Here is a 57,671-nt window from a genome sequence, read left to right as displayed (position 1 = left end):
CGGTCGGGCTCGACCCAGTTCGTCCTGGCCCGGGCGCCGGCCAGCGTCGAGGGCTGGTAGAAGCGCGTGAGCAGCTTCTTGTCGAGCAGTGCGGGGTGCTGATCGGCGAAGGTGTCGAAGTCGGTCGTGTCCGGCTGGGTCGCGTGGTGGCCCACCAGCTCGACCCAGGCGCGGCTGACGGTGGCGTTGTACTTCTGCGGTGCGCCTGCGTAGCGGGCGGTGCGCCGGATGCCGTCGCTGACCAGGTCCACTGCCGCTTCGGTGCCGTAGCGCCGGACGGCCAGCCACGTGAGGTGGACGTGCTGCCGGTGCCCGAACCGCTCGGCGGTGGCCATCACCTCTGCCATGAGTTCCGTGAACGGCAAGGACTGCTCATTCACGTCGTGGCCGCTTACGGTCACATCCCCTCCCCGACCAAAGCGTCCAGAACGGCGTGGAAACCGGCGATCGCCTCGGCAGGCAGGCCCTCCAGCGCGCGGCCCTCGATGTCGGCCAGCGTCTGCGCGATCAAGGCTGCCGCGGCGCGACCGGACTCGGTGAGTTCGATCAGTACCGAGCGGCGGTCGCCCGCCCGTGTGCCGCGGGTGATGTGACCGCGGCGCTCCAACCGGTCCAGCACGCTGGTGAGCGTGGTGGGCCGGATGCCCACGGCGGCGCCCAGCTGGGACACGGTGCGGCCTCGGCCGTCGGCGAGATTGGCCAGCGCGTTGATCTCCGAGGCGGTGAGGTCGAGGTCGACGAGTTCGGTGGTGATCAGCTGCAGGGTGGCATGGGTCGCGCGCTGCAAGGTCAGCAGCACCGACCGGCCAGGTGGCACGGATTCGGACTTCATGGTTTCGGATATTACGAAATCGTACTAACGGCTCGCAAGCCGGTTTCCGTCGCGTCCGCGGCTCACGGTGCCTCCAGGAGATCGCCCGCCCCCGGCAACGGCCGGGTCGGGTCGTCGTACATCAGCATCAGTCCGTCGGACCAGCGGACGTCCGGATCGCCTGCCGCCGTGCGAGCGCGCACATCGAGGAGCGCTTGGGGCAGCTCGGCGACCCCGCGGGTGGAAGCCAACGTCTGGTGGATGCCCCGGTGGTACTCCCCGCAGCCCGCGCCGGCGGCCCTGCGGTGCCGGCGCCACAGCACGATGGGGAAGCCCGCAAGGAGGAGGCGGCTGAGCGCATCCGTTTCCTCGTCGTAGACATGGCTCCTGCCGCACAGGACGGGGATCGTGGTCGGGGGAAGGGCTCGCAACGACTCCACCCCGCTCAGGGGCATCCCGATGCCGTCCGCACAGTCCAGCAATTCCGGGGCGGGTACAAAGGTGTGCAGGGCGCGCCAGCGTGCGAGACGCTCCTCCGCGAGTTCGGAGTCCTCGTCGGGCAGGAGGTCTGCCCAACGAGTGACGATCGGGCGCGTGGCTCCCAGGGAACGGTCATCACTGGGCACCAGGCGCCAGGCATCGACAGGCAGGTCCAGGAGCCGCGCCGGGGCGGCGAGCTCCAGTGTCGCGGGGTGGCCGGGCTCGTCGAAGCGGCGAAACGCCTCTGCGAGCGGGGCCACCAGAGTGGGAGCAAGTGCTTCCAGCGAAGTGCGGAAGCCTTCCGCGAGAGGCAGTACTTCATCCCGCGTTGTGTCGAGCAGAGCGATCCGCCAGTCGACGCGGCCGGGTTCGAAGCCCCGCTCCGTGAGTTCCAGCAGGATCCTGCCCGGGGGACGGGCCTCGGAACGGGTCGGCTGCTGTGGTCCGGAGCCCGTCCGGTAGTCCGGCCCCGGCCGTGACGCCTCTGTGGACCGCGCCGACCGGAGCCGTTCGAGCCGCTGTTGGGCGAGGCGTTGGCGGTAGGCCGTGCCGAGGGGCTGCGCGGCTTGCATCACCCACGCCCAGAGCGCTTCCTCGGCGCCGGAAGTCCGCGGCCCGCCCCCGGCCCGGTCCGTCGACATGGCCTGCATCGCGAATTCGAGCACGGGCTCTCGTCTCCTCGTGCTCTCGTACAGGACACCGAGGCCGTCCCGCCAGCCGCGCGGCGCGGGCAAAGGAGTGGGCGTACGGCGCTCCTGCACGGAGGCCAGAATGTCGACCAGGCTGCGGGTGCTGACCGGTGGCGGAAGGTCGGCGAGCAGACCGAGCAACTCGGTGCGCTCGTACGGAGTCAGCATCCGGCCGGGTCGTGCGCCGAGTTGGTCCTGTAGCTCGGCCCAGGTGGGGCGGGTGATGTCCGGTTGGCGCTGGCGGTCGCGGTGGTATCGGTCGTGGGCGTGGAACACCGCTTGATAGAGGTCGGCGTGCTCGCTGTTCACCGCGGACACCGGCAGGGCGCGCAGCTCGGAGATCCCCACGCAGGTTCCGCCGCGCACGTGATCCGGTCGTGTCGTCAGCACGCCGACGACCTCGCCGCGGACGGGGTCGATCACGGGTCCGCCGGAGAGGCCGTGGGGGAGGTCGTCGTGAGCCAAGTGCATCCGGGCGGCACCGGACCGGCCGGCGATGCTGCCCTGCACGGCGAGCGAGCCGTCCTGGCGACGCACTTGGCCGTCCGTCTCGGCCCAGCCCGCGTAGAGCATCCAGTCGCCGGGGCGCAACACCGTGGGGCGTTCGGAGAGATAGGCGCACTCGTGCTGGACGGGCTCTCTCAGCCGTACGAGTGCCAGTTCCGGGAGTATCGCCGCCACGCTGCCGGGGACGGCGGACGTGCTCCGGTCCGGTGCGCTTTCGTAGACCACCGTCACGTCGTTCCCGAGCGCTCGGGAAGCCACGTGAGCGCTGGTCACCACCCAGTTGGGGGCGGCGAAGAAGCCGCTGGCGATGAATGTGGCGGGCTCGTCCGAGTCGTCCCCGGAGGCCGGGCGATGAACACGAACCGTCGCCGCCTCGACGAGTTCGCGCAGTGAAGTGAGGGCATCGTCGTCGGAGCCACGCGATGCGCTCGACGTACTGAGCAGTTCTCGGTACAGCACTTCGAGCGCGGCATCGATCGGGTCGCCGTCCCGCTCCCGGAGCTCCGCGTACGACTCGTACGACGCGATGGCCTCGGCAATGCGTCCCTGGCCCCTGAGCGCCAGCATGTGCAGGCGGCGGAGGTGCACTTGGTCGGGATGGTCTCGAACGAGGACCTCCAGATCGGTCGTCGCGCTGGCCAAGTGACCCAGCTCCAGGTCCAGTTCGGCACCAGCCGCGCGCAGTGACAGGCGCAGGGCGGCCACGCGGGCGCGGGTGGCTTCGGCGGCCGGACCGGGAATGCCGTCGAGGGGAGGGCCGTACCAGAGATCGAGGGCCCGGCGGATTTCGGCGCGGCGGCTACCGGCGTCCTGCTCGCCGGATGCGCCACTGAGCAGGTCCTCACAGTGGAGTACGTCGACGAACGCACCCGGCACATGCAGCGCGTAGCCGTCCGGGAGGGCGGCGACGGTGCCCGGGCCCAGGCGTCTCAGTACCTCGGTGGCCAGCAGGTCGATACGGCGGACGGCCTCGGGGCCCGTGGGCGGCTGTTCCCACATGCCCTGGGCCAGCTCCTGGTAGGTGACGCGCCGCCCGTGCCGGAGCACCAGCATGCACAGCATGGCCTGCGCCTCGGAGATCGGCACTGTGATGACCGGCTCGTCGGGGAGGGTGATCCGCAGTGGGCCGAGCATCCCGAAGCTCCAGGAGTCGGGGTCCTGCGCCATGGCCAGTCGCGAGGCCGCCGCCTGGGCGGTCAGCCGGCCGTTGCCGATCTCGGCCAGCAGCTCCCTGTACTCCGTGGGTGCTGTCACGAACGGCACCAAGTCCCGTAGCAGTGCGTTGAGTTCGCGGAAGTCCGACGTGGTGTCCTTGCCCAGGGACTCATCGCCCAGGGCGAACCGGCTGATCACGACGGTGCCGTCAGGGCGTAGCAGCAGGCCGGCCGTACCCATGGGCCCGTGCACCAGACCACGCTCGTGCAGGGCGTGCAACCCGGAGCCCACCTGGGAAGCGAGACGAGCGAACAGCCCGAAGGCCACCCCCGGACCGCTGCCCCGCTGCAGCTCCGCCAGCGTCACCCCGTCGACGAACTCGGTGACCAGATAGGGGACTTCGCCCTCCACCCCATGGCTCAGGACCCGCACCACATGTGGATCGTCGATCGCGGCCAGCGCTTGTGCCTCGCGCAGGAACCGGTCCTGAGGCGTAGTTTGCTCCCGATACAGGTGCAGGGCGACGAGCTGGTCCGTGGCCACGTCCACGGCCGTCCACATCCGCTGCCCCGGCCCCCGCCGCTCCACCGGCCGGTACCGTCCACCGATCAGCCCCTGCTCCGTGCCTTCGCGCGCCTGGTCCTCTCCTCCGCCCAGACGCTGTACGGTCTCCTCGCTCACCGTCGCGAAGGGCACGTCCGCGTCCCCGTCGTTTCCCGTGTGCGCACGGAATTCCCCGGCCGCGAACCCCGCGCGCTCGTCGATCAACCCGCCGACCCTGGCCAGGAATTCGCGTGCCCGTTCCCGGGCCGTACGCGGCAGTGTGCGCATCAGCAGATCGCGGATTCCGGGACGGAAGTCGTACGAGCCCGGCGGGCCGGGCACGGCGGTCAGCATGCCGCTGAGGATGACCTCGGCCAGGTGCTGGGGGCGCGGGTCGCGCAGCAGGGTGTGCTGCACGAGGCGCATCACGGGCACCGAGGGGACGGCCAGTGCGAGGTGGCCTGCGAGCCGGAAGGCTTCCGGGGTGGCGGTGGCGCGGAAGTGGCGGAACAGGTCGTCGGGCGGCAACGACGCGATGTCCGGGGCGGGTTCGGTGTCAGGGGTGGGTGCGGGCGGCAGCCAGGCTGCCGCGCCGGGCGTCCGGCCGCCGCCCGGGTCGGCGATCAGGCCGGCCCAGTGCGCGAGCCACTTGGGGCCCGGTTCCAGGACGGGGAGGAGGACGGCGCCGTCGCGCGGAGGCGGGGCGTCCGCGTCGTACGGCGCGAAGGCGAGTGCCGCGGTTGCGGCGGCTGTCGCCGGCGCCGTGAGCAGGCCGGGCTCGGCGGGCAGGGTCGTGGTCGGCCACAGGCGTTCGGGCAGCGGCTGCACGACGGCCAGGGGCATGCGGAGCGCCCAGCGGCGCAGGGTGTCGTACCAGCGTCGGCCCGCCGGGCCCGGCCGCCATTGCGGGCCCATGCAGTCGCTGACGACGAGCGTGACGGTGCGGCCGTCGGCGAGGTCGGGGACGTGCCGGGCCCGGCCGTCGGGGGTGGCTGGATGCAGGGTGACCGTACGGAAGAAGCCCGACTGGGCCAGGGCGGTGTGCAGTTCGCGCACCAGGGGGCGCCAGACGGGCATCGTGGGGCCCGTGTCGTGCACCAGGCTCAGCCGTAGCCAGCGGTCGGGGGCCGGGCGCAGGACGGGAAGCCATGCGTCGGGATGCGCCCCGAGCCGGGCGATGCGGTCGGCCGTTGCGCGCTCGTCCAGGACGCGGGCATGTGGGGACGGCACCCTGCGCTTGAGGGGACGCAGGGCCCGCTGGAGCGCCAGTGGTCGCTTCAGCATCGGGGGTGCGGGGGCCAGCAGCGAGGGGCCGTCGGCGGCACGCTCGGGCTGGACCGAGGGGGGTGCGGGCATGTGCAGGGGGACTCGGCCGTCCGGAGGTGCGGCGGGTGAGGGGTCCGGCTGTGGCGCGCGGGGCGTCGGTGGTGCGACGTCGGTGGCACCCTGCTCCGTCGGGACCTCGGTCTCCGTGTCCCTCACGGGGCCGACGGGTGGCGCCGTGGCAGGTGCCGTCGCCGGTGCCACCGCTGGTGCCTCGACGGGGCCCAACTGCTGTGCCAACCACAGCAGTTCTGCCAGCTCCCGAGGCGTCGGTCCGTCGCCGGGCACCGATGCGTGGGCTGCCTCCGTCGCTTCCGCGGCGGCTGCCAGCACGGCGGCGAGCCGGGGGACGAGCGATGCGTCTCCCGGCACAGCGGCGCCCCCGGAGTCAGAAGCCATCGCCGTCCGTGGCCACACTGAGATACGGCATCAGCTGCGCGGCGAGATCCTCGCGGGACTCGGTGTCCAGGCCGGCGACTCCGGTGAGGTAGATGGCGTTCAACAGTTGGTCGGTGGCGAGCTCCCCGCTGCCGGCGCGGGTCAGGAACGCCCGGATGAGGGACTCCGCCCGGTCGTCCGGGTCGCCGAGATGGGCGCGGACGATCTCGGTGAGCTGCTCGCGGCCGGGGCGGAGCAGCTTCAGCCGGACGCAGCGACGCAGGAAGGCGGGCGGGAACTCGCGTTCACCGTTGCTGGTCAGCACGACGAAGGGAAAGGCGCGACAGCGGACAAGGCCGCGGCTGATCGTGACCGGGCGGTCCGTGCCGTCCGCCAGGACCTCGGCCGTGTCGCCGTCGCCGGCGTAGCGCGCGGAACGGACCAGCTCCGGGATCTCGTACTGGCCCTCCTCCAGGACGTTCAGCAGGTCGTTGGGCAGGTCGAGGTCACTCTTGTCGATCTCGTCGATGAGCAGCGCGCGGGGGCGGTCGTGGGGGAGCAGCGCGGTGCCGAGGGGGCCCAGACGCAGGTGGTTCTCGATGCCGCCCGCGCCATGGGGCGGTGCGTCGGGGCCTGCGCCGGGACGGGCGGCGTAGAGCCGGGACAGCGGGTCGTACTGGTAGAGGCCGTCGGCGAGCGTGCTGCGGCTGGTGATGTTCCAGCGCAGGACCGGGCCGAGACGCAGTTCGCGCGCCACCGCGTACACCAGCGAGGACTTGCCGGTGCCGGGCGGTCCGGTGACCAGCAGCGGGCGGCGCAGACAGAGCGCCGCATTGACGAGCTGGACGCTCTGCGCGGTGGCGACGTAGGTGCGGGCGCGGTGCACCCGGTCGGGTGAGACGGCCGCTCCGTCGTCGTTGTCGCGGGGCGGCGGCAGCGTCGGGCCGCCGTCGAACGCCCGCCAGGGTGGCGGGGCCGGCAACTGCTCGATGCCGTTGTGCGGCTCGCTGTTGCCGGTGTAGACGGACCAGTGCGGCATGGGCGGTCTCCGGTTCGGTTCTCCGGGGCTGGGTTCAGGCGACGGGTGAGCGGGAGTGGGCGGCGGTGGCGTGCGGGTCGGTGAAACGGCGTGGGTCGTCCCACAGCAGCTGGATGCCCTCGGCCCAGTGTCCGGCCGGGTCGTCCGTGGTGTAGGCGGCACGGCGCAGTTCGCGGATGTGGAGCGGGAGTTCGGCGGGCGGCACGTCGGCGACCCGGTCGTCGAGCCGGTCCAGGAACGCCGTTCCGGCGCAGTTGCCCGTGCACGCGTCCCCTTCTCCGGTCTCCCCGGTGCCGCAGCCGTTGCGCGACCAGGCGATGACCGGGGCCGGTGCGGTGACCGACTTGTTGAAGTGACTGCGGGTGCGGGTCGTCTGGGGAGTCGTGGCGAAGCCCGCGAGGCATGCGTCCGCCTGCCAGAGCCTGTTCAGGAGTTGCTTGGGGCCGACGGATCCCCCGCACTCGACGCGCTCCATCCGGCAGCCGGTGGCGGAGTCGAGCCGGTTCCACGCCTTGGTGAGGTCGTTCCGGGCCGTCGGTTTGCGGCGCGCGTGGTCGGTGACGACGAGCGGATGGACGCAGCCGAGAGGACGCTCGTCGTCGGGGTCCCTCTCCCAGGTGTCGACGGGCCAGTGGAGCCAGTCGCGGGGCAGGGAAAATGTGATCAACTCATCCGCCCCGGGCGTGAGATGAAGGATGGCTGCCTCGATGCGGTCCTGGACGTATGCACTCAGCCGGGAACGGGGCACGGTGTCCGAGGCGACCGGGTGCCGGCGGCCTTCGCTGAATGCCGAGACCTCGACGCGCACTTGGCCCTCGCCCTCGCCACTGGGCCCCAACTCGACCAGAATGGGCGACCAGTCGGGCCCTGACTCCTGCGGATCACCGGCACCGAGCAGGGCCTCCAGCCGGTCGGCGAACCGGGTCACGGTGTCCTTGGCCTCACGTCCGTCGAGTTCACACAGGACGAACAGCGCCGCCGACCGGAGCGAGTCGAACCCGTCCTGCGGTGCCGGAGGGTCGTAGTCGCCCGCGGCGGCGTTGTAGAGCCGTACCGGATCGCACTCCAGGCCCGCGCGGACCGCCTTCTCGACAAGCTCGCGCAGCCGCGCCCGGTCGGCGGCCGCACGCGGCGACTCCGGGACCAGACTGCGCAGGTCGCGCCAGTAGCGCTGCAGGACCCGGGTGGGCAGCATCCGGCCGACCAGAACGCCCGGGGCGGTCGTGATGGCCGAGACCATGCCGACCACCGTGCCGTCGGCGAGTGCCACTGCCGCGCCGCTGAACCCCGCCGCCAGCGGCTGGCCGTGCGCCGTGAACGCCTCCAACTGGACCCACTCGTCGAGGATCAGCGGGCCGGGCACGGCACGGTAGGAGGCGAGCACACCCTCGTCGGACCCCTCCGGGAAGCCGTACGCGACCAGTTCGGGTGAGGGACTTCCGCGCTCGGCCCCGGAAGGCGCGAAGGCGGCCGGGGCGAGTGACACCGGGCGGTCCAGTTCGAGGACGGCGATGTCCCCGGCATCGGTGACGCCGCCGGACCAGCCGCCGTGCACGACGACGCGCGCCGGAACGGGAGGGGAGGCGGGGAGCTGCGGGAAGGACACGGCCACCGCCGACTCGGCACTGCCGTGCACGACATGAGCACAGGTCAGAACCTTGTCGGGGGTCACCAGGAAGCCCGCACCGACGACCTGACCCGCGCACTCGATCCTGGCGTGCCACTCGGAGGTCTGCATGACCGGACTGTTCTCGAAATCCACCACGCCTTCCATGGCACGCCCCCGTCGTCACACTGCCGCGTGTATGCCCATTGTTACGGGCGGTACTTGGGGTTGTCCCGATGTTCACAGGGTCGGTTCGACCAACAACGGCCGATGGTCCGAGATCGCCGTCCGAGGCGTGCGCGCTCCACGCCGGCCGCGCAACGCGGGCGCGTCCAGCGGTGAAGCCGTACGCCATCGCGCCACCAACTCGGCGGCATTGAGCACCGCCGACGGAATCGCGCCACTCGCGCACGGGAAGTCTGGACAGCAGCGCGATGCCGTGCGAGGGGATCCGGTGCCCGGCATTTCCATGTTCGTGTCCGGGACCGGGACCGTACACCCGTAGCCCGGGCCCAGCCGGGTCCGAGGACCCAGCCCCCGGCAACGCGAGAACGTCGGCGTCGAGCGAGGTGACGGCTTCGGAGAGGGGATCCCCGGCCGCCTCGATGTGTGCGCACTGCGCGTGACCGTCCTGCTGGAGCCGTCGGCCGTGCAGCACGTGGAACGTCGCGCACCGCACCATCCGGGCGGTGGCCGTCGTCATGTACGGGTCTCGCTTGCGGCGGCCTCGATGCCTTTGATGCCTTCGATGCCGGAGCGGGTCCGGGCCGTGCCGTCGACGGCGAATGCGGAGAGGCGGTCACGGGCGGTGGTGTCGGGCAGAGCGTCGAGGTGGGCGAGGGCCAGGCGGATGTGCTTCTGCGCCAGCTCTCCCGCGGCGTGCAGGCCACCGGTCGTGGCGACCAGTTCCCGGATCCGTTTCCCGGTCCGCTCGTCCGGCGCGGTGGTGAAGGCACGGGCGAGCTGTTCGCGTTGTGCCGGGCCGGCGTGGTCACGGGCGAGCAGAACGGGGAGGGTGGGCCGCTGGTTGCGCAGGTCGCTGTCGGACGGCTTGCCCGGCAGACCGCCGGTGTACGGGAGCAGGTCGTCACGGATCTGGTAGGCGATGCCGAGCGCCTCGCCGTAGCCGGTCAGCGCCGCGGCCTCGCCCTCACCGGCGCCCGCGAGGGCGGCACCGATGCGGCAGGCCGCCGAGAAGAGTACCGCCGTCTTCAGCCGCGCCATCTCCAGATACTCCTCGACCTGGATGCCGAGATCCCCGGTCTGTACGAGCTCCCGGGCCGCGCCCTCGCACGCCTCGCGTCCGGCGCGGGCCTGGACCCGCATCGCCGCGACGATGCGGGAGGCCGGTACGCCACGGTCGGCGCATTCGGCGAGGGCGTCGAACCAGGCGAAGAACAGTGAGTTACCGGCCACCACCGCGGTCCCGGGGCCGAACCGCGCGTGGACGGCGGCGCGGCCCCGGCGTACGGTGTCGCGGTCGATGAGGTCGTCGTGGACGAGACTCCCCGCATGGGCGCACTCCAGCCCCGCCGCCGCGGGCACCACCTGCTCCAGCACCCCGCCGACGGCCAGGGCGCTGTACACCAGCAGCAGGGGCCGCAGCAGCTTGCCCGGCGGGTCGAGCGCGGCCGCGCACGCTTCGGTGAGCACCGGGACTCCGGCGCCGCACGGGCGGACGCAGCGGGCGATCTCGCCCCGGAGTACCGCCTCCGGCCCGGACCGTGCAGGTGGGGGCGGGGCAGGCGGCGCGTCAGCCACGGGCTTCTCCTTAGCGCGAGACAGAGCCATCGGCTACGTGTGATCTTCGTAGCGGTCCGGAAGGCGGCTGTCCCGGGTGACCCCGCGTCAACTCACCCGTACGAGGGTCGAAGTCATACAGTTGCCCGCCGCGCTGTCACAGGCCCAGGGAGATGGCCAGCCGGGTGAGTTCCGCGGTGCTGTTGATGTTCAGCTTGGCGCGGATGCGGCGGAGATAGGCGTCGACCGTGTGCTTGGACAGTCCCATGTGGCGAGCCGTCTGCAGGTAGGTGTGACCCGCGGCGATGTGCTGCAGGGTCTCTCGCTCACGCGGGGCCAGCGCGGGCACGGTGTCTTCGTCGTGCTGCGTAGTAGCGGTGAGGCTCATGAGGTTTCCTCTGCCAGATCGGCTCGGTCATCGCTGCTCACGTCGACGGAAGCAGGACACATGCCCGAAAACTGCAATTTGTCCGTTTCCAAATACTTTGATCGGTCGACGTCATCACGGTGTCCGTCGACTGTCACAGGCGTGTCACAGGGCCCCTGGAGGCGGCGGCCAGGGGTTCGTACCGACGCCCGAGGCCACCCGGCGGCGGACTGGTGCTCCGTGGCCGTCGGGATCATGCTGGTTAGAGGGCCTCGGCCGGGCAGGTTCGTCGAAGGATGAGCGGCGATGGAGCGACTTCCCACCCCTCCCAGGAAGCAGGCGCAGGCTCACGCACACGCTGTGCCTCCTCGGGCCTACTCCGCTACGGCCACCGTCGATGAACAGGGCATCGTGACGGGATGGAGCGACGGTGCCAGGCTGCTGCTGGGATACCGGCCCGCGGAGGTCGTGGGACACGAGGCCGTACGTCTGCTCGCCGACGTTCCGGGCGAGGCCGTCGGCCGGGCGTGGCGGGAAGCAGCCGCACGTCGGCGGTGGGGCGGCGCCGTCGTACTGCGCCACCAGGACGGCTACCGGGTGGAGCGCCACGTACTGGCGCACCGTCGCCCCGTACCGGGGGGCACGGGCGCGGAGTGGCTGATCGTGTCCGCGGTGACCAGCCCGTCGCATCCCGACAGTGACAGAGCACTGGGGGAGTGGGCCTTCGACCGCTCTCCCTGCCTTCTCGCGGTCTTCGACCAGGATCTGCGACTGGTGCGGGCCAGTGCCGGAATGGAGCGCGCGCTGTCCCTGACCGAGGACACGATGCGCGGGCTGCGCCTGCCCGACATCGTGCCGCACCCGGCCAGTCACGAGGCCGAGACGAGCATGCGACGGATCCTCGACGGCGGTGAGCCGCAGGACCTCCCCCTCTGCCTGGACCCCGTCGACCCGCAGCACACCTGGCAGGGCGGTCTCGCGCCGCTGGTCGACTCCGCCGGCCAGGTACGGGCCGTATCTCTGACGGCACACTCCCATCCGCCCGATCAGCTCATCCAGCAGCGGATGCGGCTGCTGAGCGACGCGGGACGGCGCATCGGTACCAGCCCCGACACGCATCGCACCGCGCAGGAGCTCGCCGACGTCGCGGTCCCGCAACTCGCCGACACCTGCACCGTCGACCTGCTGGACACCCCCCGGCACGGCCAGCCGCCCCCCTCCTGGTCTGCTGTGGGCCTCACTCTCGGCCGCGTCGCGGTGCAGGCTGTGACCGAGCAGTACCCCGCGCCCCGGCCCATGGACCGACCGCGGCGCTGCGCGGCCGGGTCGCCGCTCGCCCGGTGCCTGGCCGAGGGCCGGGCCGCGGTGCACTCGGGCAGCGAGGACGCCGTCGTCCACTGGACTCAGGACGACCCGCAGGCCGCGTGGATCCGCGACAGCCGCACACACTCGCTCATGGTGGTGCCGATCCGGGCCGGCGACACCTCGTTCGGTGTGGCCCTGTTCGGGCGGCATCAGCGCCCGGACCCCTTCGACGCGGACGATCTGTGGCTGGCCGAGCAACTGGCCGCGAAGGCGGCCACCAGCATCCACAGCGCCAGCCGCCCCGAGCGGCAGCACACCTCCACCATGGCCCTCCAGCGCAGCTTGCTTCCGCAGTCGCTGCCAGAGCAGGGGGCCATGGACATCGCCACCCGCTACCTGCCCTCCGTCAGCCAGGCCGGCGTGGGCGGCGACTGGTTCGATGTGATCCCGCTGTCCGGCACCCGGGTCGCCCTCGTCGTGGGCGACGTCGTCGGCCATGGGATCCGCGCCTCCGCCACGATGGGCCGGGTCCGCACCGCGGTCCGCACGCTGGCCGACGTCGACCTGCCGCCCGACGAGCTGCTCAGCCACATCGACGACCTCGTCATCCATCTGTCCGCCGAGGAGGCAGGCACCGACAACGCCTCCGAAACCGCCGGTGGCGTCGGTACCACCTGTCTGTACGCCGTCTACGACCCCGTCTCCCGCCACTGCACCCTCGCCCGGGCCGGCCACCCCCCGCCCGCCGTGGTCACGCCCGGCGGCGCCGTCCGCTTCCTCGACGTTCCCGCGGGTCCCCCGCTGGGCCTGGGCGGTCTGCCCTTCGAAGCCATCGAGACCGAACTCCCCGAGGGCAGCCTGATCGCCCTCTACACGAACGGCCTGCTCGAACCCCGCGACCACGACATCGACGACTCCCTGGACACCATGTTCGCCGCCCTCGCCCGCCCCGCCCAGAGCCTCGACGCGGTGTGCGACAGGGTCCTCACCTCGATGCTCACCCACCGTCCCGACGACGACATCGCCCTGCTCATCGCCCGTACGAAGGCCCTGGACGCCGACCGGGTCGCCACCTGGGACCTACCCTTCGACCCTGCCACGGTCGCCGACGCGCGTCAGCTCGCCACCGACCGGCTCACCGCCTGGCACCTGGACGAGGCCGCGTTCATCACCGAGCTCGTGGTGAGCGAACTGGTCACCAACGCGATCCGCTACGGCCGACCCCCCATCCGGCTCCGCCTCATCCACGACAACCACACCCTGACCTGCGAAGTGTTCGACTCCAGCAACACCGCGCCCCATATGCGGCGGGCCCGCACCTTCGACGAGGGGGGACGCGGCCTCCTGCTGGTCGGGCAGCTCTCGCAACGCTGGGGGGCTCGCCCCACCTCGGTGGGCAAGACCGTCTGGGCCGAGCAGTTCCTCAGCGAGGCCTGAAACACGCTCAAGGACCAGGCGACCAAGAACTGGGCGACGCGTCGAAGACCGGTTGTGCCCAGGCCGGCGGGCCGGGGATCGGATCGGAATGCCGCACGGCCGTGACCGTCCGGCGACCGCCGCGAGTGGGTGCGGGCGAGTTTGTACGGGAACCGCCGGTGGCAGCCCGCAATGCGCCCACGAACTCCAGACACGATTCGTAACGGTCCTCGGGAACCTTGGCGAGCGCCTTCGCGATCACACCGTCCAGCTCCGGCGGCAGCTCCGACCGCATCGCACTCAGGGGAGGCGGACTGTCGTACTGATGGGACCAGAGCAGCGCAATGTCATCCTCCTGACGGAAAGGAGGCCTGCCCGCGAGTATCTCGTAGACGACACAGGCAAGGCTGTAAAGGTCGCATCGGCCGTCCACCGGGCGACCCGAAATCTGCTCCGGCGCCACATAGTCCAGCGTTCCGACGAATTCCCCCACCGTCGTGAATCCCGACAGCGACAAGCACTTCTTCGTCAGTCCGAAATCCGTGAGATAGACATGCTCGGGATGCTCGCTGTCCGTGCCCTGTGCCACCAGGACATTGCCCGGTTTGACGTCCCGGTGCACCAGATCGTGCTCATGGGCCGCATCGAGCGCCGACGCGACCTGACCCGCGATGCGCAGTGCGGCGTCGACGCTCAGCACGCCCTCCCGGTCGATCAAGGCCCGTAGATCGCACCCCGACACATAACGCATGGCGATGTACAGCACGCCGTCCTTCTCGCCGGCCTCGAAAATCGGCACGATATGAGGGTGGTCGATCGCGGCAGCCACCCGCGACTCGTGCACAAAGCGCTTGCGGAACGTGTCATTGCGGGCCATTTCCGGAGTGAGCAGCTTCAACGCCACCGTCCGATCGAGGCGCAGATCCCTCGCGCAGTACACCACCGCCATTCCCCCATGCCCGATCTCGCGCAGCACCTCATATCCGGCAATCTGCGTCCCCACCAGATCGAACGTCTCGCGCATTACTCGTCACCTGCCCCTACCGCCCGTTCACGCCAAAACCCTATGTCCGGCATCATGCGCACGCAGGACGGCAGGGTCATGTTCCGACAGCTCGGGACTTGACGCAGGCGCAATCCCAAACGGCTCCGCCGACGTACTGAAAGTAGGGCCGCAACCACAGCCCCTTGCGGCTGCGGCCATCCCTCTCGTGACGCTGAGAGTCGCGCGAGACGATGGAAGGAAGAGTGCATCCGTCATGCGAGCACACCGCGCGAGGCGTCTCGTCGCGGCGTCCGCGGTCAGCATTCTGATGGCCGGCGGCGCTTCGATCGGCGCAGCAGGCACGGCCGCGGCGGCAGCCCCCGCCGTGCACCCCCAGGTGACCACCAACATGTGCGTCGGCCGCAGCGACTTCCGCTGCTTCGACCACGGCGGGTTCGGCTTCGACCACAGCCGGTTCTGCTTCGACCACCCCGGGTTCTGCTTCGGCAACCGCTTCGACCGCTTTGATCGCTTCGACCACTTCGATCACCGCTTCGATCACCGCTTCTTCGACAACGGATCCTTCGTGATCCTCGTGCTGTAGCGGTGGTCGCCGCGGATATGAGGGGGCGCACCTGTCGCGGGCGCGCCCCCTTTCGCATGCGCCGGCTCACTGGCGGGGCCTGCCTGGCGAGGTCACAGGGTGGGATCGCCGAACTGTTCGAGGAGAACGTCGACCGGTGTGTAGGCGGCGGTGGCGGAAGCGCCGTCGTGGAGGACTTGTTCCGCCCAGATGACCTTGCCGCCACGGTTGTACCGCGTGCCCCACCGCTGCGCGAACTGTGCCACGAGGAACAGCCCCCGGCCGCCCTCGTCCGTGGTCGCCGCCCGCCGCAGCCGGGGCGAGGTGCTGCTGCCGTCCGACACCTCGGAGGTCAGACAGCGCCCGTTCAGCAGCCGCAGCTTGACCGGTGGCGATCCGTACCGGATGGCGTTCGTGGTCAGCTCGCTGAGAATCAGTTCCGTGGTGAAGGCGACCTCCTCCAGCCCCCACTCCCGCAGCTTCTCCCTGCACTCGGCCCGGATGGACGGCACCACCGCCGGGTTCGACGGTACGTCCCACTCGGCCACGCGCGAGGGCGGGAACAGCCGGGTCCGCGCCGTCAGCAGCGCGATGTCGTCGCCGGGGTGCTTGGGCTTCAGGGCATCCATCACCATGCCGCAGGTCTCCTCCGCGGTGCGGCCCCCGGCCCCGCCCAACACCCGGCGCAGCCTCTCCAGACCCACATCGATGTCGCGGGTACGGTCCTCCACCAAACCGTCGGTGTAGAGCACCAGTTGAGAACCCTCGGTGAGGTGCAGCTCGGCGGTTTCGAAGGGGTAGCCACCCAGACCCAGCGGTGCCGAGGCCGGCACGCCGGGAGAGGTGACGGTTCCGTCCGGGCCCACCACCACCGGTTCGGGGTGCCCCGCGCGGGCCATCGTGCACACCCCCGAAACGGGGTCGTAGACCGCGTACAGGATCGTCGCTCCCGTCACCCCCTCACCCTCGTGGCCTTCGGCGAGTTCGTCGGTGTCCTCCTCCTCGTCCATGCGTACGACAAGGTCGTCCAGGTACCCGAGCACCTCGTCGACCGGCAGGTCCAGCGTGGAGAAGTTGTGCACCGCGGTGCGCAGCCGGCCCATCGTCGCCGCCGCGTGCAGCCCGTGCCCGACGACATCGCCCATCACCAGTGCCACCCGGGCGCCCGGCAGCGGGATGACGTCGAACCAGTCCCCGCCCACTCCGGCTTCCGCCGGCACATACCGCCAGGCCACCTCCAGCGCGTCCTGTTGCGGCTGTCCCCGGGGCAGGAGACTGCGCTGCAGTGTCACCGCCGTCGCGTGCTCACGGGCGAACCTACGGGCGTTGTCGATCGCCACCGCGGCGCGCGCGCCCAACTCCTCCGCGACGGACAGATCGTCCTGCTCGTACGCCGGGGAATCCGCCGTCCGATAGAAGTTCACCACGCCGAGCGGCACGCCCCTGGCCTGCAGCGGCACGGTCACCAGGGAATGCAGCCCGCGCTCCAGGGCCTTCTCGGTGCGCTCCGGATCCTGCTGCTGCCAAGCGTGGGCGTGCCGCAGGTCCGCCTCCAGCACACCCCGCCCCTCCTGCAGCGTCCGCATCTGCGGGGTGTCCGGCGAGAAGGTGATCACTTCGCCGAGCGGATACACCGGCATCCTCGACTGTTCACCGCTCAGCGCCGCACGGTGGAGATGCCGCCATCCCTCCGCCGTCGGTTCCAGCCCGCGCAGCACCGCATCCAGCAGATCCACGGTGACGAGATCGGCGAACCGCGGCACCGCGACATCACCCAGCTCCCGGGCCGTACGCCGGACATCCAGCGTCGTCCCGATCCGCATACCCGCCTCGTACAGCAGCGTCAGCCGCTCCCGCGCCACCTCGGCCCGCCCGGAGACCGCGACCAGCTCCGTGGTGTCCCTCAGGGTCACCACGTTGCTCCGCCGGTCCATGTCCCGGAGCGTGGACCGCTTGCTCACCGCGAGCAACCGGTCGTCCGCGAGATGCACCTCGTCGGTCACCATCTCCGGCGATGTGAGCACCTGCGTGAGCTGCTCCGGAAGGCCCAGCTCCCGTACCGGGTGCCCCAGCGCGTCGGACCGCAGGCCAAGGAGCCGCTGCGCCTCGTCATTGGCCAGCATCAGCCGTCCGTCGGCGTCGACGATCAGTACTCCTTCCCGCACCGAGTGCAGGACCGCGTCGTGGTGCTCGTACATCCGCGCCAGTTCCGCGGGCGCCAGACCGTGCGTCTGACGCCGCAGGCGCCGGGAGATCAGCGTGGTGCCGGTCGTCGCAAGCGCCAGCGCGAAGGCGCCGGAGACGAGGATGATCGGCAGTTGTGGCAGCCAGCGTTGCGTCACGTTCGTGACGGTGATTCCGGCCGAGACCAGCCCGACGACCTTTCCGTGCGAGTCGGTCACCGGGACCACGGCCTGCACGGCTGTTCCCCTGCCCGCGGGCAGGGGCGGACCGCCGGCCTGCTCTATGACGGTGCGGCCTTCGAGTGCCGGCTTGATGGTGCCGACGAACTTCTTCCCGATCTCCTTGGGGTAGGGATACGTATAACGAATTCCGTCGGTGCTCATGGCGACGACGAAATCGACGCCCGTCCTCTTGCGTGCTGCCTCGGCTCGCGGCTGCAGTACCGCGCTCGGATCCGGGCTGAGCAGTGCTTCGTCCACGCCGGGGGCGTTCGCGAACGCCTGTGCCGCGACGACCGACTCGCGACGTCCCTGCCGCATGGCGTCCCGATCCGCCTGGATCACCAGAGCCACCACCGCCGCCACGACGAGCAGCACCACGATCATGATCTGGAGGAGGAACCCCTGTCCGGCCGCGCTGCCTGGGTTCAGCAAAGAATCCCGGTCACGCAGCCGCCGGGTGAGGGGATGACGCGACGGGCTCCGAAAACGCCCGAAAGGTCCCATACAACCTTCATAACACCGCCGCGTGACCCCTGACCTGCTCAGCCGGAACCGTCGCGGTCGAGCGAGTCCTAGCCTGGTGTGTGGTGACCCTCCCGTGAAGTCCATGCCCAAGGAGCCGGCAGATCTCGTACGAGCCCTCAGAGCCGCCGGGATCGGGGACGAGCGGCTGCTCGAAGTCGTGCGAACGACACCCCGGGCCGCATTCGTCCCGGCCGCATACGTGGCCGACGCCTACCGCGACGTACCCATTGCGATCGGGCAGGGACAGGTCACCACTCAGCCGTCGCTGTCCGCCATGATGATCGAGAGCCTCGGTCTGGACGGCAGCGAGCACGTCCTTGAGGTCGGTACCGGCCTCGGCTTCCAGACCGCGCTGCTCGCCCGGCTGGCCGCCGACGTGGTCAGCATCGAGACGCGGCCGGGCATCGCCCACCAGGCGCGGGAGAATCTCGCACGGCAGGGCGTACGGAACGTGGAGCTGCGGATCGGCGACGGCAGCGGCGGCGTGCCCGACCGCGCTCCCTACGACGCCGTCCTCGTGTCCGCCGCGTACCCGGACGTGCCCGCGCCCCTGGTCGCGCAGGTACGGCCGCGCGGCCGCCTGGTGCAGCCGATCGGTCCCGGCGGGCACGAGCAGGTGATGTGCTTCGAGCGCACCGCATCGGGGCTGGAGCAGCTGCGGATGGTGACCGGGGCGTGCTTCGTGCGACTGCAGGGGCAATACGCCTTTCCGCCGGCCGACGCGGAGTTCCCTACGCGTCCGCGACGCGCACGACCGCCAGCGTGATGTTGTCGGGGCCACCCGCCTCGATGGCGGCCTTCCACAGTTCGACCGCCGCACGGCCGTCGTCGTGCTCCCGCATCACGTCGTCGATCACGTCGGGCGGCACCGGATCGGTCAGACCGTCGGTGCAGATGAGGTAGCGGTCACCGAGCGACAGGGAGACGGCTGCCACATGGGGCTGGACGGCGCGGTATGTGTCGGTGCCGCCCAGGCACTGCGTCACGAGGGAGGTGGTGAGCCGCCCGGGTTCGAGCGGTGGACTGTCGTCGACGCTGACCTGGAGCAGCCCGCGGCTGGAGGCCGCGAGGACCCGGCTGTCGCCCACGTTGAACACCAGCAGCGAGTCGGGCAGTACGACGGCGCCGGCGATCGTCGTCCCCATGGTGGTGAGTTCGCTTCCCTCGTCACCGCCGGAGGCCAGGTACACGGCGCGGTTGCAGTCGTTCAGTGCGTCGCGGACGGCGTCCTCGCTGCTCAGGGCGGGACCGATCGACGCGATCCGGCGGACCACCAGGGCGCTGGCCACCTCGCCGCCGGGATGCCCGCCGAGCCCGTCGGCGACGGCGACGACGAGAGGCGTCGCGAGCGGGAAGTACAGGGTCTGCGGGCTCTCGGTCACCGTGGCGCACAGGGTCCACGGTCCGATGACGAGGCTGTCCTCGTTCCGGGAGCGCAGCAGCCCGGGATGGCTCAGCGCACTCACCGCCACGTACGGCACGGAACGCCACCGCCTTCCCGCACCGGGCACAAAACCCTAGGTCGGCCGATGGTCATGCCTCAAGGGTAGGCGTGCTCGATGTGACTCCCGCAAGTCCCGGCGTTACGTTGGCTGCGACAGCGGAAGGCACGAGGCGGGAGATCGCCATGGGCCTGCGGCAGTGGATCGACGACTGGCCGGTGTACCGGCAGATCACCGGTGACGACGCGCTGGGCCGGGGAAGCGCGGCCCGCTCGCGCGGTACCGAGCAGCTGTCAGCGCGTACCGAGCAGGCCGACAGGGTCGTACGGTCCGTGTGCCCGTACTGCGCCGTGGGCTGCGGCCAGAAGGTCTACGTCAAGGACGGGAAGGTCACCCAGATCGAGGGCGACCCGGACTCCCCGATCTCACGCGGCCGGCTGTGCCCCAAGGGCTCGGCCAGTAAACAGCTGGTGACCGGCCCCGGCCGGATCAGCACCGTCCTGCACCGGCCCCCGCACGGCGCGGGATGGGAGCGGATCCCGCTCGACCGGGCGATGGACATGATCGCCGACCGGGTCCTCATGACCCGTCGGCAGACCTGGCAGGACACGCACCACGGTGTTCCGGTCCGGCGCACGCTCGGCATCGCCTCCCTCGGCGGAGCGACGCTGGACAACGAAGAGAACTACCTGATGAAGAAGCTCTACACGGCACTTGGCGCGATCCAGATCGAGAACCAGGCGCGGATTTGACACTCCGCCACCGTCCCCGGTCTGGGGACCTCGTTCGGCCGTGGCGGAGCCACGACGTTCCAGCAGGACCTGGCCGAGGCCGACTGCATCGTCATCCAGGGCTCGAACATGGCCGAGTGCCATCCGGTCGGCTTCCAGTGGGTGATGGAGGCCAAGGAACGGGGTGCCACGATCATCCACGTCGACCCCCGCTTCACCCGGACCAGCGCGCTCGCGGACGTCCACGTACCGCTCCGGGCCGGAACCGACATCGCCTTCCTCGGCGCCCTGATCAACCATGTGCTGAGCAACGACAAGGACTTCCGCGAGTACGTGGTCGCCTACACCAACGCCCCGGCGATCCTGCGCGAGGACTTCGCCGACACCGAGGACCTGGACGGGCTGTTCTCCGGCTACGACCCGGACAGCCACCACTACGAGACCACCAGCTGGATGTACGAGGGCGCGCGGGTCGCGGCCGCGGCCGGGGAGCGGGACCAGTGGCGGGCATCGGGGGACGAGGGCGAGCGGGGTACGGCTGCCGGACAGCAGCACGGAGGCAGGGAGGCGCACGAGAGCTCCCGCGCGCAGTCGTACGGCTCCGGCGGCCCCACCCTGCGCGGGAAGCCGGCCATGGACCCGACGCTGCACTACCCGCGCTGTGTGTACCAGGTGCTCAAGCGCCATTTCGCCCGCTACACGCCGGAGTTGGTCGAGGACGTCTGCGGCGTTCCCCGCGAGCTGTTCGCGCGCGTGGCCGAAGCCATCACCGCCAACTCGGGACGCGAGCGCACCACGGCACTGTGCTACTCCGTCGGCTGGACCCAGCACACCGTCGGGGTGCAGTACATCCGGACCGCGTCCATCCTGCAGACGCTGCTGGGCAACATAGGGCGGCCGGGCGGCGGCATCCTGGCGCTGCGCGGACACGCCAGCATCCAGGGCTCCACGGACGTACCGACGCTGTTCGACCTGCTGCCCGGCTACATCCCCATGCCGCACGCCCACCAGCACCAGGACCTGGACGCGTTCGTGGCCGCCGACGCCGGCACCACCGGCTTCTGGGGCAACATGCGCGCGTACACGGTGAGTCTGCTCAAGGCGTGGTGGGGAGAGGCGGCCACCGAGGAGAACGACTACCGCTTCGACTGGCTGCCCCGCCTGACCGGCGACCACGGCACCTACCAGACCGTGCTCAACCAGCTCTCGGGGGAGTGCAAGGGGTACTTCCTCGTCGGCGAGAACCCGGCGGTCGGCTCGGCCAACAGCAAGCTCCAGCGCTTCGGCCTGGCGAACCTGGACTGGCTGGTGGTCCGTGACCTGCGGCTGATCGAGAGCGCGACCTTCTGGAAGGACGCCCCGGAGATCGAGACCGGTGAGCTGCGCACCGAGGAGATCCCGACGGAGGTGTTCTTCCTGCCGGCCGCGGCGCACACGGAGAAGGCCGGCAGCTTCACCAACACCCAGCGGCTGCTGCAGTGGCACCACGCGGCAGTCGAGCCGCCCGGCGACGCCCGCAGCGACCTGTGGTTCTACCACCACCTCGGACGGATCATCAGGGAGAAACTCGCCGGATCCACCGACCCACGCGACCGCCCCCTGCTCGACCTCACCTGGGACTACCCGACGTCGGGCGCGTCGGCCGAACCGAGTGCCGACGCCGTGCTGGCCGAGATCAACGGGTACGGGCCGGACGGGCAGCCGCTGTCGACGTTCACGCAGCTGCGCGACGACGGCTCCACCTGCTGCGGAGTCTGGATCTATTGCGGGGTCCACGCCGACGGGCACAACCACGCGGCGAACCGCCGACCGCGCGACGAGCAGAGCCGGGTGGCCCCCGACTGGGGCTGGGCCTGGCCGGCCAATCGCCGCATCCTCTACAACCGGGCGTCGGCCGACCCCGAGGGGCGACCGTGGAGCGAGCGCAAGCGGTATGTGTGGTGGGACGCCGGACAAGGCCGGTGGACCGGGGACGACGTCCCGGACTTCGAGGCGGACAAGCCGCCCGACTACCGGCCACCGCCGGACGCGAGGGCCCAGGACGCCCTGGCCGGCACCGACCCGTTCATCATGCAGAGCGACGGCCGCGCCTGGCTGTTCGCACCGGCCGGACTGGCCGACGGCCCGCTGCCCGCACACTACGAGCCGTACGAGTCGCCGGTGGACAACCCGCTGTACGGCCGGCAGACGAACCCCACGCTGCACGCCTACGACCACCCGGCCAACCGGTACCACCCGGCGGGCAGCGAGGTGTACCCGTACGTGTTCACCACCTACCGGCTCACCGAGCACCACACGGCCGGCGGCATGAGCCGTACGCTGCCCTATCTGTCCGAGCTCCAGCCGGAGTTCTTCTGCGAGGTCTCTCCGGAACTCGCCGCGGAGCGAGGCCTGAAGCACCTGGGCTGGGCGACCATCACCACGGCCCGCACGGCGGTCGAGGCGAGAGTGCTGGTGACCGACCGGATCAAACCCCTGCGGATCCGCGACCGCACCATCCACCAGGTGGGGATCCCCTACCACTGGGGCCCGGACGGGCTCTCCACGGGTGACTCGGCCAACGACCTGCTGTCCGTGGTGCTCGACCCGAACGTACGCATCCAGGAGTCCAAGGCGGCGACCTGCGACATCCGGCCGGGCAGGCGTCCACGGGGCCCGGCGCTGGTCGCCCACGTGGCGGCCTACCGGCTGCGTGCCGGCCTCCGCGACGACACCCCGCCGGGCGACGACACCCGGCCGGGCCCAGGAGAGGGGCAGCCATGACCGCGGACCGCAACAGGCTGTCCGGCCCGCTCGCCGACCCCGCCGCGGACGCCGGTTACCCGGACACCCACCCGCCCCGGATGGGATTCTTCACGGACACCTCCGTCTGCATCGGCTGCAAGGCCTGCCAGGTGGCATGCAAGGAGTGGAACCTGGTCCCGGCGGAGACCGAGGAACTCGACCTGCTGGGGCAGTCGTTCGACAACACGGGCGCACTGAACGCCAACAACTGGCGGCACGTGGCGTTCATCGAGCAGAAGGTGACGCCGGAGCGGCTCCCGGTCGATCTGGGCATGCCGACCGTCGGGCCGCCCGTTCCCGACGCGGAAACCGGCGAGGGCCAGGTGCGCTGGCTGATGTCCAGCGATGTGTGCAAGCACTGCACCCACGCCGCCTGCCTGGACGTGTGCCCGACCGGGTCGTTGTTCCGCACCGAGTTCGGGACCGTGGTGGTGCAGGCGGACATCTGCAACGGCTGCGGCTACTGCGTGCCGGCCTGTCCGTACGGCGTGATCGACATCCGTCCCGGCGACGGCCGGGCCTTCAAGTGCACGCTGTGCTACGACCGCTTGGGAGCGGGCCGGGAACCGGCCTGCGCCCAGGCGTGCCCGACCGACTCCATCCAGTTCGGCCCGCTGGAGGAACTGCGCGAGCGGGCCGACCGGCGCGTGGCCGAGCTGCACGAGCGCGGAGTGGACCAGGCACGGTTGTACGGCCGGGATCCGAACGACGGCGTCGGCGGTGACGGCGCGTTCTTCCTTCTGCTGGACGAGCCCGAGGTGTACGGGCTCCCGCCGGACCCGGTGGTCACCACCCGCGACCTGCCGTCGATGTGGCGGCACGCGGCCACGGCCGCCGTCGGCGTGGCCGTGAGCGTGGCGCTGTCCTTCCTGGGGCGGGGGACCGTGGAGAGGAGAAAGCCGTGACGGGGAGCGGTGAGCGGGAGCGCCTTATGGTTCCGCGCGCGGAGTTCCGGTCGTACTACGGCCGGCCGATCCTCAAGCGTCCCACGTGGAAGGTGCCGGACGTGCCGGCCTATCTGTTCCTCGGAGGAACGGCCGGTGCTTCGGCGACCATGGCGGCGGTGGCCGAACTGACCGGCCGCCGGGAACTGGCCGGGACAGGCCGGTGGGTCGCCGCCGCCGCGTCGGTGGCCGGTGTCACCGCACTGGTCCATGACCTCGGCCGACCCGAACGGTTCACACATATGCTGCGCGTCCTCAAGCCCACCTCGCCACTGTCGGTGGGCTCCTGGATCCTCGCGCCGTTCTCCACGCTCGCCACCGCCTCGGCCGCCTCGCTGGCGACCGGACGGCTGCCGAGTCTCGGCCGGCTCGCCGCACTCGGCGCCGGAATGCTGGGGCCCGCGATGTGCACGTACACCGCGGTGCTGCTCTCCGACACCGCGGTGCCGGCCTGGCACGAGGCGTATCCGGAACTGCCGTATGTGTTCGCCGGCAGCGCGCTGACCAGCGCCGCGGGTGCCGCACTGCTCTGCGCCCCCGGCGCGGACCACAGGCCGCCGATCCGGATGAGCCTCTTCGGCGTGGGCATGGAACTCGCCGCGATGCGCCGTATCGAGCGACGGCTCGGACCGGCCGGTGAGCCCTACCTGATGGACCGGCCGGGTCGGCTGCTTGCCCTGAGCAAGGCACTGACCGCGGCCGGAGCCGGGTTGTCGCTTCTCGCCGGTCGCCGAACGGCCCGGCTCCTGGCCGGAGGGTCGTACCTGGCAGCGGGACTGTGCACCCGGTTCGGCATCTTCGCGGCAGGTATCGCGTCCGCCGAGGACCCGGCCTACGTGGTGACCACTCAGCGGCGGCGGCTTGGGCGGGACCGCGAGTCGTAGAGTGCACCTCCCTTTTATGCAGGGCATGTTGACGGCTAGTTGCAACGTGGCTGAACCCATCCCTGACGGCCTGTGCTCCGTGGATCCGATGCGCCGTCAGTATTGACGTGTGCACGTCCAATGGCTACGTTGCGACAGTGCTCCGAGTCGGCCGGCCAGGAGCGTGACAACGTTGTCAGGAGACAACGTTGTCACCTCCCGGACTCCGCCGCTTTCCTCTCCACGACCCCAACTGGTCGACCCCGCTGGGTCTTTCGTCGTACGTCCGGCTCGGTGTGCTCCCGAACGCATCCCCTCAGGAGGCAGATCGCGATGTTATCGACTCCGGCCGGTGGCCGCCGGCCTGGTGCGCGCAGACGGCCGTCCCGCGGCCGCCCGATCCGCATGGTCCTGGGCGCCGCCGCCGGCGCGGCACTCCTCGGCGCGTACGCGCTGCCCGCCCCCGTCGCCCGGGCGGCGCAGGCGAGCTCGCCGAAGCTCGTGTCGTCCCCGGCGGAGCTGGTCAACCCCTTCATCGGAACGTCGAACGACGCCAACGACTTCCCGGGCGCGGACGTGCCCTTCGGCATGGTCCAGTGGAGTCCTGACACACCGTCACGTCCACCGGGCGGCGGGTACGAGTACAAGGACTCCTCGATCACCGGATTCAGCCTCACCCACATCGCGGGACCGGGCTGCGGTGCCGCGGGTGACATACCGGTGCTGCCCACGGTGGGCGCCGTCAACAACGCGGCCACGGACTCCTTCTCGCACGCCAACGAGTCCGCCACACCCGGCTTCTACAAGGTGGCCCTCGACAACAAGGTGACCACCGAACTCACCTCCACCACACGCAGCGGCATGGCGCGTTTCACCTTCCCCGCGACCTCCCAGGCCAACCTGATCTTCAAGCTGACCAGCAGTCAGAACGGCGGCACCTCGACACAGTTCAACGTCGTCTCCGACACCGAGGTCAGCGGCCAGGTCACCAGCGGGAGATTCTGCGGCGCTGGAAACACCTACACCGTCTACTTCGACATGGTCTTCGACCAGCCGTTCACCTCCAGCGGCAGCACACTCGCCCCCCGGACGAAACCGTCCGGGCCCTCCGCCGAAGGGGCCGACAAGAACGCCCCGGAGCAGCCGAACAAGCCGCGCCTGCACGGCTCCATGCCGAAAGCCCGCGCCCACGACGCGGTGCCCCACGACGCGACCCCGGGCGCCGCCGCCTCGAACGCACATGTCACGTTCAACACGAGCGCGCACCAGGTCGTCCAGGCGAAGGTCGGCGTCTCCTACGTCTCGGTGGCGAACGCGGCCGCCAATCGAAGCGCCGAGAACAACGGCTGGACCTTCGACAGTGTCCGCTCCGCGGCCCACAGGGCCTGGGACACGGCACTGGGCAAGGTGCAGATCGGCGGCGGCACCGCGGACCAGCAGAAGATCTTCTACACGGCGCTCTACCACTCACTGCTCCACCCGAACGTCATCAGCGACACCAACGGCCAGTACTACGGCTTCGACGGCAGAACGCACCAGGTCGACGCCGGACACGACGCCGCGTACGCCAACTACTCCGGCTGGGACATCTACCGCTCCCAGGCCCAGCTCGAAGCACTGGTGAGTCCTCAGGTCGCCTCCGACACCGCCCAGTCGATGACCGACGACTACGCCCAGACCGGGATCTTCCCCAAGTGGTCCGAGAACAACGGGGAGTCCTACGTCATGGTCGGCGACCCGGCGGCGGCGATCATCGCCGACTACCACGCCTTCGGCGCGCGGAACTTCGACACCGCGAAGGCACTGGCCGGCCTGCTGAAACAGGCGAGCACCGCGAACAACGACCGACCGGGTCTCAACTACCTGGACAACCCGGGTTACGAACCGCACGACGGCAGTTACGGCTGCTGCAACTTCTACGGCCCGGTGGCCACCACCCTGGAGTACAACACCGCGGACTTCGCCCTCGCCGCCTTCGCCGGCGCCCTCGGCGACACCCGGAGCCGGCAGACGTACGCCCATCGCGCGCAGGACTGGCGCAATGTTCTGAACCCGGCGTCCGGCTTCGTCCAGCCCCGCAACGCCAACGGCTCCTGGACGGGCGGCTTCGACCCCACCAGCGGCACGGACATGGTCGAGGCCGACTCGTGGATCTACTCGGGCATGGTGCCCTTCAACGTCGGCGGACTCGCCACCGCCAAGGGCGGCAACAAGGCGATGGGTGACTACCTCGACACCGTGCTGCGCAGCTACACCGGCGCCAACGGCTACGCATGGGTCGGCAACGAGCCGAGCATCGAACTGCCTTGGGAGTACGACTACATCGGCCAGCCGTACAAGACCCAGGCGACGGTGCGCTCGATCCAGGACCAGATCTGGTCGAACACCCCCGCTGGACTCGCCGACGGCAACGACGACCTCGGCGCGATGAGTGCCTGGTACGTCTGGTCCGCGCTGGGCATGTTCCCCATGACGCCCGGTACCTCGGACCTCGCACTCGGCTCGCCCCTGTTCCCCCAGGCCGTGATCACCCTGCCCTCCGGCAAGACCCTGACGATCAACGGCGACGGCGCCGCGGACAACGCACCGTATGTGCAGTCCGCGACGTTCAACGGTTCCGCGTGGAACAACGCCTACGCACCCCCGAGCGCGATCACCTCCGGAGGGACTCTCAACTACACGCTCGGCACCGGCCCGAACACCGCCTGGGCCTCGGCCCCGTCGGCCGCCCCGCCCTCCTACCCCGGTGACACGGCCGCCCCGCCGAAACCACGGGTGGGTCCCGTCAAGTCCGGCGTGAACTCAGCACAGTGCATCGACGACGCCAACTCCGGCACCGGCGACCACACCGCGATCCGCCTGTGGACCTGCAACGGCACCTACGCCCAGGACTGGACGATCGCGGCCGACGGCACCCTGCGCACCCTCGGCAAGTGCCTCGACGTGTCCAACAGCGGGACGACCAACGGCACGCTCGTCCAGCTCTACACCTGCAACGGCACCGGCGCCCAGAAGTGGACGATCGGCACCGACGGCTCCCTGACGAACCCCAATTCCGGCCTCTGCCTCGACGATCCCAACTCCTCGACCACGGAAGGCACACGACTGCAGATCTACACCTGCAACGGGACCGCCGCGCAGAAGTGGACGCTCCCACCGGCCTGACATCCCCTCCGACACCTGGGTGTCCGCACACCACCCGTCGCCTCGCGGTCCCGTTCTCCGGCGGGACCGCGAGCGTCTAGTGTGAGCACTTCGAGCACTGGGGGTGGAAATGGTGGCAGAAGGGTCCGCCGGCGCCGACGTCGCGGCCGCGGTGCGGCGTGTCTTCCGGGACGGGCTGCTCAGCGGGAAGTCCGCGTTCGCACGGGAGCTGGAGGCGTGGACCGAGCGGACGGCCTCCGACCTCCGCGCCCGCTTCGTCGACCGCCCGGACGACTCGTCGGACACGTTCCTTGTCAAGCTGCGCCGCCAGTTGGACGCCGCGCCGGACGAGACCATCGCGCTCGCCGCCGAGCTGTTGTTCGTGAACATGGCACCGCTAGTGCCCGAGCAGATCGGGATACCCAAGAAGCGGGAGATCCTGGGAGAGGTGCTCTCCTGGGCCCAACGACCCGTGACGATCCCGGCCGACCTGGAGCCGGGGCTGAAGGGCTTCATACATGGGGGCCAGGGGTTCCTGAACTACCGGTGGGCCCAGTTCCAGATCCTGGTCCTCCTCGTGGAACGGCTCGCCGGGATGCCGAGCCAGGAGCGCGAGAGCGTGCTCAACGACCCGTGGCGGTTCCGCGCAGAGTGCTTCGCCGTACAGGAGGCGGAGGGGGCACAAGAAGGGGCGGGCGCAGATCCACGTACTGCTGCATCTGCTCTTCCCCGGCGACTTCCAGCCCATCGCCAGCGTCATGCACAAGCAGGCGATCCTCAAGGCGTTCGCGGACGAACTCCCGGAGCGATCCGGTGACGACGACCGGGACCTCCTGCAACTCTCCCGGATTCTGCAGGCCGGTACCGGGGAGGAGGTCCACTTCTACGAAGAACCGTGGGTGGGCAGATGGCGGCGCGGCACCGTCGAGCACGGACAGCGCGGCTGGCTGGTGCGCGGAGCCAACGTGGACGGCCACAACTTCGTCCCCGACTGGCTCGAACGGGGATACTGCGCGGTCTCCTGGCTGGAAGTGCCCGAGATCCCCGCGGGCGCGAGCAAGCCGGAGATCCAGCGGGCCGTCGCGGAGGCGATGCCGGACGCCAGCGTTCAGGCCCGCGGCCAGTCCGTGTACCAGCTCCATGTCTTCCTCACCGTCATGCAGCCCGGCGACCTCGTCGTCACCGTCACCCCCGACGAGGTGCACGTCGGCACGGTCCAGGGCCCGCCGTGGTACGACGCCTCGCAGGGCCTGCACAACGCCCGCCGCCGCCCCGTCCAGTGGGCCACCACAGGTCGTCCCCTGTCCCGCTCGGAGCTGCCCGAGGCGGTGCAGGCCCGGCTGACGCGGCCGCCGACGGTGTACGACATCAGCAGCGTGACCGCCGAACTCGCCGAACGAGCGGGCCTCGAAGATGTCGTCGCCGAGCCCCTGTTGGAGGCCGACGTCACCAAGCCGCTGGAACTGCCGCCCGTCACCGAGGAGTTGGCCGCGCAGCTGCTGATGCCGCAGGAGTGGCTGAGGGAGACCGCCGAGCAACTCCAGGAGCAGCGCCAGCTCGTCTTCCACGGCCCGCCCGGCACCGGCAAGACCTATCTGGCGCGGGCCCTGGCCCGGCACCTGGCCGGACCTGACCGGGTGGAGCTCGTGCAGTTCCATCCTTCCTACACCTACGAGGACTTCTTCGAGGGCTTCCGTCCGGTCCGGGGCGAGGACGGCTCGGTGGTCTTCGACGTTCTGCCGGGCCCGCTGAAACTGCTGGCCGAGCGGGCCAGGAAGGACCCGGCGAACCCGTACGTCCTGATCATCGACGAGATCAACCGGGCCAACCTGGCCAAGGTCTTCGGCGAGCTGTACTTCCTGCTGGAGTATCGCGAGGAGCCGGTCACCACCCAGTACAGCCCGCACGACCCCTTCCATCTGCCCGGCAACCTGTTCGTCATCGGCACGATGAACACCGCCGACCGGTCGATCGCGCTCGTCGACGCGGCGATGCGCCGCCGATTCGCCTTCCGCCGCCTGTCGCCCGGGAAGCCACCGGTCGACGGACTCCTGGAGCGCTGGCTGCGCACCCGCGGCCTGCCGGACACCCCGGCGCGGCTGCTGGACGCCCTCAACGCCCGCCTCGGCGACGCCGACCGGGCCATCGGACCGTCGTACCTGATGAAACCGGCCGCGGCCCGTCCGGAGGGCCTCGAACTCGTCTGGCGCACCCAGATCCTGCCCCTGCTCGAGGACCAGCTGTACGGAACCGGCATCGACGTCGAGGAGGAATACGGGCTCGCCTCCCTGCGCGCCGCGGTGGAGGAGGCGTGAGACCCGGCTCCGACGTTCTGCACCTTGCCGTCGACGAGACCGGGCCCGGCACCCTGCGGGAGCTGACGGGCGACCAGATCGCCGGCCTGCTGACGGTGCCGGGACTGGTACGGCTGAGCCCGGCAACCGGCGGCCGATGGCGCGTGACCGGCAATCAGAAGGCGGGCCTGGTGCGACTGCCCACCCCCTCCGGCGGAGCGATCCAGCTCCTGCTGCGCCCCAAACTCCCGGTCAGGAACGTGCTGTTTCTGCTCTCCCACACGCCGGCCGCCCCCTGGCTCCCGGAGACGGTCACCGCCGCCGGCGCCGACGACCTGCTGCCCGCCGTCGCGGACCTGCTCGCCCGCGTCACCCGCCGCACCCTGGAGGCCGGGGTTCTGCACGGCTACCGGACGGTCGAGGAGGAACTGCCGCTGATCCGGGGCCGTATCCGCACGGAGGACCAACTACGGCGCGTGGGCCTGCCCCTGCCGGTCGCCGTACGCTACGACGACCACACCCCGGACATCGACGAGAACCGGATCCTGCTGGCGGCCCTGCACCTCGCCGCCCGGCTGCCCGGCGTGCCCGCCCGCACCGGTGTCGCGCTGCGCCATCTCGCCGACCACCTGCACGGCGTGCACGCACTGCGCCCCGGCGAACCGCTGCCCCGCTGGACACCGAACCGACTCAACGCCCGCTACACACCGGCCCTCCGCCTGGCGGAGCTGCTGCTGTCGGGCCGTTCCGTCCAGCCCGAGGGCGGCGAAGCCGTCACGGTCGACGGCTTCGTACTCGACATGCCGACCGTCTTCGAGCAGTTCGTCACCTCGGCGTTGGGTGGCGCCCTTGCCCGTCACGGGGTGCGGTGCGCCGCACAGGAACAGCACCACCGCCTGGACCTGGCCGGTCACGTCCGCCTCCGCCCCGACCTGGTGCTGTACCGAGCGGGCCGCACCGTCTCCGTCGTCGACGCCAAGTACGCCTTCCGCCACCACCCGGCACCGCCCACCGAACACCTCTACCAACTGCTCGGCTACTGCACCGCCCTGGGCCTCCCGCACGGCCACCTCGTCTACGCGGCGACGGCAGAGGCTGCGACGACACCCCGGAAGACGGCGACAGCCCATGTCATCCGCCGAGCCGGAATCACGGTCACCGCCCACAGCATGGACCTCGCGCAGACCCCGGAAGCCCTCCTCATGGCCGTGTCGGCGCTCGCCGACCGAATCGTGAACACGACGTAGCTGGCGGAACGTCACTGAGTCACGCCTGGCGGCTACTTCAACCCGATGGCCGCGCAATCCGCCGCGTAGGCCGCCGTGCAGATCTGCCGGACGGTGTAGACGTTGTCCGCGATCACCGTCTCCTTGATCTTGTCCTTCGTGAGGGAGACCACCGGCACGAGCATCGCGGGGATGTGCTTCTTCGTCGGGCTGTCGACCGTGTCGCGAGTCAGCGCGTCGAAGGCGATGTCACGGCCCTGGACCTTGTTCACCGCCATCTCCGCGGCGTAGTTGGCCTCGTCCAGGAACGGCTTGTACACGGTCATGTACTGCTCACCGGCGACGATCCGCTGCACCGCGTCCAGGTTCGCGTCCTGCCCGGTCACCGGCGGGATTTTGGTCGCGCCCGATTCCTTCAACGCGTCGATGACAGCGGCGGCCATGCCGTCGTTCGCCGAGTAGACGGCGGCGATGTGGTCCAGGCCCACCGCCTTGATCGCCTGCTTCATGTGCGCCTTGGCGACCGCGGGCGACCACTTGTCGGTGTCGTACCGCTCGACGATGTCGACCTTGCCCTGGAGCTCGCCGAGCGCGCCCTTCTCGAACTGCGCGGTGTTCGGGTCGGCGGGATCGCCGTTCATCATGACGACCTTGCTGTTCACCCCCTTCGAGGCGAGTGCCTCGGTGATCGCGCGGCCCTGCACCTGGCCGACGAGTTCGTTGTCATGGGAGACATACGCGTCGATGGGACCCTGCGCCAGACGGTCGTACGCAATGACGGGTATGCCTGCGTTCTTCGACTTCTGCACGTCCGGTGCGATGCGCTTGGCGTCCACGGCGTCCACCAGGATGACGTCGACCTTCTCATCCACCATCTGCTGGAACTGCTGACTCTGCTTGGCCACGCTCGCCCCGGCGTTGGCGTAGAGGACCTTCCCCTTGTCGCGCGTGAGCGAGGCGACTTCCTTCTTGATGATCGGGTAGTCGAACTTCTCGAAGCGCGCCGTGTCCCGGTCGGGCAGGAGCAGCCCCACGGTGATGTCATCGCGCGCCGGGGCTGCGGAGCCGCCGCCCCCGCCGCTCCCACCGATGGCTCCGCACGCGGAAAGTGAAAGTGCGGAAGAGAAAGCGGTCAGAGCTGTGGCAGTACGGCGCACAGCGGTCCCGCGGATGGTACGAGTATTCACGTCAGGGGGGTGCCTTCCGGACCAGGGAGCCTCGTCGCGTCCCGAGTGGCCGTTAGCCAAGCGGTGAATGATGTGACACGTCAAGATGTTGTCGTAACAAATTCACCGCCGCGCGCGGTTACCGGTCAGTCACCCGTCCAACAGTGCCGGTCACATGTGCGGTGTGTGCTGCAGGAGTCCCGGGGCCAGGGGAGCGGCGTTGAGCTCGCGTACCAACTGCGGGGTGAGCAGTTCGCCGACGCGGTCGGCGAGGACGGCCATCTCATAGCCGACCAGGCCGACGTCACACCCCTCCGCGGCGAGGACGCCGAGGCAGCTGCCGTCACGGATGCGACCGACCATGAGGAAGCCTCCGAGCATTTCGATCATGACGAGTTTCATGCCGTGGAAGCCATGTGCCGTCGCCGCGTTCTGGGCGAGGCTGGTGATGCCGGAGACAACGGCGGCCAGGTGATCGGCGCTGTCTCGGCCAAGGCTCTCCGAGGCGGCCATGAGCAGCCCGTCGGAGGAGACGGCGACGGCTGCCGTGACGCCGTCGGCGGTGCGTACGAATTCCGAGATGAGCCACCCGAAATTCTGGACGGCTGTGGTCACGATGACGCTCCTTGTGTACTTCGGGCCTCGGCACGGGCGACACCTGCTCGAAAACCGTTGAGCAGGGAGGAGACAGCGGGCCTGGCGGGCGGTGGTGTGGTGGAGGAGCCCTCCGCGGGGGCGAGAAGGCGCCGGGGAAGGGCAAGGAGGGCGGACAGGCCGCCACCGGTGGTGTCGAAGAGGTGGACTTGGACGCCTTCACCGAGGCGGTGGGCGAGTCGGCCGACGACGAGGTGGCCGAGGAACCGGGTGGGCGCGGTGAGGAGGGCCTCCTCGCCGGCGTCGCAGAGGCGGGCGTTGGCGCGTTCCTTGTCGGCTTCGGACATCCCGATGCCGTGGTCGACGACGGCGAAGCAGTAGCTGTCGTCCTCGGTGTCGTACCAGCCGTGCACCTCGACCGGTTCGTTCGGCGGCGAGAAGGTCAGCCCGTTCTCGATGAGTTCGGCGAGGAGGTGGGCGACATCGGCGACGGCGTGCCCGCGCACCCGCACCGGCTCCACGGGCGCGATCAGGACCCGCCGGTAGTGCTCCACCTCGGCGACGGCGGACTGGACGACTTCCAGGCCGTCGACGGGCGCGGCAGTGGGCCGCGGCGGATTCTGCCCGGCCAGGATCAGCAGGCTTTCGGCGTTGCGCCGCATACGGGTGGCGAGGTGATCGAGCTCGAAGAGTTCGGCGAGGGCGTCCGGGTCCAGTTCCTGCCGCTCCAGCCTGGTGATGAGGCTGAGCTGACGACGTACGAGGTTCTGGTTGCGGCGGCCGAGATTGGCGAGCGATTCGGTGGTGTTGCGGCGCAGGCCGGCCTGCTGGGCGGCCAGTTGGAGGGCGGTGTGTTCCACCTGGTGCAGGGAGGTTGCGACCTCGGCGATCTCTGCCGCCCCGCCCAGCAACCGTGCGTCGGTCTCGTCCGGCGCGTCGGCTGTCGGGAGCAACTCACCATGGTCCTGCGGGGCTTGCTGGATGCGGGCGACGGTCGTCGGCAGCCGGTGCCGCGCCACGTCGTGGGCGGCCTCGGCGAGGGCGCCTAGTGGGCGGGTGAGGGAACGAGAAGCGAATGCGGCGAGGCCCGCGAGAAGGGTGGCGATGAGCGCGCCCGCGAGGAGATAGACGGCGAGACCGATCTCGGCGTTGTGACTGAGCTGTTCGGCCCGGTGACTTGCGTCGTCGCCGATCGACTGCTGGACGGCGTACAGGTCGTCGACGAGTACGGTCATCGCATCCCACCAGGCGCCCGCGTCCGCGCGCAGTGGCGAGCTGTCCGCGGCGCCTTCCGCCCGGCTCTCGTAGGCGGTGGCGCGTTGGGCCTCCGCGGTGCCGAAGGCCTTGTTCAGAGCCGCGCGCTGCGGTGCGGTGGCGTACTGCCGGAAGCGGGCGAGGGCGGCGACGCGCGTGGCCCGTATCTCGGTGAAGGTGAGGTACTCGCGGCCGTGAAAGCCACGAGCGGCGAACACGCCGTTGAGGAAGCCGCGTTCGAGAGCGACCGACTCCTTGGCAGCGGCGAGTTCCCGCATCGCCGCCAGTGCGTCGCGCAGTTGACGATCGGCACCGGTCGCGGTCTCTGCCACCGGGTCGACGGAGTTGAGGGCGTCCACGGCGTTGGTGTAGAAGGCCAGGGTCGCGGCCCGGGCCGCGGTGTCCGTCTCCGCGGTGTCCTTCTTCCTGGTGTTCGTCTCCGCACTGCCCCTGTCGACGGCCGCCCGGATGCCGTCGAGGCGCTGCAAGTGCCGCTGGAGAACTGCCTCGACGGCGCCTTCGCTGTGCATTCCACGAAGCGCTGTGTCAACGCGCTTGCGGGTGGCGGCGAGCGCGGGGCGAAACTCCCTCTCCCCTCCCAGCAGACCGTTGCTCAGGCCGCGTTCGCGTTGCAGCTGATGGACAAGGGCCTGGATGCGCAGGCTGAGGCCGACCTCGGAACGGGTCGCCCGGGCATCGCCGAGGGCCTCGGCGCGACCCTGTACGGCGAGCCCGGCCACCGCCAGCAGCAGACAGATCGGGACCGTGATGACCACCGCCACACGGCCCCGGATACTTCGCCAGCCGGGCATCGGCCGCCGGCCCTGAGACGTTCCGGCAGTGCGGCGGCGCGCTGAACTGCCCTTGCCCAAAGCGCCCTTGCCGACGGCGCCGAGCCTACCGAGCGCCGACCGTAACGGCGTGCACACGTTCATGTTCACGAAGCTAGTCCGACCGCCGTAGCAGCCGGTTTCCGACCTGTAAGGCCGTGTGGGAGATTCAATTGCGCCGCCCTCACACCCGGGGCAACGGGGGTGTGACCGTGATCGATGGTGAGGCGCTGCCAGGGCACGGCGGCGGGCCGGCAGAAAAGGAGTTGCCTGCGGGCGGCATCCTCGCCCATGATCGCCCGCATGGATCTGTAACGACTGCCACGTACCCACAGTCAACCTGTCGCGCGATCGAGCTCGGAGCCTGACGACTCGGCCCCCGAGGCGGTAACCGCGCCCTCGTGTGCAACCACCAGATCCCGGGAGCCGCGGCTTGGCCCGCGAGAGCTCCTGCTGAGCCAGAAATCAACCACATCCATGAATATCGACCGCAAGGCCCTGTGGGCCGTTCGTCAGTCCGCCCTGCCCATGGTCGTGCGACCCTGCCTGAACTGCTCGGGGACGCGTCACCATCCGTCGGGCAAGATCCGCGTCAACGCGAACGGCAAGCTCCTCGACGTCTGGCTGCTCCTGCACTGCGCGGTGTGCGCCCGAACCTCGAAGGTGCCCGTCCACGAACGCGTTCACGTGTCGTCGCTGGAACCCGCCCGCCGGGTGGCGTACGAGACCAACGACCCGGCCGCGGTGCGGGAGCTCGCGATGAGCGCGTCGCTCGCCGCGAAGAACGGATACCGCCTCGACTGGACCGGTACGTGGGAACTGGAGACGGACACGTCCTTCTCCGCACTCCACGACCCGACACCGCTCAAGGTACTGATCTGCTTCGAGGTGCCTGCACCGGTCCGCGTCGAGCGAGTGCTGATGCTCGGGCTCGGTCTCAGTCGTACTGAGGTACGGCGCATGGTTGCGGACGGGCGAATCCACCTGCCACTGACTCCAGGCGCCAAGACCCATCAGGACTTCGAGCTCACCATTGACCGCCCCTGAGGTACAGATGCAGGACATAGAGTGGCTCAACCGGATCAGCGTCATCGCCGCCGCCCTGGCCCGCCGCCCCGACACGGTCTGGGTGGACGTCCTCGGCGGCGGGGACGAAATCTGCACCATCCTCCCGTGCCTGGAGGGGCCGGACGCACGCAACAAACTGCTTTTCGCCGCCGGCTGGAGGCACTGGTGGGCGGCCAGGTCATCAGGCTGGCGACCGAAGCCGATCTCGCCCGGCCGGGCATCCGCGCCGAGGCACTCCTGTGGGTCACCGTCGCACCCGGAGGACTGGAGGAGACGGGCCGGCAGCTCAGCCGCCACCCACAGTTTCAGTGTCGAGCTGCTCCAAGACGGCCTGCCCCGCGGCACGGTGCTCGGCGGCCCCAGCCGGATCCGTCTCGTCGAGCACGATCGCGATGCCTTCGTGGGCCAGCGCTTCCGCGTACCGGTTTCCCAGCCCGGGGGCCAGTTCCAGTGCCTGTCGGTGCAGCCGAAGTGCCTCTTCGGGCAGGCCCGCCAGTCGGCAGGTCTCGCCGTAGCCGTTGAGGAAATGGATCTTCCAGTGTTCCTCGAACAACTCGTCCAGCAGCGCGAACGCCTCGCGGTGGCTGGCGAGAGCCTCCTCGTACCGGCCCATCTGCCGCAGCGCGACACCCAGGCAGTTGAGGCACCACGCCTGGTTGTGCAGATGCCCGTCGTCGCGGGACAGCGCCAGCGCCCGGTGCAGGTGCTCCGCCGCCTCGTCGGGATTCTCGTGGGCGATGGCAACGCCGAGCGTGATCCGGGCCGTCAGAGCGGGCGGCCACGCGGGGTCGGTGTGCGGGATGCCCAGCACCTCCCCGGCCCGCCGAGCCGCCTCCTCACGGTGTCCCAGCTGCAGCATCGCCCAGGCCTCCGAGGCGGCCGCGTGGGCGGCCTCCGTCGGGCAACCGGCCTTCTCGTACAGCTTGGCTGCCAGCCGGAAGAGTTCGAGCGGCTCCTCGACGTGCCCCGTGTCCCAGTTCAGATAGCCGCGTCGTACGGCCAGTTCGGCCTCCGCCCGCTCGTTCCCCGTCTGGGCCACCCGGAGTCCGGCCGCCTCGTACGCGGACGCGGCCTCCGCCATCCGGCCCGCGTTGTACCGAGCGAAGCCCAGATCGCTGTGTGCCTCGGCCAGTTGCAGCGGATCGCCCAGTCGCTCCGCGGCGGCAAGCGACCGCTCGAAGAGAACGTTGAGATGGGTCGTGCCGCAGCGTCGCGCGAAGTACGTCCGCAAGAAGCGCGGCAGCTCGCACACATGCACGTCGGCCCCGACGGCGGCTGCCGTCTCGAACGCGGCCATCAGGTTGCCGTACTCCGTCACGAGCCAGGCGAAGGCCGCGTTCTTGTCCGTGAAGCGCGGCAACTCGGCCGGGGGTCGGCCCGCGGAGACCGTGCGGCCGGGCGACAGGAACGGCATCGCGGCATCGGCGGCGGCCGCCGCGTGCACGTAGTAGTCGAGCACTCGGCCCAACGCCCGTTCCCGCTCGGCCGCCGAGTCCTGTTCGGCCGCGGCCCGGCGCGCGTGCTGGTGCACCAGGTTGTGCAGCCGGTAGCGGCCCGCCGTCGGCTGCTGGACGAGGTGCGCGTCCAGCAGGTCCTCCAGGATGGCCCGGGCGCTGCGCAGCGGCACGTCCGCCAGCGCCGCAGCCACGTACTCGTCGAAGGACTCGCCGGGGATCAGGCCCAGCATCCGGAAGACACGCGCCTGGGACCGGTTCAGCTGCCGTACAGACATGGCGAGCGCGGTGTCGAACTCGCTCGCGCCCTCGGCCATCCGCTCGACGAGGATGCCCACGGTCCAGCCCGGCCGGTGCCGCAGCCGTGCCGCGGCCAGCCGTAGGGCCAGCGGCAGATGCCCGCACAGCCGCAGGACCTCGGCGGCGGACTCCGGATCGCGGGCCAGCCTGCCCTCGGGGTCGCCCGGATCGCCGCTGGCGCGAACCAGCAGCTGCGCGCTCTCCTGCGGGGTCAGCACGTCGAGCGAGACCGGAGGCACCTCGTCCAGGCCGAGGAGCCGGTTTCGGCTGGTGATGAGGGCGACGGAGTCGCCGGCGCCGGGCAGCAGCGGGCGGACCTGGTCGGCGTCCGCGGCGTTGTCGAGGACCACGACGACCCGCCGACGGGCCAGTTCCGACCGCCAGCAGGCGGCCAGTTGCTCGATGCCCTCCTGCGGGACCCTCTCTGACGGGACGTCGAGTGCGCCGAGCAGCATCCGCAGCGCGGAGTCGGGGTCGAGCGGGGGGCGGCCCTCGGTGAACCCGTGCAGATCCACATAGAGCTGGGCGTCGGGGAAGTCGGCGGCAAGCCGGTGCGCGGCGTGCACCGCCAGACAGGTCTTGCCGACGCCCGCCATGCCGTCGACGGAGACCGCCCGATGGCTCTCGACCGCGGCGAACACGGCGGCGAGCCGCTCCTCGCGTCCGGTGAAGTCCGGTACGTCGCGCGGCAGATCGTTGCGGGGCACGGTACGGACCTGGCGGCTGCTCTTCGGGGGCGCCGGCAAGGGGTTCGAGGTCCGTTCCCACAGCGGACGCAGCGGGCGGGGGTCGCGCTTGACGAGGCGGCAGAGGGCGACGACCGCGGGCCAGGGCGGCACGGTCTGCCCGTTGAGGTAGCGCGACAGGGACGAGGAGCTGAGGCCGGAGTCCCGTGCCAGAGCCCGTACGCCGAGCCCGGACAGTTCCTGGAGCAGGCGCAGCCGGGCCGCCAACTCGTCCTGCGGATCGGCCTTCGCCGTCCCTTCCTGCGCGTCCACCGTTGTCCCCCCGCCTTTCCGTCCCGTCGCGGCAGAAGTCTTGCCAGCCAACTCGCCGCTGGTCAAGGCCGTTTCAGCTGTCCCACGGTGTCCCACCGCCGTGGTCGTGGCAGACGGGCTCGGCTGTCATGGAGTCATGCCCCGGGGGAACGGGGCGCCGACCCGGAAGAGGAGCAGACCGAAATGCAGTCCCGTATGCGGAACCCCGCCGTCGTACTGTCCGGTGCGATGCAGCCCATCCAGGAGATCCTCAAGGCCGCGCACTCCGGTGGAGTGGACCGGCAGACGCTGGAGCTGCTCCATCTGCGTGTCAGCCAGATCAACGGCTGCAGCGCCTGTGTCGACGGCGGCGCCAGGACGGCCCGCAAGGCCGGAGTGAGCGACGAGCGGCTGGCCACGGTCGCCGCTTGGCGGGAGGCCCCGTACTTCACCGAGGAGGAGCGGGCGGCCCTCGCGCTGGCCGAGGCCGCGACCCGGTTGGCCGACCGTCCCGACCCGGTGAGCGACGAGGTCTGGGACACGGCCGCCACCTACTTCGACGAGAAGCAACTGGCCGCGATCGTCCTGGTGATCGGCGTCACCAACCTGTTCAACCGGCTCAACGCCACGACCCGCCAGATCGCCGGCGCGTGGGGATGACCTGGGCCGCGCCACCTCTCCAGCATGAAGATGTACCCATTCAATCCGCTCAACGTGAGGAAACCGCTGTGAAGGACGTAGAGAAGAAGAGCACCGCCGTCGCTGCCGACAGGTCGTCCGAGCGGTTCACGGACGAGGAGCGGGCGGCGATGAAGGAGCGGGCCAAGGAGCTGAAGGCATCCGCGCGACGCGGATCGCGTGCGGACAAGGCGGCCGAGGAGGAGGCCGCGGTGCTCGCGAAGATCGCCGAGATGCAGGACTCGGACCGGGCCATGGCCGAACGGATCCATGCCGTCGTCAAGGCGAGCGCGCCGGAACTCGCGCCGAAGCTCTGGTACGGGATGCCCGCGTACGCCAAGGACGGCAAGGTCGTCTGCTTCTTCCAGAGCGCTGAGAAGTTCAACGCGAGGTACGCGACGTTCGGCTTCAGCGACAAGGCGAACCTCGACGAAGGCGCCATGTGGCCGGCCTCCTACGCCCTGAAGGAGCTGACCGCCGCGGACGAGGCGAGGATCGGCGAGCTGGTGAAGAAGGCGGTGAACTGAGGCGGTACAACCGTTCCGCCCCGGGTGTGGCGGTGGGCTGTTTCGAGGGGTTTCCGGGTCGGTGCGATACGTCGCCTGGAGCCCGGGTCGAGGAGGGAACGTCGTCGCAGGACCACCGCCCGACGTTCCCGGCAGGCGCCCCTCCCTGTCGCGGAGCTCGCCTGTGCGAATCTCCGCGAGGCTGCGGTGTGCTCCGCGGCCGAGGCTGTAGATCCGCAGTCGCCCGCATCCGTGATCGGTGGCCGGGAACGGTTGGTCTGGTGGCGCAACCGCAGCTGTTCACTGCCTTCGGCCTTCCCCTCGGCGGGTGTCGCGGACGTCCACGGCCTGCTTCGTCCCGTCACCGTGCTCGTACCGTGGATCGGCGGTTCACCTGTGTGGGCCGACCACCCCGTGGCAGCCCTTGATCTGACGACTGAGCGCGACACCCTTGCGCTCCAGCCGGAGGCTACCGTCCAGAACTGCGGAGGCGATCCCGGGCCTCACGTCGAAACGTCTCGATAAGTGCCCCCACGGCAATCAGAACGATCGCTCCGGGTACCAGAGCCCACACTCCCTGCCGTGCCCCGACAAATGCAGCCACCACAGCCGCGGTGATTGATGCGGCGAGAAGAGCCGTCTTGTCTCCCGGACCGCCTTGCGAGGCCACGGCCATTCGCTGCGCCACGACGCGACGCGCCTGCAACGCAGCCGAGCGCTCCCACAGATCACGGCGCGCTTCACCGTTATAGCGCGACAAGATCTCATCGGCGTACTCCGGATTGGAAAGAAGAACCTCAAGCAGTTCCAGTTCGTCGTCTGGACGCGGTTCTCCACGCCTGAACCTGCCTTGCATCTAACCCCTCCAGCTATTGAATAGGCGAATGCTAAGGATGCTCAATTGAGGCCCCCAATAGGTTCGCCAGAACCCGCAGGAGGTTCTGGTGGGAGGCATCCAGACTGCCGGCTTTCGGAGCATCGACGATGAGAACCCCTTTGGGTGTGCCGGCCACCTTGACCGAAACCGCAGCGAGCGTTTGATACCCACTTCCAGGCGTGGGCTTGATATCGGGGTCATCCTTGATGTTCGTGGGTGGATACTCACCGCCGACCTTTACCAGGTCGATCAGGGCGACATTACCCGGCTTGCTCGGGTCGTAATCAAATTCGCTCCGCGGTGGATTGGGGCGACCCCGGTAGTCCAGTATATTGAGTTTATTTGATGCGGCATCCAGCTCGTAGTAGACGCATCGCGAGTCTGCACTGATACCCATGACCGCGGCCTCCAGGGTGGAGGTCAGTATCTGCCCCTTCGCACGATTCTTATCGGCATCGTGCGCCCGCACGCCTGCGTCGATCAATTCACCCATGTGCCTGGATACGGGATTCAGGCCGGTTTGAAGTGCTCGGGTGAGTTGAGCTGTGGCATCTTCGGCCACCCGGACGGCAATCCTCCTGGATCGCTCTGAAATGAGCTGCAGAACAGCGGCACCTGCGGTAAAAGTGACACCGACGCCAATGTAGAATGATTGGTCGGAATTGGATTTGGAGTTTCCGGCCAACGTTCCGTAGTAATAGGCGCCCGTGGCAAAGGCTACGGTGAAGAGAGATAATAGTCCACGAAGCGCCTTGCCCCACCATCCGCTGTTCATACGCCCCCCGATATTGAATGTGCAGAGCCGTTACGGCGTCTCAATCTCTACTCGACCGCGACGGGTCCCGGCCCGTCGGACCCAGACTGGCCCACCCCCGGACTCGCCTGTGATTCGTTGCGTCCTGTTGTTACCCATCGGTGACGGTACGTGAAACGGGGCGGACCCCGCGCCCTGGAAGGGATCTGATGCGTTACGGTGCCGCATCGTGAGTACGGACATCCACGGCGGCATCGAGTTTCGTCACCCCGGCGTCGACACCGACTACTACGAGGGCGAGCCGTGGGTGGCCGCCATGGACCTTTGGCCGCTGTATGACGAGACCGACTACGCGGCCTTCGGCTGTCTCTTCGGAGTGCGCAACTACGCGGGCTTCCAACCGCTCGCACCGGACCGCGGCCTTCCCGTCGATCTGTCGAGCGGCATGCGTGCGAAGCTGGGGCCCTGGGTTGCGGGGGGCGACCTGTACGGCGCGAGCTGGGTCAGCTGGGCGGAACTCGCTTCGCCTCACCGACGAATTGGCGCTGTCCTGGGACCTGAAACGCACTGGCCACACGTCTTCGCCGTGATGAAGGCCCTGGCAGGCCGCTTCGGTGATGACGGCGTGCGCCTGGTCGTCGCGTTCGACTGACCCCGCACAGCCTCTCATCCGTCTGCGCGCCGATCGTGCCCCGGCGTTCCGCTGCGACGGCACCACGCGCGCCGTCATGATCTTCGTCGTGGAGCCGGTCCGAAGCCGCGTGTCCGCTTCCTTCGGACGCCCAACTGGAGCCTGTGGATGGAGGATTGACGGGCCGTTCGCGCGGCTGCTTCACTGATGCCGCTGTGGCTGAGCCACTCACCCACTGATCCGCCGCTGAATTGAGTTGTCATGTGCAAAACATTGCATCCCCAGTGAAGGGAGATCACGATGCGTAGAGCACGCAGGAGACGCAACGCACTGATCGGCGTGATGTTGTCCGCCGTCGTCATCGGAACCGCCCAACCCGCGGTCGCCTCCGCGCCGGCAGAGCGCGGGCCCCGACACGCAGCCGCCCCGCAGTCCTCGGTCCGTGGAGTCGAGGAGGCGATCGCACGTTCGCTCGCGTCCTCGCTGTCGCACTCCGCATGGCGCGCACAGGTGCGTGCGGCCGCTGTGAGCACGGATGAGGTGGACCTCCAGGCACTCACCGACCAGGCCGGCAGCCCCGCTGGAGCGCGGCTGCAATCGTCGGTGTCCGGCGCGAACCGGCAGGTCGCAGGCCTCAAGGGGCTTCCCGCGTCGATCGGTTCGCTGCTCCGCATACGCCTGGGTGCGCCCTCCATGCGCCCACGTCTGAGCGCTGACGTCACCCCCTGGGTCGCCGTCGCCGCCTCCGACGACCACGCCAGGGTGATCACGGCCTACGACAGCCTGGGCCGTCGTCATTCCGTGGACGCGACACACGTACCCGAATTCCCCCTGTACGTCGTGGACATCGACGCCGCCAAGGCGCACCGGGCCGGTCTGCGGGTGCTCTCGAAGGCCCTCGCCGACAACGGCCTCGGTGCGCCGCAGGCCGGGCGCGCGAACGCGGCCGCAGCGGCGGGCTGGTGGGCCACCAAGGTCACCGCGGTCGAGGTGAACGACGATCAGGAGCCCTGGTTCAAGGGTGCGGCTGAGATGTTCTCGCTCGTGACCGGCTTCGGGCAGGACGGCAAGGCGCGCGTCGACTCGGTCGACATGCCGTACCTGGACTACGACGGCAAGGTGTATTACCCGAACCAGATCCTGGTCAACTGGTCGAACTACAAGTACAACCTGGCGGACGTCGTCATGATGGAGGACGACGACGGCACCAACTACAAGTCGCTCGCCCAGGCCCTCACCACGGCCCTGCTCACCATCACCGACCAGGGCACCTACATCCCGCTGGTGAACGCGGTACTGGCGGCGATGCCCGACTCCTGGTTCACCGACGACCCCGACTATGTGGAGTCGTGGTACACCCTGTCCAAGAACTCCTCCGGTCGTCTCAACGGGGCTGCCGGCAACGGCTGGATGACCGTCGATCCCTACTTCGTCGAACAGTTCTGAGCTGTCGCCGGTCGCCGCCCACATCGCCCGGGCCGCGACCGGCTCGCCGGTCTTCACCGCGAGCAATGCGAGCACTGCGAGAAAAGGGCTTCGCCGTCGATTCCCGCTCCAGGCATGATTCCCACCGTGCATGAGGACCGGGACCATCGCGGACGGGCGCGATACACACTGACGGACACCGAGAACGGACACATCTGGGGCGTGTGCTCCGAAGCGGACGGACTGTTCGGGTCCCCGCGGCGCGGGACGTACGAACTGTTCGACTGGGTTCCGGAACCGGAAGAGGCCGAGGTGCGTGGCTGGGTCGGCAGCCGGGTGTGGCTGGTGCCGGAGGACCGTGAATCCGAGCCCTGGCTCCTCCAAGACGCGGAGAGCCTCGGACGTCACCCCGGCACGGACGGCCTCGTCGTGACCGGCCTGGACGACTACGAAGGCCCGCCCGAGGGCCACCGGGGCGTGGTCCGGGTGCACGACGAGTACCGGTGGCTGGGCTCGTGCCGGGAGTTCGCCCGCGTCCTGCCGCCCGAGCGGGACGCGCCCCCGCTCGTCCTGCGGGGGCTCGCACCAGATGAACGACTGCGGCAGGCACTGTCGAAGGGCACCCGGCGGGCGTTTGACCTGGAGCAGGCAGCCCTGGAGATACGGGACGACCGGGGTGAGCCGCTCACCGAAACGCTGCTGTGGACCAAAGTCAGCGCCTGGCGTCCCTCGGCCTACGGGACGGATCCGGAGACGGAGCTGATCGACCTGGAGCTGGACGGAAAACTCTTCACGCCCGTCCCGGAATATGTACGGCCCTTGTGGGAACGGTGGTTCTCCGGGCCGCCGGACACCCCCGGCGCCTGGGCCGAACTCGACACCCGGCGGCGCGGGGCCTGGCTCGACCTCGTCCGGGACAGGGCCTGCCGGCGCGCGCACCGCGACCGGCCGTCCGGCCACCCCTACGAGCTCGACGGCCGGCACATCACCGATGTACCCGGCCTCTACCTGGCACTCGGTGAGGCGGTGAACGGCCCGGGTGGCTACTTCGGTGGCTGTCCGGCCGCTGTCGACGACTGCCTGCGTGGCACCTTCGGCTACACAGCCCCCGGGGTCCTGCTCTGGCGCGACGCCGCGGCCGCGCGCAAGCTCCTCTCCCGAATCCTGACGCCGGACGGCCGACCCTACGACCTGTTCACCGAGACCCTCGATGCCCTGACCCGTGGCGGTATGCACGTCACCCTGAGGTGATATGGGTGCGACGCATGGTTACTGCGCGGTGAAGCCGAGCCGGTGGGCCGAGCAAATCCGGTGGCGTGTGCCGGCCGAGTCCGGCCGGTTGGCGGGGGAGTGCCAGCCGGTTGACGGGTCGGTTCCGGACACCCGCCGGATGTCGCACCGGGCGCCTTCCACCCGACCCTGGAGTTCATGAGTGGTCGGTCCTGGGACACGCCCTGATCGTCCCGGACCGACCGTGCCGGGCCAAGGAGGAGGTCCGTCCTATGACGATCCGCCTGACGTTTCTGTGTGCGCCCGGCGGTGACGCCACCCTGGATGCACTTCTCGGTGACGCTCCCCTGAACGAGCGCGGCCTGCGTGAGGCAGGCGCCGCCCGAGCAGCACTCGCTCCCCACGGGCGGGCCCTGCGAGGGCCCTCGCTGCGCTGCCTGCAGACCGCCGACGCCCTCGGCCTGACGGCAGCGTGCGAGCCGGCACTGCGCGACGTCGACCTCGGCAAGTGGGGCGGCCGTACCGTCGACGACATCGCCGCGACCGATCCGCACGGTCTGACCGCCTGGCTCACGGACCCGGATGCCGCACCACACGGCGGTGAGTCCGTACTACAGCTCTGTCGCCGTACGGCGAACTGGCTGAGCGGCGTGGCGCCGGGCACGGACCGTGCCGTGGCCGTCACCGAAGCAGCCGTCGTCCGGGCCGCCCTCATCCATGCCCTGGCCATACCGGCGCGAGCCTTCTGGTATCTCGCTGTGCCGCCCCTGTCCGCGATCTCCCTCACGCGGCGAGGCGGCTGCTGGGACGTCCGACTCGACTCCCTTACCGTGCGACTGGGCAGGCGATGGGTGCTCTCGCAATCGGGGACTCCGTCGCACCCCGTTGGCGATCTGCTGTCGCCCACCCACCTGGTCGGCGTGAATCGATCGGGATCGGTTCGCGAAACGCTCTTCGTCAGCTGTGGGTAGGCCGAGGCTGCCGACGTACAGAAGAAGCGCCGTACGCTGACCCCGCGCTGTCGGCGGACGGGAGAAGCCTCGCCGGGCGGGCGCTGACTGCGGGCGAGGGAGGCGCGCATGGGCGGGGCGACACCCCCGGGGACTGTCCTGGTCGTGGACGACGACGCGGCCATCCGGCGGTCGCTGGAGCGCGGGCTGCGGCTGAGCGGCTTTGCCGTCCGCACCGCACCCGACGGGCTCGGCGCGCTCGCCGCCGTCGCGGACGGTCCGCCCGACGTGCTGGTCCTCGACGTGTCGATGCCCGGCATGAGCGGCATCGAGGTGTGCGCGCGGCTGCGCGCCGACGGCCGGGATCTGCCGGTGCTCATGCTCTCCGCGCTCGACGAGACCGCCGACCGGATAGCCGGGCTGCAGGCCGGAGGCGACGACTACCTGGTCAAGCCGTTCGCCCTGCAGGAACTGGTGCTGCGGCTGCGTGCGCTGCTGCGCCGCCGGCCGCCCGCCGTCCCGGAACAGGTGTTGCGGGTGGCGGACCTGCTGATCGACCCCGCCGCCCGCACCGTACGGCGGGGCGGACGCCCGCTCGACCTCACACGGCGCGAATTCGAGTTGCTGGAGGTGCTGGCCCGCAACACCGGGCTCGTCCTCACGCGTGACCAGCTGCTGGAGCGGGTGTGGGGTTACGACTTCGACGTGCGCAGCGATGCCGTCGACACGTTCGTCAGCTATCTGCGGCGCAAGCTGGAGGCCGACGGCGCACCGCGGCTGATCCAGACCGTGCGCGGGGTCGGCTTCGTACTGCGGGAGGAGTCGTGAGGCTGTCGGCGCGGATCGGACTCGCGGTGGGCTGCACGGTGCCGTTGCTGGTGCTGGCCTCCGGATGGCTGCTTCTCCAGCTCGTCGCCCGCGATCTGCACCGCGCCGAGGACGATCATCTACGGGAACGGGCGGCGGCCGTGGTGCCCGACGCCAGGGCGCTGCTGCGGGCCGGGGCGGCCGACCGGCCCAGGGCGACGGACACCCGTGAACGTGCCCTCTACAGCGCGGCGCTCGACCTGGGCGTGCGGGTGGTGGGACCGGACGGCACCTTCAGCGGCGGACCGCAGCCCGCGCCCGACGTACGGCTGCCCGCGCGCACCGGCACACCGGTCACCGTGCGTGCCGACGGCGACAGCTGGCGGGTGCTGGCCCGCCGGGTACGTACGCCGCTCGCCTCCGGCACGCTGTGGGTGTTCGCGCCGGACACCGCCGACCGGGGCCGGCAGCGGCTGGTCCGGCGCCGGGTGCTGGTCACCACTCTGCTCGCGGCGCCCCTGTCCGGCCTGCTGGCCTGGGGCGTGTCCGCGAGTGCCGCCGCGCCGCTGCGGAGGCTGACCCGCAGCACCGCGGGACTGGACCCGCGTACCGACCGTGCCCGGCCGCCACTGGAGCGGTCCGGAGTCACCGAGGTCGACGACCTGGCCGCCACCGTGCGTACCGTGCTGGCCCGCTATGACGAGCAGGCCGCCCGTACCGGCGAGGCGCTGGACACGGCCCGCTCCTTCTCGTCGGCCGCCGCCCACGAACTGCGCACTCCGCTGATGAGCATGGGCACCAACCTGGACATCCTGGCCGACCACCCCGAGCTGCCCGAGGCGGACCGCACGGAAGTCGTCGTGGACCTGCGCCGTGAGCACGGCCGCCTGCTGGGCCTGCTGGTGATGTTGCGCGACCTCGGGCGCGGGGACCTGGTGGAGGCGGAGGCGTTCCGCACCGCCGACCTGACGGAGATCGCGGAGGCGGCCGTCGCCGACGCCGGGCGCCGCGTGCCCGGCGCGCGGATCGAGCTGGACGCATTGGCGGGCATCACGGTGCGCGGCTGGGAACCCGGACTGCGGCTGCTGCTGGACAACCTGCTGGCCAACGCCGTGGCACACGGAGCCGACGCGCGAGGGCGGGTGAGCGTGACGGTCGGAATGCGGCGTGCGGGCGAGTGGATCGTGCTCACGGTGGACGACGACGGCCCCGGGGTGCCGGAGCCGGACCGGGAGCGGATCTTCGAACGGTTCCGGCGCGGCCCGGCCGGCGCCGGTTCCGGGCTCGGCCTCACGCTGGTGGCCCAGCAGACCGCGCTGCACCGGGGCAGCGTCACCGTCAGCGACGCACCGGGCGGAACGGGGGCGCGCTTCGAGGTGCGGCTGCCGGCCGCGGCGGGTGAACTGCCCGACCGCCGTGACTGGTTGATCGGAACAGACGGGACATACCGGTCACAGAGTTTCCCCAAAGAGCGCTCATAGCCTGCCGCGGGACGGGCGGCCGAGCGGTCCGTCCGGGAACGGAGGCATGTGATGGACATCCGGCGAAGGCGCCGCACCCTGCTGGCAGGACTGGCCACGGCCGCGCTCCTCGCGACCGGCACCGGCGCGGCCGCGGCCGACAGCTCCCCCGCACCGGCACCGACCGGCGACGGAGCGAAGGCACTGTGCAAGCGGGTGCCGAAGATCGACCGGCGGATCGAGCGGGCGCTGAAGCGGCTGGACGCCGGGGCCGGTACCCGGGGTTCGGTGGCCCGGCTGGAGCGACGCGTGGACAACGCCAAGAAGGCGGGCCACACCGAGATCGCCACGTTTCTCGAGGACCGGCTGAAGACCCGTAAGGCGCTGGTACCGACGCTCAAGCAGCGGCAGAAGGACCTCGCCGACGTCAGGACGTGGTGCCAGGACAACAACGGCGGCAGGGCAGCGAGTTGACGCGCGCAAAGGACTCTGCGGTACTGATCGCCCTCCTGGCCGCCCTGGCCGTCGGCTGCTCCGGTCACGACGGGGCAACGCCGACGGCACCCATGGCCACGCCGTCGGGCTACTCGCAGATGCGGCAGAAGGTCGACGCGGCCGAGTCCGCCGCCGCCGCGGCCGACCGGGACGCGGCCTCGGACACGGACCGCTGAACCGAGCAGGAGGCGCGTCTGAACCGAGCAGGAGGCGCGTCCCGCCTTCAAGGCCGTCGGCCGAGGTCCCCGAAGATGGCAGCCAGGAGCACGCCGGACGCGAGGAAGACCAGGGTCAGCGTCGCCATCGCGGCCTTCTGTTCCCGGGTCACCTCGGGGCGAGGCATGGTCATTTCAGTGCCGGGCGGGGCGGCTGCGGCCGGCGGTTCGCTGATCGGCTCGCCGCCTTCGCCCAGCACACGTACCGTTCCCATCCCGTGCTTGAGGTGGTTGCTCACCAGCCAGACGTTGACGGGACAGGCGAACGCCAGACCGGCCAGGACGGCCAGGGAGAACGTCGTCCAGAAGCGCACACCGGCGGCGTCGTGGGTGCCCGGCACATGGCTCCGGACGATGACGATCACGGCCACCATGGCGCCCATCACGCAGTTCATCGACAGCCACTCCGCGAACACCGTCGAACGGACGGCTCGCAGATAGCTGCCACCGAGCATGTCGCGCATGAAAAGGGCCTGGAATACGAGCAGTCCGAAGCCGAAGCCCACTATGTACTCGGTCAGACTGTCGGCCCAGGCCGGAAGGCCGATCACCGAGGTGATGACGGCTGCCAGCACGATGCCTGTGGCGTCGCCCGCCACACAGTGGATGGTCGATCCGAAGGCCTGCTTCCACAGGGGCGCCACGAAGTTCTCGTGGGTCCCCGGCCGAGGCTCCTTGCAGGAGAGCACGTAGAGCGCGGCGCCGATCGGCCCGATGTAGAGGGTCACCAGGACCCAGCCCCACTTCATGACCGTGAGTTCGGGGTTCTTGGTGAACGCGTCGAACGCGACGTGGACGGTGGACAGGGCGACCAGGAAGAACCAGATGTACATGAGGGTGCCGGCGGTGGTCCCGCTCATGCCGCCACCGGCCGCAAGCATGTCCACTGCGCCCTCCGCCCCGCTCGCACACCCGTGTGGCATCACTCTCCCGTGACAGGTCATGAGGCGGCAGGGCGCCTCCACGGGGCGGTCCGACGGACCTCGCCGCGTCCTTCGGGGTGGTTGCTTTCACCCCGGTGGAGGCAGCACAGCGGGCAGCGCGGCGGGTATCCCCGTACGGCTACTTCGTGCGCAGCATGAGGGCCTGGCGGGTGTTGTCCCCGTACACGCCGAGCTCGTCCCCGCGGATGCCGTACCGCTGCTGGAAGCGGGCGACAGCCTGGCGGACCTTGGTGTCGTACCGGCCGTTGATCGCGCCGCGGTCGTAGATCTGCGGGATCTGGAGCAGACGTACCTGCAACTCGTACACGCCATGGCCGCTGTCGCCCGGACGCAGAACCCCCGTGCCGGGAATCTCGGGCAGCGGGGCGGTGCTGCCGGGCTCCGGCTGGTCCGGTTGCCCCAGGGATGCGGGTGGCGCCGTCGGTGCGCTGTGACCGTTGGTGAGGAGGGAAGAGGCGATGAACACACCGCTTACGGCGCCCAGTCCGAAGACTCCGGCGACGCGGGCGTGCCGTGGGTCGATGGACCTCCGGTGCTTGCGGCCATGCTTCTGCGCGGGCGGGTGGACCGGGGGCGGGGGCATGGGCGCCGCGGGAGCCGGGGCGGCGGACCTGGCCACGGGCGGAGCCCAGCGTTGCGGTGTGGAGGAGGGGGCGCGACCCGCAGATGAGTCACTTCTCCGGACGGTGCCTTGCCGCGGATGAACCCGGGGAGTGAAGAACGGCGACGGCTCCCCGCGCCCGGGGCCCCCGTACTCCCCGGTGGACGGCTCAGCGGCCTGCTGCGGCGAAGGCGCCTGCGGACCCTTCTCGCGTGCCCACAACGGCTCCACCACGGAGGCTTCCACGACCCCGGGCGCGTACCCGGGGAGGTCGCCGCCCTCGGTCGTTGGGCTGCGGTGCTGCTCCCGATCCAGCGCATGAAGGTCGGCGCGCGCGGCGTCCAGCGCCTCCAGAACCGCCCGGAAGGAAGCCCGGATGTCCTGCGCCGGGTCCTCCGCGGACGCGAGGGCTCGCCGCGGATCGGCGTCGTCGAATGCCATGGGCAGTCCTCCTCGGTCGACGTCTGTGGCATGCCACGTCGGACACCCGTCCTTGTGCAGCGATACGCAGGCCGATCCGCCTTGTCTCAATCAGCCGCAGGGAGTTGAGGCCTTCGGTCCCTCGGCCACAGACAGTCGTGGAGGTACAGCGCGAAGGGGATCCACCAGATCGCACCGTTGTGACGAGCCGTCATATCGGCGCGTATCCGCGTGCGCTGGCTTCCGTCGATCCTGCCGCGTAAGTCCTTAAGGTAATGAGGCAGGCCATTGATCGACAAGTGGTTGCGGACGGCCCGGGGCGCGACGGCGGTGTCGAAGCCTTTTCGTAACCGGTGTTTAACGCCAGACTCTTGCGCTCGGCGGCATCGACCGCAAAGGTATCGCACCAAACCTTTGATTGAGGCGGGGAGCGGTACGTCGGATCCACCGGCGGCCACCAGAGCCCGAGGAGGCCCGTATGCCCACCGACAAGTCAGTGACGGAGCCGGAGCGCGAGAAGGCTCTGTCCGGAGACGCTCAACGCCTTCACGAACTCGGCTACGCCCAGGAACTGGCGCGTTCGATGTCGGCGTTCTCGAACTTCGCCATTTCGTTCACCATCATCTCCGTCCTCTCCGGCTGTCTGACGCTGTACGGCTTCGGCATGGTCACCGGCGGCCCGGCGATGATCACTTGGGGCTGGCCACTGGTCGGCATCATGACCCTCTTCGTGGGCCTGGCCATGGCCGAGGTCTGCTCCAGCTACCCGACGGCCGGCGGCCTGTACTACTGGGCGGCGAAGCTCGCTCCGTCCCACGGCGCGGCCTGGTCCTGGTTCACCGGCTGGTTCAACTTCCTCGGCCAGGTGGCGGTGACCGCGGGCATCGACTTCGGCGCGGCCTTCTTCCTCAACGCACTGCTCGACCTGCAGTTCGGCTTCTCCGCCACGCCCGGACACACCATCGTGATCTTCGGGATCGTGCTGGCCGTCCACGGCGCGCTGAACACCTTCGGCGTCAAACTCGTCTCCTTCCTCGGCAACGTCAGCGTGTGGTGGCACATCCTCGGCGTGCTGATCATCGTCGGCGCGCTCGTGATCTTCCCCTCGAAGCACCAGTCGGCGGACTTCGTCTTCACTCACTTCGTCAACGGCACCGGCTGGGGCTCCAGCTTCTACGTCGGACTCCTCGGCCTGCTGCTCGCCCAGTACACCTTCACCGGCTACGACGCCTCCGCGCACATGACCGAGGAGACCCACAACGCGGCCGAGGCCGGACCGCGCGGCATTGTGATGTCGATCCTGGTCTCCCTCGTCGCCGGCTGGGTCCTCCTGCTCGGCATCACCTTCGCCATCCAGAGTTACGACGGCGCCCTGACCAGCTCGACCGGCGTGCCCCCGGCGCAGATCTTCATCGACGCCCTCGGCGAGACCGGTGGCAAGCTCCTGCTGCTCATCGCGATCGGCGCCCAGTTCTTCTGCGGCATGTCCTCGGTCACCGCGAACTCCCGCATGATCTACGCCTTCTCCCGGGACGGTGCACTGCCCGGCTCGCAGGTGTGGCACCGCATCAACAAGCGGACCAAGACACCCACCAACGCGGTCTGGCTGGCGGCGGGCGGCGCCTTCGTCCTCGGCCTGCCCTATCTGTGGAACGCCACCGCGTACGCGGCCGTGACCTCGATCGCCGTCATCGGCCTGTACATCGCCTATGTCATGCCCGTCTTCCTGCGGCTGCTCCAAGGCAACAACTTCGAGCGGGGGCCCTGGCACCTCGGCCGCTGGAGCCGGCCGATCGGCATCATCGCCGTCGCCTGGACGCTGATCATCACCGTCCTGTTCATGCTGCCCACGGCCAGCCCTGTCACCGGTAAGAACTTCAACTACACCCCGATCGCCGTCCTCATCGTCCTCGGCTTCGCCGGAGTGTGGTGGCTGGTCTCGGCGCACAACTGGTTCAAGGGCCCGAAGGTCCAGGGCACCGCCGAAGAGCTGGCGGAGATCGAGCATGAACTCGAGTTCTGAGCCGGTGCGCCGGGCTGCCGGGACCTGCCTGCGGCAGGAGTGAAGGACGGCGACCACCGGCCGGCCCAGTACCCATACGACGTATCGCTCCGCCTGCCCCCGGCGACCGCCGGGGGCAGGCCGCGTCCGCGGCGGCGAGGGCGGCGACCGCGGGCGGCGCGAGCACCAGGTTCGGGTCGAAGCGCCCGGCGAGCTGCACCTGCGCGGCGACGACGAACGCCGTCAGGACCGCCACGAGAACGAGGGGGGCGCGGGACGGCAGCATGCGCAGGCCGGTGTAGAAGAACGGCACGGCGCACCAGGCGAAGCCGGGTGCCAGCACGACCAGCACCATCCACACCACGACGACCAGCGCCAGCCACAGCCACGCCGAGCGCCGCCGTGCGGGCCGTGGGCCCATGCCCCCCGTCCGGGGACCCAGCAGATGCAGTACGGCGAGCACGACGGACAGCGCGATGATCCACGGGGTGCGCGGCTCGCCGGGATGCCGCGGGAGGAAGCGGGCGAGCGCACCGCCGAGCAGGAGGAAGAACGCCGCCGTGCATCACGACGCCGAGCCACCGGCTGTCGACGGCGCTCGATTCGTACGGCCGCTCCCGCATCCGGCGTCTGCCTCCCCTCACGCTTGTGTCCCTGTGCCCCAGCGACCCGCCGCGCGGGGCTGAACTTGGCAAACACGTCCATAGTGACGCTGAGCGGGAGCCGGGTGGTCTACCGATCGGATGACCTCGGTGTCGTCCTTCGCGCGGCGCCGAGGCAGCCGGAACGCCGACCGTACGGGCCCGAACCGGAGGCGAGGGTGGAGAGCGAACGAAGCGGGCGGCAACCGGGCCGCCCGCCCACCGGGCCGCCCGCCCACCCGAGGAATCGACCCACCGATGAAGGCCATGAACCCCGTGTCCAAGCCTCCGTACCGGCCGCCCGGGTCACACAGGGTGCCCCAGGAGCGTGTGCTGTCCTGTGGCACCCCTTGGGCTCTTGGAGTGGGACCACTCCTCGGCGCGGGACTACGGCTGGGCCGCGGGCCTCACGAGGTCGTCCGCCATCTGCTGGGCCCAGCGGCGACGGGCTCGCCGCACATCGTCCCCCACGGCTCCCGGCCCCCAGAGACATTCCTTGTAGACCGGAGCCAAGTCGGCCGGGTCGTCCAGGGCGGTCATCGTCTCGCTGATCGCCTGACGCAGTTCCACGTTCGAGTACAGCGACGTGTGGTCGAGGCTGCTCAGGTACAGCGCGGCGGCATGCGCCGAGTCCTGGTCGGAGTGTTGGCCGTGGGAGGTCATGCAGTCCCTCCTCATGCTGGAGGATGCGCGAACGAACTTTGAGGTACCGCAGGTGGGGGCCGTGTCCCGCACCGCGCACAGTGTCATAATCCGGTCGTTGTGGCTAGTTTGTTGGTGGATTGTGTTCATACTGCGCACGGGCTGTTCGCCCTGTCTGTGGCCTACGTCACGCAAGGCCCTGCGAACTCATCGCGCCTCTCATGCCACTCACCCACAGAAAGCGGCGCCCGGGTCGACCCCCCGGGGCCGGGCACTGGAGGGGTGACACCATGGGACGGGCAACAGCTCCCATTCGCGGGCACGGTCGGAGGGCGCGATCCACGGGTTCTCGGCTCATCGTTCTGGCAGCTGTCTGTGCGGTGTTCCTCTCGGGCTGCGGCGGCGGGACCGACCTGACCGGGGCGAGGCCCCAGCAGGGCACCGTGCCTCCCCCAGTGGCCCCCAAACCCTCGACGGCGACCTGCCTCGACCGGATCGGCTCGCACATGACGCCCGCCCAGAAGGTCGGCCAGTTGTTCGTGGCGGGGGTGCGTGTCCGGCCGGGCAGCGAAGGGAGCATGGCGGCGAGCCTGGCCGCCCTGGGCAACCACCATGTCGGCTCGGTGATCCTCATGGGACCGAGTGGCGCCGGCGCGTCGGCGATCAAGGCCGTGACGGAGCGTGTGGGTCTGCTCGGCCAGACTGTCGGAGAGAGCCGCATCGCCCCTCTGGTCTCGACCGACCAGGAAGGCGGCCAGGTGCAGCCGCTGCGCGGGCCCGGTTTCACCGACATCCCACCCGCTCTGGCCCAGGGCGGCTGGAGTGAGCAGCGGCTGCGTCAGCAGGCGGCACAATGGGCAGCCGAACTGCATGGAGCGGGCATCAACCTCGACCTGGCGCCCGTCGCCGACGTCGTCTCCTCGGGCATGGGACGGGCCAATGGCCCCATAGGTCGCTACGACCGTCAGTTCGGCTACACCGCGGAAGCCGTTTCCGGTCACAGCGCCGCGTTCATCAAGGGATTCCGGCAGGCGGGCGTGCTGACCACGCTCAAGCACTTTCCCGGACTGGGCAGTGTTCGCGGCAACACCGACACGACTGTGCAGGTCACGGATACCGTCGTGGGCCGCGATTCCCGTGACCTCACCGTCTATCGAGAGGGCATGGCGGCCGGCGCCCGGTTCGTCATGGTGTCCCTGGCGACGTACACCCGTATCGATCCGGCGCGTCAGGCGGTCTTCTCGCCCATCGTCATCGAGGACGCGTTGCGCAAGGACCTCGGATTCGACGGGGTCGTCATCTCGGACGACCTGGGGAACGCGGCCGCGGTGCAGTCCATGCCTCCGGCCCAGCGCGCTCTGGCCTTCCTTCGCGCCGGTGGGGACCTCGTGCTGACCGTGAATGCCGACCACATCCCCGCGATGACAGCCGCGGTCCTGAACGCCGAACGCGATCAGCCGGCACTCCGGGCGCACGTCGAGGCGAGCGTACGGCGGATCCTGGCGGCCAAGAAGGCAGCCGGCCTCATTCACTGCGCGGACTGAACCCGCTACCCATGGTGATCTCGCGGACGACTCCCGACCGCCTTGCCCTTGCGTGAGAACCATCGTTCTCGCTAGTGTGCCGGAAGTGGAGAACGTGCGTTCTCGTCGAGAGCCCGACCACGAGTGCCTGACCGAAGGAATTGACATGACACACGAACCGCGCCCTCCGTTCCCGCCGTTCACCCGTGAGTCCGCGGTGGAGAAGGTCCGGCTTGCGGAGGACGGCTGGAACTCCCGCGACCCGGAAAAGGTCGCCCTCGCCTACACCGTGGACTCTCGGTGGCGAAACCGCGCCGAGTTCGCCACGGGCCACGACGAGATCGTCTCCTTCCTCACCAGGAAGTGGAATCGGGAGCTCGACTACCGGCTCATCAAGGAGCTTTGGGTCCACGACGGCAGCCGCATCGCGGTGCGGTTCGCCTACGAGTACCACGACGACTCGGGCAACTGGTTTCGCGCCTACGGCAACGAGAACTGGGAATTCGGTGATGACGGGCTGATGCATCACCGTTACGCCTCCATCAACGAACTGCCCATCAAGGAGTCGGAGCGCTTGTTCCAGTGGCCCCTGGGGCGGCGACCCGATGGCCACCCGGGCTTGAGTGACCTGGGTCTGTAGAGTCTCGTCGCCGAGGTCGGTCGGCGGTGCGGGCCGAAAACGATGGTTCCCCCGGAGGAGGTGGCTGAAGTGGATCGCGAAGAGGCCGAGAAGCGAGTTCTCGACGCGGCCGAGGAGTTGTTCTACGGCCAGGGCATCCGGGCTGTGGGGATGGACGCGATACGGTCCGCCTCCGCCGTTCCGCTTAAGCGCCTCTACCAGCTCTTCCCCTCCAAGGACTCGCTGATCGAGGCCTACCTGCGACGGCGGGACGCGCGTTGGCTGAGCGAGCTGGCCCAGTATGTGGAGACCGTCGAATCGCCGACCCAGCGCATCCTGGCGGTGTTCGACTGGCTGTACCGCTGGTTCAGTGAGCCGGGCTTCCGTGGCTGCGGATTCATCAACTCCTTCGGGGAGATGGGCGGGACATCCCCCGCCGTGGCCGACATCGCGAAGGCTCACAAGCAGGCGTTCCGGGACTACGTCGCTGACTTGGTGGCTGCGGCGGAAGCGCCCAACTGGCTTGCCGACCACCTCGTTCTGCTCGCCGAGGGCGCGATGACCACGGCAGCCATCCACGGTTCCCCCGAGCCTGCCCGCCAGGCCAAGGACGCCGCGCGCACCTTGCTGCAGACCTCTCGTGCGGGCACCGACACCCCTGCCTGAAGCCCGTGGTCAGTCGGCACGCCTCAATCGTGCCGCAGCCGTTCAGTCCTGATTGGCGAGCCGCAGAAGGGTCGTCGCGAGGACGTCGACCCCGTGGGCGCACGCCTCGGGCGTGGAGTATTCGCGAGGGTTGTGGCTGATGCCGTCGTACTCGCCCGGCACGAAGATCATGGCGGTGGGGCAGAGAGCGGCGATCTCCTGGGCGTCGTGGCCGGCCCCCGAGAGCAGGGAGATGTGCGGCAGGCCGTGGTCGTCGGAGGCCTGGGCGATGACTTTCTGCACCTCCTCGTCGAAGGGGACACAGGAGGTCTTGGCCATCCGCCGGGTGGCCAGGGACAGACCCGGCCGACTCCCCTCCAGGTCGTGCAGGAACGCGGCCAAGTCCCCCTCGGCACGGGCCATCTGGGCGTCATCGGGGTTGCGCAGGTCGACGGTCAACTCCGCGCGGGCCGGGACGATGTTGGTCAGGTCCGGGTGGACGGTCAGATGGCCGACGGTGGCGCGCAGGTCGCCGTACGAGCCCGAGTCGACCATGGCCCGCAGGTGGACGATGATCTGTGCGGCGGCGAGACCGGCGGTCGCCGTTGACGGTGATGCTGTCGGGGGTGGGGCCAGTCATGGTCGGTCTCCCATCAGTCGTACGGGGTGGGCAGCGCC

At 70.0% G+C, this 57,671-nt stretch carries 45 protein-coding genes and 1 pseudogene (1 of these 46 only partly in view); 25 read left to right on the top strand and 21 right to left on the bottom strand.

What is annotated here, in order from left to right; genetic code table 11:
• The 7 genes from ACZ4EG_RS24655 to ACZ4EG_RS24625 all read right to left on the bottom strand — a co-directional run.
• On the bottom strand, positions 1-365 hold the 5' portion of the coding sequence (locus tag ACZ4EG_RS24655) for a hypothetical protein (RefSeq protein WP_467792109.1). It extends 34 nt beyond the left edge of the window; only the first 365 of its 399 coding nucleotides appear in the window; the start codon lies at positions 363-365; its stop codon lies beyond the left edge, outside the window.
• Positions 366-397: 32 nt separating this feature from the next.
• Positions 398-832, bottom strand: coding sequence for a MarR family winged helix-turn-helix transcriptional regulator (locus tag ACZ4EG_RS24650; RefSeq protein WP_467792108.1), 435 nt, complete (start codon positions 830-832; stop codon positions 398-400).
• Positions 833-894: 62 nt separating this feature from the next.
• A complete protein-coding gene (locus ACZ4EG_RS24645) occupies positions 895-5,907 on the bottom strand; it encodes an SAV_2336 N-terminal domain-related protein (protein ID WP_467792107.1) in 5,013 nt (1,670 codons plus the stop codon).
• A complete protein-coding gene (locus ACZ4EG_RS24640; RefSeq protein WP_453548732.1) occupies positions 5,897-6,925 on the bottom strand; it encodes an AAA family ATPase in 1,029 nt (342 codons plus the stop codon). The genes ACZ4EG_RS24645 and ACZ4EG_RS24640 overlap by 11 nt, the downstream gene beginning before the upstream one ends.
• A 34-nt stretch (positions 6,926-6,959) precedes the next feature.
• Positions 6,960-8,663 (bottom strand): VMAP-C domain-containing protein, encoded by a 1,704-nt coding sequence (locus ACZ4EG_RS24635; protein WP_467792106.1) that lies wholly within the window; start codon positions 8,661-8,663, stop codon positions 6,960-6,962.
• 567 nt (positions 8,664-9,230) lie between these two features.
• Positions 9,231-10,292, bottom strand: coding sequence for a polyprenyl synthetase family protein (locus ACZ4EG_RS24630; protein WP_467792105.1), 1,062 nt, complete (start codon positions 10,290-10,292; stop codon positions 9,231-9,233).
• 136 nt (positions 10,293-10,428) lie between these two features.
• Positions 10,429-10,659 (bottom strand): response regulator transcription factor, encoded by a 231-nt coding sequence (locus ACZ4EG_RS24625; RefSeq protein ID WP_263215444.1) that lies wholly within the window; start codon positions 10,657-10,659, stop codon positions 10,429-10,431.
• A gap of 390 nt (positions 10,660-11,049) precedes the next feature.
• On the opposite strand from ACZ4EG_RS24625, the gene ACZ4EG_RS24620 reads away from it, so the two are divergent.
• The gene (locus ACZ4EG_RS24620; RefSeq protein ID WP_467792104.1) at positions 11,050-13,380 is read left to right on the top strand and encodes a SpoIIE family protein phosphatase; all 2,331 of its coding nucleotides are present in this window, start codon (positions 11,050-11,052) and stop codon (positions 13,378-13,380) included.
• A 7-nt stretch (positions 13,381-13,387) separates the two neighbouring features.
• On the opposite strand, the gene ACZ4EG_RS24615 is transcribed toward ACZ4EG_RS24620, so the two are convergent.
• Positions 13,388-14,383 carry a serine/threonine-protein kinase gene (locus ACZ4EG_RS24615; RefSeq protein WP_467792103.1) on the bottom strand — a complete coding sequence of 332 codons (996 nt, stop codon included), beginning with the start codon at positions 14,381-14,383 and terminating at the stop codon, positions 13,388-13,390.
• A 235-nt stretch (positions 14,384-14,618) separates the two neighbouring features.
• On the opposite strand from ACZ4EG_RS24615, the gene ACZ4EG_RS24610 reads away from it, so the two are divergent.
• Positions 14,619-14,948 (top strand): hypothetical protein, encoded by a 330-nt coding sequence (locus tag ACZ4EG_RS24610; protein WP_453548746.1) that lies wholly within the window; start codon positions 14,619-14,621, stop codon positions 14,946-14,948.
• 92 nt (positions 14,949-15,040) lie between these two features.
• On the opposite strand, the gene ACZ4EG_RS24605 is transcribed toward ACZ4EG_RS24610, so the two are convergent.
• Entirely contained in the window at positions 15,041-17,716 is a 2,676-nt protein-coding gene (locus ACZ4EG_RS24605) for a SpoIIE family protein phosphatase (protein WP_467792146.1), read from the bottom strand.
• 223 nt (positions 17,717-17,939) lie between these two features.
• On the opposite strand from ACZ4EG_RS24605, the gene ACZ4EG_RS24600 reads away from it, so the two are divergent.
• Positions 17,940-18,623: a protein-L-isoaspartate(D-aspartate) O-methyltransferase gene (locus ACZ4EG_RS24600; RefSeq protein ID WP_467792102.1), complete on the top strand. Its 684-nt coding sequence runs from the start codon at positions 17,940-17,942 to the stop codon at positions 18,621-18,623.
• Here the strand turns inward: ACZ4EG_RS24600 and ACZ4EG_RS24595 are convergent.
• Positions 18,589-19,338: a PP2C family protein-serine/threonine phosphatase gene (locus ACZ4EG_RS24595; protein ID WP_467792101.1), complete on the bottom strand. Its 750-nt coding sequence runs from the start codon at positions 19,336-19,338 to the stop codon at positions 18,589-18,591. The two genes, ACZ4EG_RS24600 and ACZ4EG_RS24595, sit on opposite strands and share 35 nt — an antisense overlap.
• Positions 19,339-19,484: 146 nt before the next feature.
• On the opposite strand from ACZ4EG_RS24595, the gene fdh reads away from it, so the two are divergent.
• The 7 genes from fdh to ACZ4EG_RS24560 all read left to right on the top strand — a co-directional run bounded on the left by fdh (position 19,485) and on the right by ACZ4EG_RS24560 (position 31,306).
• Positions 19,485-22,793: a formate dehydrogenase gene (gene fdh / locus ACZ4EG_RS24590; RefSeq protein WP_467792100.1), complete on the top strand. Its 3,309-nt coding sequence runs from the start codon at positions 19,485-19,487 to the stop codon at positions 22,791-22,793.
• Complete coding sequence (locus ACZ4EG_RS24585; protein ID WP_467792099.1) at positions 22,790-23,719, top strand: 4Fe-4S dicluster domain-containing protein; 930 nt, start codon at positions 22,790-22,792, stop codon at positions 23,717-23,719. Before fdh ends, ACZ4EG_RS24585 begins: the two co-directional genes overlap by 4 nt.
• Before the next feature lie 26 nt (positions 23,720-23,745).
• On the top strand, positions 23,746-24,642 hold the full coding sequence (nrfD, locus tag ACZ4EG_RS24580) for an NrfD/PsrC family molybdoenzyme membrane anchor subunit (protein WP_467792098.1): 897 nt from the start codon (positions 23,746-23,748) through the stop codon (positions 24,640-24,642).
• A 312-nt stretch (positions 24,643-24,954) separates the two neighbouring features.
• Entirely contained in the window at positions 24,955-27,786 is a 2,832-nt protein-coding gene (locus ACZ4EG_RS24575) for a lectin (RefSeq protein ID WP_467792097.1), read from the top strand.
• Between the two features lie 109 nt (positions 27,787-27,895).
• The gene (locus ACZ4EG_RS24570; protein ID WP_467792096.1) at positions 27,896-28,582 is read left to right on the top strand and encodes a hypothetical protein; all 687 of its coding nucleotides are present in this window, start codon (positions 27,896-27,898) and stop codon (positions 28,580-28,582) included.
• Positions 28,524-30,080, top strand: coding sequence for an AAA family ATPase (locus ACZ4EG_RS24565; RefSeq protein ID WP_467792095.1), 1,557 nt, complete (start codon positions 28,524-28,526; stop codon positions 30,078-30,080). The genes ACZ4EG_RS24570 and ACZ4EG_RS24565 overlap by 59 nt, the downstream gene beginning before the upstream one ends.
• The gene (locus ACZ4EG_RS24560) at positions 30,077-31,306 is read left to right on the top strand and encodes an McrC family protein (RefSeq protein WP_467792094.1); all 1,230 of its coding nucleotides are present in this window, start codon (positions 30,077-30,079) and stop codon (positions 31,304-31,306) included. Before ACZ4EG_RS24565 ends, ACZ4EG_RS24560 begins: the two co-directional genes overlap by 4 nt.
• 32 nt (positions 31,307-31,338) lie before the next feature.
• On the opposite strand, the gene ACZ4EG_RS24555 is transcribed toward ACZ4EG_RS24560, so the two are convergent.
• The 3 genes from ACZ4EG_RS24555 to ACZ4EG_RS24545 form a co-directional block, all read right to left on the bottom strand.
• Entirely contained in the window at positions 31,339-32,442 is a 1,104-nt protein-coding gene (locus ACZ4EG_RS24555; RefSeq protein WP_453549405.1) for a sugar ABC transporter substrate-binding protein, read from the bottom strand.
• A 180-nt stretch (positions 32,443-32,622) separates the two neighbouring features.
• The gene (locus ACZ4EG_RS24550) at positions 32,623-33,066 is read right to left on the bottom strand and encodes a roadblock/LC7 domain-containing protein (protein WP_453548767.1); all 444 of its coding nucleotides are present in this window, start codon (positions 33,064-33,066) and stop codon (positions 32,623-32,625) included.
• Entirely contained in the window at positions 33,063-35,081 is a 2,019-nt protein-coding gene (locus ACZ4EG_RS24545; protein ID WP_467792093.1) for a sensor histidine kinase, read from the bottom strand. Before ACZ4EG_RS24545 ends, ACZ4EG_RS24550 begins: the two co-directional genes overlap by 4 nt.
• A gap of 525 nt (positions 35,082-35,606) precedes the next feature.
• Here ACZ4EG_RS24545 and ACZ4EG_RS24540 point away from each other — a divergent pair.
• Entirely contained in the window at positions 35,607-36,176 is a 570-nt protein-coding gene (locus ACZ4EG_RS24540; RefSeq protein ID WP_453548771.1) for a DUF1062 domain-containing protein, read from the top strand.
• 307 nt (positions 36,177-36,483) lie between these two features.
• Here the strand turns inward: ACZ4EG_RS24540 and ACZ4EG_RS24535 are convergent, their stop codons facing one another.
• Complete coding sequence (locus tag ACZ4EG_RS24535) at positions 36,484-38,949, bottom strand: tetratricopeptide repeat protein (protein ID WP_467792092.1); 2,466 nt, start codon at positions 38,947-38,949, stop codon at positions 36,484-36,486.
• A gap of 183 nt (positions 38,950-39,132) precedes the next feature.
• Between ACZ4EG_RS24535 and ACZ4EG_RS24530 the strand changes: the two genes are divergently transcribed.
• Both ACZ4EG_RS24530 and ACZ4EG_RS24525 read left to right on the top strand, forming a co-directional pair.
• A complete protein-coding gene (locus ACZ4EG_RS24530) occupies positions 39,133-39,588 on the top strand; it encodes a carboxymuconolactone decarboxylase family protein (RefSeq protein ID WP_453548776.1) in 456 nt (151 codons plus the stop codon).
• A gap of 149 nt (positions 39,589-39,737) precedes the next feature.
• Positions 39,738-40,133 (top strand): iron chaperone, encoded by a 396-nt coding sequence (locus tag ACZ4EG_RS24525; RefSeq protein ID WP_467792145.1) that lies wholly within the window; start codon positions 39,738-39,740, stop codon positions 40,131-40,133.
• A gap of 448 nt (positions 40,134-40,581) precedes the next feature.
• Here ACZ4EG_RS24525 and ACZ4EG_RS24520 read toward each other — a convergent pair whose 3' ends face one another.
• Together ACZ4EG_RS24520 and ACZ4EG_RS24515 are read right to left on the bottom strand one after the other, a co-directional pair.
• Complete coding sequence (locus tag ACZ4EG_RS24520) at positions 40,582-40,968, bottom strand: hypothetical protein (RefSeq protein ID WP_467792091.1); 387 nt, start codon at positions 40,966-40,968, stop codon at positions 40,582-40,584.
• 31 nt (positions 40,969-40,999) lie between these two features.
• A complete protein-coding gene (locus ACZ4EG_RS24515; protein ID WP_453548777.1) occupies positions 41,000-41,764 on the bottom strand; it encodes a GAF domain-containing protein in 765 nt (254 codons plus the stop codon).
• 208 nt (positions 41,765-41,972) lie between these two features.
• Between ACZ4EG_RS24515 and ACZ4EG_RS24510 the strand changes: the two genes are divergently transcribed.
• The 8 genes from ACZ4EG_RS24510 (at position 41,973) to ACZ4EG_RS24475 (ending at position 48,917) form a co-directional block, all read left to right on the top strand.
• Positions 41,973-42,395 (top strand): hypothetical protein, encoded by a 423-nt coding sequence (locus ACZ4EG_RS24510; protein WP_467792090.1) that lies wholly within the window; start codon positions 41,973-41,975, stop codon positions 42,393-42,395.
• Positions 42,396-42,674: 279 nt separating this feature from the next.
• Positions 42,675-43,820, top strand: a complete 1,146-nt coding sequence (locus ACZ4EG_RS24505; protein ID WP_467792089.1) for a DUF3103 family protein — start codon at positions 42,675-42,677, stop codon at positions 43,818-43,820.
• A gap of 114 nt (positions 43,821-43,934) precedes the next feature.
• On the top strand, positions 43,935-45,050 hold the full coding sequence (locus ACZ4EG_RS24500) for a barstar family protein (RefSeq protein ID WP_467792088.1): 1,116 nt from the start codon (positions 43,935-43,937) through the stop codon (positions 45,048-45,050).
• A gap of 251 nt (positions 45,051-45,301) precedes the next feature.
• On the top strand, positions 45,302-46,000 hold the full coding sequence (locus ACZ4EG_RS24495; protein WP_453548788.1) for a histidine phosphatase family protein: 699 nt from the start codon (positions 45,302-45,304) through the stop codon (positions 45,998-46,000).
• A 108-nt stretch (positions 46,001-46,108) separates the two neighbouring features.
• A complete protein-coding gene (locus ACZ4EG_RS24490) occupies positions 46,109-46,807 on the top strand; it encodes a response regulator transcription factor (RefSeq protein ID WP_390708027.1) in 699 nt (232 codons plus the stop codon).
• Positions 46,804-48,267 (top strand): ATP-binding protein, encoded by a 1,464-nt coding sequence (locus tag ACZ4EG_RS24485; protein ID WP_453548791.1) that lies wholly within the window; start codon positions 46,804-46,806, stop codon positions 48,265-48,267. The genes ACZ4EG_RS24490 and ACZ4EG_RS24485 overlap by 4 nt, the downstream gene beginning before the upstream one ends.
• 51 nt (positions 48,268-48,318) lie before the next feature.
• Positions 48,319-48,720 carry a hypothetical protein gene (locus ACZ4EG_RS24480; protein ID WP_363299221.1) on the top strand — a complete coding sequence of 134 codons (402 nt, stop codon included), beginning with the start codon at positions 48,319-48,321 and terminating at the stop codon, positions 48,718-48,720.
• Positions 48,717-48,917 carry a hypothetical protein gene (locus ACZ4EG_RS24475; RefSeq protein WP_467792087.1) on the top strand — a complete coding sequence of 67 codons (201 nt, stop codon included), beginning with the start codon at positions 48,717-48,719 and terminating at the stop codon, positions 48,915-48,917. Before ACZ4EG_RS24480 ends, ACZ4EG_RS24475 begins: the two co-directional genes overlap by 4 nt.
• A 47-nt stretch (positions 48,918-48,964) precedes the next feature.
• Here ACZ4EG_RS24475 and ACZ4EG_RS24470 read toward each other — a convergent pair whose 3' ends face one another.
• Together ACZ4EG_RS24470 and ACZ4EG_RS24465 are read right to left on the bottom strand one after the other, a co-directional pair.
• On the bottom strand, positions 48,965-49,816 hold the full coding sequence (locus tag ACZ4EG_RS24470) for a DUF4396 domain-containing protein (protein ID WP_467792086.1): 852 nt from the start codon (positions 49,814-49,816) through the stop codon (positions 48,965-48,967).
• A gap of 202 nt (positions 49,817-50,018) precedes the next feature.
• On the bottom strand, positions 50,019-50,942 hold the full coding sequence (locus tag ACZ4EG_RS24465) for a peptidoglycan-binding domain-containing protein (protein WP_467792085.1): 924 nt from the start codon (positions 50,940-50,942) through the stop codon (positions 50,019-50,021).
• Between the two features lie 457 nt (positions 50,943-51,399).
• Between ACZ4EG_RS24465 and ACZ4EG_RS24460 the strand changes: the two genes are divergently transcribed.
• The gene (locus ACZ4EG_RS24460) at positions 51,400-52,944 is read left to right on the top strand and encodes an amino acid permease (RefSeq protein ID WP_467792084.1); all 1,545 of its coding nucleotides are present in this window, start codon (positions 51,400-51,402) and stop codon (positions 52,942-52,944) included.
• 127 nt (positions 52,945-53,071) lie between these two features.
• Here ACZ4EG_RS24460 and ACZ4EG_RS24455 read toward each other — a convergent pair.
• A pseudogene (locus ACZ4EG_RS24455) lies at positions 53,072-53,546 on the bottom strand (sensor histidine kinase); the annotation flags it as partial.
• A 405-nt stretch (positions 53,547-53,951) separates the two neighbouring features.
• Positions 53,952-54,227 carry a hypothetical protein gene (locus ACZ4EG_RS24450; RefSeq protein WP_453548803.1) on the bottom strand — a complete coding sequence of 92 codons (276 nt, stop codon included), beginning with the start codon at positions 54,225-54,227 and terminating at the stop codon, positions 53,952-53,954.
• A gap of 434 nt (positions 54,228-54,661) precedes the next feature.
• On the opposite strand from ACZ4EG_RS24450, the gene ACZ4EG_RS24445 reads away from it, so the two are divergent.
• The 3 genes from ACZ4EG_RS24445 (at position 54,662) to ACZ4EG_RS24435 (ending at position 57,014) form a co-directional block, all read left to right on the top strand.
• A complete protein-coding gene (locus ACZ4EG_RS24445) occupies positions 54,662-55,750 on the top strand; it encodes a glycoside hydrolase family 3 N-terminal domain-containing protein (protein ID WP_467792083.1) in 1,089 nt (362 codons plus the stop codon).
• Positions 55,751-55,895: 145 nt separating this feature from the next.
• A complete protein-coding gene (locus tag ACZ4EG_RS24440) occupies positions 55,896-56,369 on the top strand; it encodes a nuclear transport factor 2 family protein (protein WP_467792082.1) in 474 nt (157 codons plus the stop codon).
• A 42-nt stretch (positions 56,370-56,411) separates the two neighbouring features.
• Positions 56,412-57,014 (top strand): TetR/AcrR family transcriptional regulator, encoded by a 603-nt coding sequence (locus ACZ4EG_RS24435; RefSeq protein ID WP_467792081.1) that lies wholly within the window; start codon positions 56,412-56,414, stop codon positions 57,012-57,014.
• A 42-nt stretch (positions 57,015-57,056) separates the two neighbouring features.
• Here ACZ4EG_RS24435 and ACZ4EG_RS24430 read toward each other — a convergent pair whose 3' ends face one another.
• Positions 57,057-57,548, bottom strand: coding sequence for a M20/M25/M40 family metallo-hydrolase (locus ACZ4EG_RS24430; RefSeq protein WP_467792080.1), 492 nt, complete (start codon positions 57,546-57,548; stop codon positions 57,057-57,059).
• Positions 57,549-57,671 lie beyond the last annotated feature (123 nt).

Source organism: Streptomyces sp. NPDC025638 (genome assembly GCF_055558775.1).
The sequence above is the reverse complement of the archived record's forward strand: the minus strand, read 5'-3'. Positions and strand labels throughout refer to the sequence as shown.

Coding starts and splice junctions, on each gene's coding strand:
- ACZ4EG_RS24650 (WP_467792108.1), bottom strand. CDS start 832: ATGAAGTCCGAATCCGTGCCACCTGGCCGGTCGGTGCTGCTGACCTTG.
- ACZ4EG_RS24645 (WP_467792107.1), bottom strand. CDS start 5,907: ATGGCTTCTGACTCCGGGGGCGCCGCTGTGCCGGGAGACGCATCGCTC.
- ACZ4EG_RS24640 (WP_453548732.1), bottom strand. CDS start 6,925: ATGCCGCACTGGTCCGTCTACACCGGCAACAGCGAGCCGCACAACGGC.
- ACZ4EG_RS24635 (WP_467792106.1), bottom strand. CDS start 8,663: ATGCAGACCTCCGAGTGGCACGCCAGGATCGAGTGCGCGGGTCAGGTC.
- ACZ4EG_RS24625 (WP_263215444.1), bottom strand. CDS start 10,659: ATGAGCCTCACCGCTACTACGCAGCACGACGAAGACACCGTGCCCGCG.
- ACZ4EG_RS24615 (WP_467792103.1), bottom strand. CDS start 14,383: ATGCGCGAGACGTTCGATCTGGTGGGGACGCAGATTGCCGGATATGAG.
- ACZ4EG_RS24610 (WP_453548746.1), top strand. CDS start 14,619: ATGCGAGCACACCGCGCGAGGCGTCTCGTCGCGGCGTCCGCGGTCAGC.
- ACZ4EG_RS24605 (WP_467792146.1), bottom strand. CDS start 17,716: ATGATCGTGGTGCTGCTCGTCGTGGCGGCGGTGGTGGCTCTGGTGATC.
- ACZ4EG_RS24600 (WP_467792102.1), top strand. CDS start 17,940: ATGCCCAAGGAGCCGGCAGATCTCGTACGAGCCCTCAGAGCCGCCGGG.
- ACZ4EG_RS24585 (WP_467792099.1), top strand. CDS start 22,790: ATGACCGCGGACCGCAACAGGCTGTCCGGCCCGCTCGCCGACCCCGCC.
- nrfD (WP_467792098.1), top strand. CDS start 23,746: ATGGTTCCGCGCGCGGAGTTCCGGTCGTACTACGGCCGGCCGATCCTC.
- ACZ4EG_RS24575 (WP_467792097.1), top strand. CDS start 24,955: ATGTTATCGACTCCGGCCGGTGGCCGCCGGCCTGGTGCGCGCAGACGG.
- ACZ4EG_RS24570 (WP_467792096.1), top strand. CDS start 27,896: ATGGTGGCAGAAGGGTCCGCCGGCGCCGACGTCGCGGCCGCGGTGCGG.
- ACZ4EG_RS24565 (WP_467792095.1), top strand. CDS start 28,524: ATGCACAAGCAGGCGATCCTCAAGGCGTTCGCGGACGAACTCCCGGAG.
- ACZ4EG_RS24540 (WP_453548771.1), top strand. CDS start 35,607: ATGAATATCGACCGCAAGGCCCTGTGGGCCGTTCGTCAGTCCGCCCTG.
- ACZ4EG_RS24530 (WP_453548776.1), top strand. CDS start 39,133: ATGCAGTCCCGTATGCGGAACCCCGCCGTCGTACTGTCCGGTGCGATG.
- ACZ4EG_RS24525 (WP_467792145.1), top strand. CDS start 39,738: ATGAAGGAGCGGGCCAAGGAGCTGAAGGCATCCGCGCGACGCGGATCG.
- ACZ4EG_RS24520 (WP_467792091.1), bottom strand. CDS start 40,968: ATGCAAGGCAGGTTCAGGCGTGGAGAACCGCGTCCAGACGACGAACTG.
- ACZ4EG_RS24515 (WP_453548777.1), bottom strand. CDS start 41,764: ATGAACAGCGGATGGTGGGGCAAGGCGCTTCGTGGACTATTATCTCTC.
- ACZ4EG_RS24505 (WP_467792089.1), top strand. CDS start 42,675: ATGCGTAGAGCACGCAGGAGACGCAACGCACTGATCGGCGTGATGTTG.
- ACZ4EG_RS24500 (WP_467792088.1), top strand. CDS start 43,935: ATGATTCCCACCGTGCATGAGGACCGGGACCATCGCGGACGGGCGCGA.
- ACZ4EG_RS24495 (WP_453548788.1), top strand. CDS start 45,302: ATGACGATCCGCCTGACGTTTCTGTGTGCGCCCGGCGGTGACGCCACC.
- ACZ4EG_RS24490 (WP_390708027.1), top strand. CDS start 46,109: ATGGGCGGGGCGACACCCCCGGGGACTGTCCTGGTCGTGGACGACGAC.
- ACZ4EG_RS24480 (WP_363299221.1), top strand. CDS start 48,319: ATGGACATCCGGCGAAGGCGCCGCACCCTGCTGGCAGGACTGGCCACG.
- ACZ4EG_RS24470 (WP_467792086.1), bottom strand. CDS start 49,816: ATGAGCGGGACCACCGCCGGCACCCTCATGTACATCTGGTTCTTCCTG.
- ACZ4EG_RS24465 (WP_467792085.1), bottom strand. CDS start 50,942: ATGGCATTCGACGACGCCGATCCGCGGCGAGCCCTCGCGTCCGCGGAG.
- ACZ4EG_RS24460 (WP_467792084.1), top strand. CDS start 51,400: ATGCCCACCGACAAGTCAGTGACGGAGCCGGAGCGCGAGAAGGCTCTG.
- ACZ4EG_RS24450 (WP_453548803.1), bottom strand. CDS start 54,227: ATGACCTCCCACGGCCAACACTCCGACCAGGACTCGGCGCATGCCGCC.
- ACZ4EG_RS24440 (WP_467792082.1), top strand. CDS start 55,896: ATGACACACGAACCGCGCCCTCCGTTCCCGCCGTTCACCCGTGAGTCC.
- ACZ4EG_RS24435 (WP_467792081.1), top strand. CDS start 56,412: ATGGTTCCCCCGGAGGAGGTGGCTGAAGTGGATCGCGAAGAGGCCGAG.
- ACZ4EG_RS24430 (WP_467792080.1), bottom strand. CDS start 57,548: ATGGTCGACTCGGGCTCGTACGGCGACCTGCGCGCCACCGTCGGCCAT.